This is a genomic window from Sphaerisporangium flaviroseum, assembly GCF_039537005.1.
Taxonomy (GTDB): Bacteria; Actinomycetota; Actinomycetes; order Streptosporangiales; family Streptosporangiaceae; genus Sphaerisporangium; species Sphaerisporangium flaviroseum.
The window spans coordinates 772,790-830,460 of the sequence record NZ_BAAAZR010000001.1; the positions used below are offsets into that span (position 1 = coordinate 772,790).

At 70.7% G+C, this 57,671-nt stretch carries 42 protein-coding genes (1 of these 42 cut by a window edge); 12 read left to right on the top strand and 30 right to left on the bottom strand.

Features of this window, described 5'->3' with window-relative positions; translation table 11 throughout:
* The first annotated feature begins 494 nt into the window (after positions 1 to 494).
* Together ABD810_RS03715 and ABD810_RS03720 are read left to right on the top strand one after the other, a co-directional pair.
* Positions 495 to 1,751: a glycosyltransferase family 4 protein gene (locus ABD810_RS03715; RefSeq protein WP_344934176.1), complete on the top strand. Its 1,257-nt coding sequence runs from the start codon at positions 495 to 497 to the stop codon at positions 1,749 to 1,751.
* The gene (locus tag ABD810_RS03720; protein WP_344934178.1) at positions 1,751 to 3,478 is read left to right on the top strand and encodes a heparinase II/III domain-containing protein; all 1,728 of its coding nucleotides are present in this window, start codon (positions 1,751 to 1,753) and stop codon (positions 3,476 to 3,478) included. Before ABD810_RS03715 ends, ABD810_RS03720 begins: the two co-directional genes overlap by 1 nt.
* Before the next feature lie 31 nt (positions 3,479 to 3,509).
* Here ABD810_RS03720 and ABD810_RS03725 read toward each other — a convergent pair whose 3' ends face one another.
* From ABD810_RS03725 to fbaA, 7 genes are all read right to left on the bottom strand, one after another.
* The gene (locus ABD810_RS03725; protein WP_344934180.1) at positions 3,510 to 4,793 is read right to left on the bottom strand and encodes an adenylosuccinate synthase; all 1,284 of its coding nucleotides are present in this window, start codon (positions 4,791 to 4,793) and stop codon (positions 3,510 to 3,512) included.
* A 101-nt stretch (positions 4,794 to 4,894) separates the two neighbouring features.
* Positions 4,895 to 5,314 carry a DUF3151 domain-containing protein gene (locus ABD810_RS03730; protein ID WP_344934182.1) on the bottom strand — a complete coding sequence of 140 codons (420 nt, stop codon included), beginning with the start codon at positions 5,312 to 5,314 and terminating at the stop codon, positions 4,895 to 4,897.
* A 77-nt stretch (positions 5,315 to 5,391) separates the two neighbouring features.
* Entirely contained in the window at positions 5,392 to 6,984 is a 1,593-nt protein-coding gene (locus tag ABD810_RS03735; protein ID WP_344934184.1) for a glycosyltransferase, read from the bottom strand.
* Positions 6,981 to 8,966, bottom strand: a complete 1,986-nt coding sequence (locus ABD810_RS03740) for a glycosyltransferase (RefSeq protein WP_344934186.1) — start codon at positions 8,964 to 8,966, stop codon at positions 6,981 to 6,983. Before ABD810_RS03740 ends, ABD810_RS03735 begins: the two co-directional genes overlap by 4 nt.
* A 37-nt stretch (positions 8,967 to 9,003) precedes the next feature.
* Positions 9,004 to 10,236, bottom strand: coding sequence for a class I SAM-dependent methyltransferase (locus ABD810_RS03745; protein WP_344934188.1), 1,233 nt, complete (start codon positions 10,234 to 10,236; stop codon positions 9,004 to 9,006).
* Positions 10,237 to 10,292: 56 nt separating this feature from the next.
* Positions 10,293 to 11,879 carry an asparagine synthase-related protein gene (locus ABD810_RS03750; protein WP_344934190.1) on the bottom strand — a complete coding sequence of 529 codons (1,587 nt, stop codon included), beginning with the start codon at positions 11,877 to 11,879 and terminating at the stop codon, positions 10,293 to 10,295.
* 251 nt (positions 11,880 to 12,130) lie between these two features.
* Complete coding sequence (fbaA, locus tag ABD810_RS03755; RefSeq protein WP_344934193.1) at positions 12,131 to 13,153, bottom strand: class II fructose-bisphosphate aldolase; 1,023 nt, start codon at positions 13,151 to 13,153, stop codon at positions 12,131 to 12,133.
* A gap of 222 nt (positions 13,154 to 13,375) precedes the next feature.
* Between fbaA and ABD810_RS03760 the strand changes: the two genes are divergently transcribed.
* Both ABD810_RS03760 and ABD810_RS03765 read left to right on the top strand, forming a co-directional pair.
* Complete coding sequence (locus ABD810_RS03760; RefSeq protein WP_344935397.1) at positions 13,376 to 14,068, top strand: DedA family protein; 693 nt, start codon at positions 13,376 to 13,378, stop codon at positions 14,066 to 14,068.
* Between the two features lie 113 nt (positions 14,069 to 14,181).
* Positions 14,182 to 14,625, top strand: coding sequence for a hypothetical protein (locus ABD810_RS03765; protein WP_344934195.1), 444 nt, complete (start codon positions 14,182 to 14,184; stop codon positions 14,623 to 14,625).
* Between the two features lie 32 nt (positions 14,626 to 14,657).
* Here ABD810_RS03765 and pyrE read toward each other — a convergent pair whose 3' ends face one another.
* On the bottom strand, positions 14,658 to 15,194 hold the full coding sequence (gene pyrE / locus ABD810_RS03770) for an orotate phosphoribosyltransferase (protein WP_344934197.1): 537 nt from the start codon (positions 15,192 to 15,194) through the stop codon (positions 14,658 to 14,660).
* A gap of 235 nt (positions 15,195 to 15,429) precedes the next feature.
* Between pyrE and ABD810_RS03775 the strand changes: the two genes are divergently transcribed.
* Together ABD810_RS03775 and ABD810_RS03780 are read left to right on the top strand one after the other, a co-directional pair.
* On the top strand, positions 15,430 to 17,430 hold the full coding sequence (locus ABD810_RS03775) for an NYN domain-containing protein (protein WP_344934199.1): 2,001 nt from the start codon (positions 15,430 to 15,432) through the stop codon (positions 17,428 to 17,430).
* 57 nt (positions 17,431 to 17,487) lie between these two features.
* Entirely contained in the window at positions 17,488 to 19,203 is a 1,716-nt protein-coding gene (locus ABD810_RS03780) for a RelA/SpoT family protein (RefSeq protein ID WP_344934202.1), read from the top strand.
* A 6-nt stretch (positions 19,204 to 19,209) separates the two neighbouring features.
* On the opposite strand, the gene ABD810_RS03785 is transcribed toward ABD810_RS03780, so the two are convergent.
* Both ABD810_RS03785 and ABD810_RS03790 read right to left on the bottom strand, forming a co-directional pair.
* On the bottom strand, positions 19,210 to 19,836 hold the full coding sequence (locus ABD810_RS03785) for a response regulator (RefSeq protein WP_344934205.1): 627 nt from the start codon (positions 19,834 to 19,836) through the stop codon (positions 19,210 to 19,212).
* Entirely contained in the window at positions 19,836 to 24,011 is a 4,176-nt protein-coding gene (locus ABD810_RS03790) for a HAMP domain-containing protein (protein ID WP_344934208.1), read from the bottom strand. Before ABD810_RS03790 ends, ABD810_RS03785 begins: the two co-directional genes overlap by 1 nt.
* Before the next feature lie 121 nt (positions 24,012 to 24,132).
* On the opposite strand from ABD810_RS03790, the gene ABD810_RS03795 reads away from it, so the two are divergent.
* The gene (locus ABD810_RS03795) at positions 24,133 to 25,692 is read left to right on the top strand and encodes a PP2C family protein-serine/threonine phosphatase (RefSeq protein WP_344934213.1); all 1,560 of its coding nucleotides are present in this window, start codon (positions 24,133 to 24,135) and stop codon (positions 25,690 to 25,692) included.
* Between the two features lie 20 nt (positions 25,693 to 25,712).
* On the opposite strand, the gene ABD810_RS03800 is transcribed toward ABD810_RS03795, so the two are convergent.
* From ABD810_RS03800 to ABD810_RS03820, 5 genes are all read right to left on the bottom strand, one after another.
* The gene (locus ABD810_RS03800; RefSeq protein ID WP_344934216.1) at positions 25,713 to 27,506 is read right to left on the bottom strand and encodes a S9 family peptidase; all 1,794 of its coding nucleotides are present in this window, start codon (positions 27,504 to 27,506) and stop codon (positions 25,713 to 25,715) included.
* A 116-nt stretch (positions 27,507 to 27,622) separates the two neighbouring features.
* On the bottom strand, positions 27,623 to 28,537 hold the full coding sequence (locus ABD810_RS03805) for a putative RNA methyltransferase (protein ID WP_344934220.1): 915 nt from the start codon (positions 28,535 to 28,537) through the stop codon (positions 27,623 to 27,625).
* Positions 28,538 to 28,617: 80 nt separating this feature from the next.
* On the bottom strand, positions 28,618 to 30,711 hold the full coding sequence (locus tag ABD810_RS03810) for a 3-hydroxyacyl-CoA dehydrogenase NAD-binding domain-containing protein (RefSeq protein ID WP_344934223.1): 2,094 nt from the start codon (positions 30,709 to 30,711) through the stop codon (positions 28,618 to 28,620).
* Complete coding sequence (locus ABD810_RS03815) at positions 30,708 to 31,907, bottom strand: thiolase family protein (RefSeq protein WP_344934225.1); 1,200 nt, start codon at positions 31,905 to 31,907, stop codon at positions 30,708 to 30,710. The genes ABD810_RS03810 and ABD810_RS03815 overlap by 4 nt, the downstream gene beginning before the upstream one ends.
* Before the next feature lie 182 nt (positions 31,908 to 32,089).
* Complete coding sequence (locus tag ABD810_RS03820) at positions 32,090 to 32,704, bottom strand: TetR/AcrR family transcriptional regulator (protein WP_344934227.1); 615 nt, start codon at positions 32,702 to 32,704, stop codon at positions 32,090 to 32,092.
* A gap of 105 nt (positions 32,705 to 32,809) precedes the next feature.
* Here ABD810_RS03820 and ABD810_RS03825 point away from each other — a divergent pair, with 105 nt between their 5' ends.
* The gene (locus ABD810_RS03825; protein ID WP_344934229.1) at positions 32,810 to 33,445 is read left to right on the top strand and encodes an NAD(P)-dependent oxidoreductase; all 636 of its coding nucleotides are present in this window, start codon (positions 32,810 to 32,812) and stop codon (positions 33,443 to 33,445) included.
* A gap of 150 nt (positions 33,446 to 33,595) precedes the next feature.
* Here the strand turns inward: ABD810_RS03825 and rho are convergent, their stop codons facing one another.
* Positions 33,596 to 34,756: a transcription termination factor Rho gene (gene rho, locus ABD810_RS03830; protein ID WP_344934232.1), complete on the bottom strand. Its 1,161-nt coding sequence runs from the start codon at positions 34,754 to 34,756 to the stop codon at positions 33,596 to 33,598.
* Positions 34,757 to 35,076: 320 nt separating this feature from the next.
* On the opposite strand from rho, the gene ABD810_RS03835 reads away from it, so the two are divergent.
* Entirely contained in the window at positions 35,077 to 35,850 is a 774-nt protein-coding gene (locus ABD810_RS03835) for an MBL fold metallo-hydrolase (protein ID WP_344934235.1), read from the top strand.
* A gap of 276 nt (positions 35,851 to 36,126) precedes the next feature.
* Here the strand turns inward: ABD810_RS03835 and ABD810_RS03840 are convergent, their stop codons facing one another.
* Positions 36,127 to 38,247, bottom strand: a complete 2,121-nt coding sequence (locus tag ABD810_RS03840; RefSeq protein WP_344934237.1) for an MMPL family transporter — start codon at positions 38,245 to 38,247, stop codon at positions 36,127 to 36,129.
* Between the two features lie 311 nt (positions 38,248 to 38,558).
* Here ABD810_RS03840 and ABD810_RS03845 point away from each other — a divergent pair, with 311 nt between their 5' ends.
* Positions 38,559 to 39,068, top strand: a complete 510-nt coding sequence (locus ABD810_RS03845; RefSeq protein WP_344934239.1) for an NUDIX domain-containing protein — start codon at positions 38,559 to 38,561, stop codon at positions 39,066 to 39,068.
* Here ABD810_RS03845 and ABD810_RS03850 read toward each other — a convergent pair.
* A complete protein-coding gene (locus ABD810_RS03850) occupies positions 39,056 to 41,347 on the bottom strand; it encodes a rhamnogalacturonan lyase family protein (RefSeq protein ID WP_425566843.1) in 2,292 nt (763 codons plus the stop codon). The two genes, ABD810_RS03845 and ABD810_RS03850, sit on opposite strands and share 13 nt — an antisense overlap.
* Before the next feature lie 268 nt (positions 41,348 to 41,615).
* Between ABD810_RS03850 and ABD810_RS03855 the strand changes: the two genes are divergently transcribed.
* Positions 41,616 to 43,592, top strand: a complete 1,977-nt coding sequence (locus tag ABD810_RS03855; protein WP_425566844.1) for an APC family permease — start codon at positions 41,616 to 41,618, stop codon at positions 43,590 to 43,592.
* 15 nt (positions 43,593 to 43,607) lie between these two features.
* On the opposite strand, the gene ABD810_RS03860 is transcribed toward ABD810_RS03855, so the two are convergent.
* The 9 genes from ABD810_RS03860 to ABD810_RS03900 all read right to left on the bottom strand — a co-directional run bounded on the left by ABD810_RS03860 (position 43,608) and on the right by ABD810_RS03900 (position 53,277).
* Complete coding sequence (locus ABD810_RS03860) at positions 43,608 to 44,570, bottom strand: UDP-glucuronic acid decarboxylase family protein (protein WP_344934243.1); 963 nt, start codon at positions 44,568 to 44,570, stop codon at positions 43,608 to 43,610.
* Entirely contained in the window at positions 44,567 to 45,583 is a 1,017-nt protein-coding gene (locus ABD810_RS03865) for a glycosyltransferase family 9 protein (RefSeq protein WP_344934245.1), read from the bottom strand. Before ABD810_RS03865 ends, ABD810_RS03860 begins: the two co-directional genes overlap by 4 nt.
* On the bottom strand, positions 45,574 to 46,254 hold the full coding sequence (locus ABD810_RS03870) for an SDR family oxidoreductase (protein WP_344934247.1): 681 nt from the start codon (positions 46,252 to 46,254) through the stop codon (positions 45,574 to 45,576). The genes ABD810_RS03865 and ABD810_RS03870 overlap by 10 nt, the downstream gene beginning before the upstream one ends.
* A gap of 73 nt (positions 46,255 to 46,327) precedes the next feature.
* A complete protein-coding gene (gene rfaE2 / locus ABD810_RS03875) occupies positions 46,328 to 47,677 on the bottom strand; it encodes a D-glycero-beta-D-manno-heptose 1-phosphate adenylyltransferase (RefSeq protein ID WP_344934250.1) in 1,350 nt (449 codons plus the stop codon).
* Entirely contained in the window at positions 47,674 to 48,225 is a 552-nt protein-coding gene (locus tag ABD810_RS03880) for a D-sedoheptulose-7-phosphate isomerase (protein ID WP_344934253.1), read from the bottom strand. Before ABD810_RS03880 ends, rfaE2 begins: the two co-directional genes overlap by 4 nt.
* A 3-nt stretch (positions 48,226 to 48,228) precedes the next feature.
* Complete coding sequence (locus ABD810_RS03885) at positions 48,229 to 49,431, bottom strand: glycosyltransferase (RefSeq protein ID WP_344934255.1); 1,203 nt, start codon at positions 49,429 to 49,431, stop codon at positions 48,229 to 48,231.
* Positions 49,428 to 50,663 (bottom strand): glycosyltransferase family 9 protein, encoded by a 1,236-nt coding sequence (locus ABD810_RS03890; RefSeq protein ID WP_344934259.1) that lies wholly within the window; start codon positions 50,661 to 50,663, stop codon positions 49,428 to 49,430. Before ABD810_RS03890 ends, ABD810_RS03885 begins: the two co-directional genes overlap by 4 nt.
* Positions 50,660 to 51,610, bottom strand: coding sequence for a glycosyltransferase family 2 protein (locus tag ABD810_RS03895; protein ID WP_344934263.1), 951 nt, complete (start codon positions 51,608 to 51,610; stop codon positions 50,660 to 50,662). The genes ABD810_RS03890 and ABD810_RS03895 overlap by 4 nt, the downstream gene beginning before the upstream one ends.
* Positions 51,607 to 53,277: a carbamoyltransferase family protein gene (locus tag ABD810_RS03900; protein WP_344934267.1), complete on the bottom strand. Its 1,671-nt coding sequence runs from the start codon at positions 53,275 to 53,277 to the stop codon at positions 51,607 to 51,609. The genes ABD810_RS03895 and ABD810_RS03900 overlap by 4 nt, the downstream gene beginning before the upstream one ends.
* Before the next feature lie 189 nt (positions 53,278 to 53,466).
* On the opposite strand from ABD810_RS03900, the gene ABD810_RS03905 reads away from it, so the two are divergent.
* A complete protein-coding gene (locus ABD810_RS03905) occupies positions 53,467 to 54,090 on the top strand; it encodes an HAD-IIIA family hydrolase (protein WP_344934269.1) in 624 nt (207 codons plus the stop codon).
* 157 nt (positions 54,091 to 54,247) lie between these two features.
* On the opposite strand, the gene ABD810_RS03910 is transcribed toward ABD810_RS03905, so the two are convergent.
* The 3 genes from ABD810_RS03910 to ABD810_RS03920 form a co-directional block, all read right to left on the bottom strand.
* A complete protein-coding gene (locus ABD810_RS03910; RefSeq protein ID WP_344934271.1) occupies positions 54,248 to 55,540 on the bottom strand; it encodes a hypothetical protein in 1,293 nt (430 codons plus the stop codon).
* An 82-nt stretch (positions 55,541 to 55,622) separates the two neighbouring features.
* Positions 55,623 to 56,012: a hypothetical protein gene (locus ABD810_RS03915; RefSeq protein ID WP_344934273.1), complete on the bottom strand. Its 390-nt coding sequence runs from the start codon at positions 56,010 to 56,012 to the stop codon at positions 55,623 to 55,625.
* 407 nt (positions 56,013 to 56,419) lie between these two features.
* On the bottom strand, positions 56,420 to 57,671 hold the 3' portion of the coding sequence (locus tag ABD810_RS03920) for a glycoside hydrolase family 127 protein (protein ID WP_344934275.1). The gene runs 1,250 nt beyond the window's last position; 1,252 of the gene's 2,502 nt are visible here — the last part of the coding sequence; the start codon falls outside the window, past its right edge — the gene reads right to left on this strand; it ends in the stop codon at positions 56,420 to 56,422.

The window sequence follows — 57,671 nt, forward strand, 5'->3', positions numbered from 1 at the left end:
CTTACGGAGACCTGATCGTTATAAACCTATGGTGCGACTAGCGGCTCTAACCTCATGTCAACAAAAAGGGGGCAAGTCGTGAAAGTTGACAATGCCAGTGAGATCGGCCACGGGGATAGTACGTCGCGAGCAGCCCGGCCGTACGGGTGACGGGCCGATCGGCCGGGCTGCCGAGATGGCGCCGGTGATTCACCGCCTCCTATAGGAGGCTCGCGGCAACCGGCGCCGCATCGAAGATCCGTGTATCCGAATAACCGGGATGTCCCCGGATTCGGAACCCCGAGCCGGTTCGGGTGCACACGGATCCCCTTCCTCGCAAGGCCACGTCGGCCAGACGCGTCCCGTTCCCCCAGCGTCACACCTTGCGATCACGCATGCCTCCGGCGCCTTGACGCGCCGAGATTTTGACGTGCCGACGCTCGCGCCGCCTCACCTGGAGCGCGGACTCCGCCTGCCGCGACCTGCTGTCGCTCACTCCGAAATGGAGCAATCGCTTGCTTGGGAAACTGCTGAGGAAGGTACGGACGACCGTACTCCGTATCGCGCTGTGGCTGTTGAAGGGGCTCAACGCGCGAAGGGCACGACGGGCCCCCGGGCCCGACACCGGAACCGTCCGCATCCTGCTGCTGCACGCGTATGGCATGGGCGGGACCATCCGCACCGTGCTCAACCTTGCGGAATACCTCGCGAGGGGGCGGGACGTGGAGATCGTGAGCGTGCTCCGCACGTCTGAGCAGCCGTTCTTCGACATCCCGCCGGGCGTGCGGGTGAGGTTCCTGGACGACAGGACCACGACCCCCGGGTGGGCCGGCCGGCTGCTCTCCCGCTTTCCGGGCCCGTTCGTGCCAGGGGAAGAGAACGCCAAGTCCTCCTTCACGCTGTGGACGGAGCTTCGCCTGATCGCCTACCTGCGCTCGCTCCGCACAGGCGTGCTGATCGCCACCCGGCCCGCGTTGACGGTGATGACGGCCCTGTTCGCCCCTCCCGGAGTCATCACCATCGGGCAGGAGCACGTCACGCTCGGGACGCAGTCGCCCGCCATGAGGAGCCTCTTCAAGAGGCGGTACGGCAGGTTCGACGCGTTCGTGACGCTGACCGAGGCCGACCGCGAGCAGTACGCCAAGCTGCTGAAGGGTGACCCCCCAAGGCGCCTGCTGCAAATCCCCAACGCCATCCCCGAGCTCGACGGATGCATCTCGCACCTGGACGAGAAGACCGTGGTCAGCATGGGCCGCCTCGTCTACGCCAAGGGGTTCGACCGGCTGGTCAACGCGTGGAAGACGGTGGCCGAGGCGCATCCCGACTGGGTCCTGCGCATCTACGGGCGAGGGACGGAGGAGCGGAGGGACCGCCTTCAAGCCCGCATCGACGATGCCGGCCTTTCGGACAAGGTCTTCCTGATGGGCAGCACGGCACACGTCGGCGTCGAGCTGTCCAAGTCCTCGATCTACGCCGTCAGCTCCCGCTACGAGGGGTTCGGCATGACGATCCTGGAGGCGATGAGCAGAGGGCTGCCGGTCGTCAGCTTCGACTGCCCGAACGGCCCCCGGGAGATCATCACCGACGGGCGGGACGGCCTGCTGATCACCTCCAAGAAGGCCGCCGCACTCGGCGAGGGCATCTGCCGCCTCATCGCGGACGAGGACCTGCGCCGAACGCTCGGCCGCAACGCCCTGATCACCGCCACCCGGTATGACCTGGACACGGTCGGAGCCCGGTGGGACGCGCTCCTAGCGGATCTCCAACGCTGATGGCCCTTCCGGACCATCCCTCGACGGCGAGAACCGGCGGGCGCGCTCGCAGGCTCATGCTCGCGATCCCCCTGCTCTGCGCGCTCATCCTCGCCTTGGTGATGAGGATCGCGGAGCCCCCCGCACCCTCTCTGGCGGCGAGCGCCACGGGAGTCAGGTGCCGGATCGATCAGGCGTCCGCCGTGCCGGCCTCCGACGTGATGAGAGGCCGGATCGCTCTGGTAGGCCTCCCGCCGGTCTCCATCGGCACCGACCTCGACTGGCGCCTCGACCCGTACGGCAACCGCACGTGGGCGCTGAACTTCCACTCCTTGCGATGGATGGCCGGGCTCGTCCTGGCGTACGAGACGAACAGGCGCGCCGACCACCTCATCCGCGCCGTCCAGATCGCCGAGGACTGGGTGCGCGACAACCGTCGCGGCGCTCCGGGCACCGGCGAATGGGCCTGGGCGGAGCACACGATCGCGCTGCGGGCGCCGGTCCTGGTCTGCCTCAGCAAGTACGTCAAGGCGGAGTGGCTGGCCAGGAGCCTCGCCGACCATGCGGCCACCCTGGCCGACCCCGAGCTCTACAAGCAGGGGCACAACCACGGCCTGGACCAGGACATCGCCCTGCTGAGCATCGGCTGCCGGCTGCACGACCAGGGATGGAAGGACCTGGCCCTCCGCAGGATGACCGCGTCTGCGCGGCTCGCCATCGACGCGCAGGGCGTGCTCCAGGAACAGGCCCCCCGGTACGGGATGTACGTCCACGAGCGGCTGGGTGTCGTGATGACCACGCTCAGGGACTGCCGGGCCGGCGTGCCCGGCGATCTCGCCGCGCGCCGGCGGGCATTGGAGACCTACGTCAGCCACGCCACCCAGCCCGACGGGCGCATGGTGCCGCTCGGGGACAGCCCCGCCGACCTGCGCCCGAAGGGGTATCCGCACGAGGAGGCGACGGTCAAGGTGTTCGACGGCGGATACGTGTTCGGCAGGACGGCATGGGAGAGGGCCGGCTCGGCGTACTACTCGATCAGGTTCGGCCCCGGGCGCAGGTTCCACGGGCACGAGGACCACCTGGGCGTGACCTACCACGCCAAAGGGCGGGACATCCTCGTCGAGGCGGGGTTCCACTCGTACGAGAAGACGCCCTACCAGTACTGGACGACGTCGCCGCAGGCCCACAACGTTCCCGTCGTTGCCGGGGCGAGGTTCCGTACGGGGATGCCCACCGCCCTCGACCGCAGGTCGATCGGCGAGGCAAGGCAGTCGTACCTGCTCAGCGACCAGGCATACGGCGTCGACCGGACCCGATCGGTGCTGGTGAACCATGGCGCGGATTTGATGGCCGTGCTGGACACGGTGCCGGCGGGGTCACAGGTGGAAGGCATCTGGCACTTCGCCCCCTCGCTGAAGGTGATCTCCAGCGAGGGCGGCACGGTGGTGCTGGGAGACGCGCTGGGCAAGGTGACGCTCGTCCAACTGGCGATGCCGTCCTGCCGGCCGATCGGCGGCCAGTCCGTGCTGGCCGGGGAGACCGGCCCGTTCCAGGGCTGGATCTCGCCCTCCTACCTGGAGAAGACGGCGGTCCCCACCGTGATCGGCCCTCCGGCCGGCGCCGTGCTGACCGTCATCGTGCCCGGCGCCGGTGACCCGCGGATCGAGTGTTCCGGCGGGAAGGTGAGCGTCCGTACGGCTGACGGGCCCGTCTCCTTCACGGTCCACGCCGCGAGGGGACTGGCTTGATCCGTCGCGCCCACCGCCTCTGATCTCCCTGTCAGATCAGGGAACGCAGGGAAAGGGTCTGGGTGCGGCCGGGGCCGACGCCGATCGCGGAGATCTGCGCGCCGCTCATCTCCTCCAGCGCCCGGACGTAGTCCTGGGCGTTCTTGGGCAGGTCCTCGAAGGACTTGGCCTCGGTGATGTCCTCCTGCCAGCCGGGCAGCTCCTCGTAGATCGGCTTGGCGTGGTGGAAGTCGGTCTGGGTCATCGGGATCTCGTCGTGGCGCACGCCGTCCACCTCGTAGGCGACGCAGACCGGGATCCGCTCCAGGCCGGACAGCACGTCGAGCTTGGTGAGGAAGAAGTCGGTCACGCCGTTCACGCGGGAGGCGTAGCGGGCGATGATCGCGTCGAACCAGCCGCAGCGGCGGTCACGGCCGGTGGTGACGCCGTACTCGCCTCCGGTCGTGCGCAGCCACTCGCCCATCTCGTCGGTCAGCTCGGTCGGGAACGGCCCGGCGCCGACGCGCGTGGTGTAGGCCTTGAGGATGCCGATGACCCGGGTGAGCCGGGTCGGCGGGATGCCGGAGCCGATGCACGCGCCGCCCGAGGTGGGTGAGGAGGAGGTGACGAACGGGTAGGTGCCGTGGTCGATGTCGAGCAGGTTGCCCTGGCCGCCCTCCAGCAGCACGACCTTGTGGTCGTCCAGTGCCTTGTTGAGGATCAGGGAGGTGTCGGCGATGTGCGGCTTGAGCCGCTCGGCGTAGCCGAGGTACTCCTCCAGGACCTTGGCGGGGTCGATGCCCCTGCGGTTGTAGACCTTGGTCAGCACCTGGTTCTTCTCGTTCAGGGCGACCTCGATCTTCTTTCCAAGGATGCCCGGGTCGAGCAGGTCCTGCACCCGCACACCCATCCGCGCGATCTTGTCTCCGTACGCCGGGCCGATGCCGCGTCCGGTGGTGCCGATGCGCGCCTTGCCGAGATAGCGCTCGGTGACCTTGTCGAGGGCCTTGTGGTGAGGCATGATCAAATGCGCGCTCGCCGAGATCAACAGGCGGTCGCAGGAGATGCCGCGCTCCTTCAGCCCGTCGATCTCCGCGAGGAGCACCCCGGGGTCGATCACGACACCGTTGCCGATCACCGGGACCACGTCCGGCGACAGCACGCCGGTCGGCAACAGGTGCAGCGCGTACTTCTGGTCGCCGATCACCACGGTGTGACCCGCGTTGTTGCCACCCTGGTAGCGGACGACGTAGTCCACCTCACCACCCAGCAGGTCGGTGGCCTTACCCTTGCCCTCATCGCCCCACTGGGCGCCCACGAGAACGACAGCCGGCATGGTTAACTCCCGTGCACAAAAACGAAACCCCTGCCGCAAGCGCGACAGGGGCTCTTGCGTTGAGAGACTACCCGAGCAGGCTGATGCCACCCAAGCGCGGCTTACGGGGAACTGAGCGCCTTTACCGCCTCGGGGCTGCTTTCACGAAGAAACTGTGCGCATCGCTCGGCTTCGTCCTTCTCGCCGATGGCCTGGGCGGCGCGGCCGAGCGCGTGGAGGCAGCGGAGGAACCCCCTGTTGGGCTCGTGCTCCCAGGGGATCGGGCCGTGCCCCTTCCACCCCGCACGGCGCAGGTGGTCGAGCCCACGGTGGTAGCCGGTGCGGGCGAAGGCGTAGGAGGTCACCGCGTGCCCAGCGGCGAAGTATTCGTCGGCGAGCGCCGCCCAGGCCGCCGAAAAGGCCGGGAAGCGCGCGGCGACGTCACTGGCCTTGGCACCGGATTCCAGGGCCTCTCTGGCCTCCGTGTTGTCGGGGAGGAGGGTCGGCGGCGGCCCGGCGAGAAGGTTCTCGTGCGTTTCCATGAGCACAGTCTTACCTGTGTTTCGGCTGTCTGGTCATACCGCCTTCGGTGATACGCCGGGAAAGCCGAAAATTGTCCTCAGCGCAGGCGTCTGAGCAGTGATCCAGGGCTCCGGCGGGCGGTGGTCTTCGGCTGTTCCGGGGCGGAGGCCTCGCTGGTCAGGGCCGCGAGCCGGTCGGTCAGACGGGCGTTCTCCGCCCGCAGCCTGGCCACCTCGCGCTTGAGCGCGGGGTCCTCGCTCTTGCCGCGCTTCGGAGGCTCGGCCTCGGCCGCGACGAGGAAGCCCAGGCTCCGGCCGTCCAGCCAGTGGGTGCCGTACACATCGTGGACGGCGGCGTCCAGGTCCTCTCCCTCGGCGCGGACCAGCGCGGCGCGGGCGAAGGCGCCGGTGTGCTCCAGTCGGGCCGTGACCACCTCGTCCGCCTCGTCCAGGGCCACGTTGATCAGCCCGTGCCCGTGTTCCACCGCCCGGTCCACCACCCGCCGGAGCGTCTCCGGGCCCGGTACCCATCCGGGTGGGCAGAGCATGCGGAACGGAGAGGGGGCCGCTGTGGCGGGCACCCGCTCGGCGTACCGGACGCGGGGCTCGTTGCGGTAGAGGCCGCGGACCAGCAGCAGGTCGAGCAGGGGACTGTCGAGCGGGTTGCGCCTGTCCTCCTGTACCGAACCCCAAGGCCCGACGAGGGTGATCTGGATGTCGTTCAACGAGCTGGCCAGGAAGCCGTCCACGGTGGCCCGGGTGTCCTCGTACGACGCCCCTTCCGCCTCGACGACCACCTCGACGTACGGGACCAGCCACTGGCGGCGTGGATGGGTGCGCAGCCACCGCATGTGCGGGACGTGGTCGGGCACGAAGACGTGGTTGTACCGTCTGACCTGCTCCCCGTCGCGCATCATCATCGAGGTGCCGAGGTGGCGGCTGCGGGCCTCGGGCGCGAGCACGAAGGCGGCGCCCGCCTGGGCGAGCCGGTAGCCCAGCTCGGTGTCCTCGCCGAGGACGAGGCCGGTGTCCAGCGGCCCGGCCTCGCGCAGCAGCCGGGCGTTCACCGACGCGGCGTTGGTCACGTGGACGCGGTACGCCGAGTCGCCCGCCGTGCGAAGGCCGTCGGTCCGCTCGGCCAGGTCGACGATCCAGGAGTGCGGCTCGCTGGCCGCCTCGTCGAAGAGCTTGTCCGCGGCGCCTGCCGAGACGGCCGCGTGCACCTCCGCGGGCGCAGGGGTGCCCGGCTGGTGGTCGACGTAGCGGACGTAGCCCATGACCACGAGGTAGTCGGCGAGATGGTGCCAGCGCATGTGCGCCTCCACCTCGTCGCCGAAGGTGACCATGTCCGCGTCCAGCCAGTGGATCACCTCGCCGCCGGCGAGCGCGAGCCCGGCGTTGCGGGCGTTCGACCGGCCCCGTGACCCCGGTTCCGTGGTGATCAACCGGGTGTTCTCCGGCGCGATCTCCGGGAGGCGGAGGGCCGGAGCGGTGCCGTCGTCGACGACCACGACCTCCATCAGGTGCCTTGGGTAGGTCTGGGCCGCGAGCGCGGCGAGGGTCAGGTCGAGCTTGTCCTGGTGCCCGTAGGCCGCGATCACCACGCTCACGGACAGGCGTGGTTCCCACTGCCCCGGCGCCGGCGGCCGCAGCACCCCGTAGTCGTTGTGCCGGATCCTCGGCTGCGTCACTGTTCCCACTCCATCAGTCGGCTCGGCCGGAATCCCCGCCACTGTTCCTTGGCCCTGGCCAGGAAGTACCCGACCGGCTCCTGCCAGGTGTGCCTGCCTCGCGCCGCCCTGCGTGCGACGAAGCCGAGGCCGTGCGTCCGGTAGATGCCGCCACCGGCCCGGAGCAGGTCCTGGAAGAACTGGATGTCCACCGAGCGCGCCACCGGCCGGAAGCCGCCCAGCGACTCGAACACCGAACGCGACACCACGAAGGTGCCGCCCGCCACATGGTCGGACATCGTCTCGCTGGTCCAGTTGCGCCGGATCGTGACGTCGATCTGCTGCAGGTAGAAGAACTCGGAGGCCGCGCCCACAAGCTCCGCCCCCGAATAGGACTGGGCGAGCATCGTGTCGGCCAGGTGGTCCGGGCCGTACCAGTCGTCGTCGTCCCACTTGGCGAGGAACGTACCGCGGGCCTGGCCGGCCGCCTGGTTGAGCACGACGCCGAACGGCAGGTCCGCGTCCGCCTCCACGATCGTTATGGGGCGGTCGAAGGCCGCGACGGCGCGCAGCACATCGGGATCGCGGGCCGGCACCCCGTGCAGCGTGAGGATGACCTCCAGCTCCACCTCGCGCTGCCTGGCGATCTGGGCGAGGGCGAAAGGCACCAGGTCCGCCCGCCGGGTACACATGATCACCGAGATCGTCGGCGCGGCAGGGACGGCGATCCCCGCCCGCGCGGCCATGGCGCGCCATCGGGCCGTGGTGCCGTGGGTCCTGAGCGCGGTCCGGCGCAGCCGGACGCTGTGCTCCTCGCGGCGGAGGTCGTCGGCCAGATCATGCTCGGTCGCGGCGGTGAGCCGGGCCGCGAGCTCGGGCCCGAGCGCCTGCGCCGCCCAGGCGGGAGGGGCGTCGGAGAGCAGCGGGACGCCGGCGGCGGCGAGGCCCGCCACGGCACGGACGGCGGCGATGGGACCGGTGTGGGCCGGGCGCCAGCCGACACGGACCCCACGCAGGCGGCGCAGGCGGCCGGCGTCGGCGTCGGTGACGCCTCCGGACGCGGCCAGCCGTACGAGCACCTGATCCTCGATGTGGACCTCCCAGCGACCGTCGTACTGGACGAGGTCACCGACCCCACGCGACGGCGTCCTGAGGAACCCGCGCGGGTTGACCGACCGCTCGTCGACGGGGGGCACGGCGTCCGGCTCGAAGACCGTGTCCCGCAGCGCCTGGTACCCGCCGGGGGAGCCGAAGCGCTCCCAGGTGATCTTGGCCGGGCGGTCCACGGCGTGGACACGCTCGTCGATCCAGCCGTCCCCCGGGGCGGCCGGGGCTTCGGGCGCGGTCGCCTCCGGCGGGCCGGGCGCGGCGTGTGCCGGCGGAACGGCGCGGATGGCGAGGTCGGCGGATGGCACGTTGGAACGGTCGGGAACCGGACCCCGCTCGTCGGCGAAGGTGACGTTGGGGTCGCCGGGCCGCCAGCCGGCGAGCCCAGGACCGGCCAGCCCCGCCATGGGAAGCGGGTATCCGTTCAGGTGGTGGCCGCCGAAGCTCCGCGCCACGGCCGCCGCGACCTCTGCGGCGGGCTGGGGATGGGAGAAACGCGCCCTGACCCGCCAGCCGGTGTAGCCGTAGCGGCTGACGCCGACCTCACGCAGGAAGCGCCGCCCCAGGCCCGGCGACAGCGGGACGCCCGGCGCGTCGCACCACGCCGGCGCCTCCAAGACGATCACGCCGACCATGAGCGCCGAGGGCAGGGCCGCGCTCACCGTGACCGCCCTGCGCAGGTCGGTGGGGGTCCTGGCCACCACCACGACGGCCGAGGGATCGGACATGGCCCAGGGGTGGGGACCCATGTCGTCCACGTCCGCCGCCTCGAAGGCGACACCGGGAAGGAGGTCGTCGAGATCGGCGGGGTCGACCCCCGCCACGACCACGGCGACCTTCCCGCCCCCTCTGGTCAGCTCGTCCCTCATCTCGGCCGACACCAGCCCGCCGGTCATCCCGGACCCCTCCTGGCCGCCCCGGTGCGCCGCACGCTCATGCGAGGCTCCGCTTGAGGACCATCGCGCCCTTCTCGGCCGGGTGCGCCGTGCCGGACAGCTCCGGGTACTCCCGGAGCCAGCGGTCGGCCACCTCTCGCTCGGCCGGGCGGGAGGTGTCGTCCAGGACGATCCACGCGTCGGCGGCGCAGCGCGGCAGCAGCACGGGCACCGCCGGGTAGCGCACGAGCGGCGCGGTGGCCCCCGGCGGCCCGTCCACGAAGACCAGACCGATGTCGGTGAGGTCCTCCACCGCGCTGGTGTCGTACCAGGGGATGGTCTCGCCCGGGGTGCCGGTGGCCCAGGGGGCGAGGGGCGCGTGCCGGATCTCGACCACGTCCCGCAGGCCGTGGGCGATGACGAGGTCCCGCGAGGCCTCGGCGAACCGCTCGTCGTGTTCCAGGGCGACGACCCGCCCGCCGCCGAAACGCTGCAGGGCGTAGCCGAGCCAGACGCTGGACGAGCCACTGCCGCACTCGACGATGATCTCGGTACGGTCCAACGCGATCCGCTCGATGAGCAGGCGCAGGACGTCCGGGGAGGCCGCCCAGCCGCGCAGCCGGGGGAGCGGGGCACGCGGCTGGAGCAGCGCCCTGATGTCGATCAGCGCTTCCAGTTGCGCGTAGTTCTGGCGCACCGACTTCGCGAGCTCCGCCTGCCCGTCACGGACGGTGCCGCCGAGCGTGTCCAGCCGCTCGCCGATGTCGCGGACGGCCTGGACGGCGGTGCCGGTGAGGCCGGTCAGCTGCTCGTGGTCGTGGCGGAGCTTGCGCACGTCATCGAGGTCGGCGGAGCTCTGGCGGACCGTGGTGTCGATACGGGTGACGGCGCTCGTGAGCTGGGCGAGCCGGTCGGCCTGCGCGGTCAGCTCCATCCGGTCCTCGCCGAGCGCGGAGAGCAGCACGCGCGCCTGGTGGCGGCCGGCCTCCTCCAGGCGACCGGTCAGCCCGTCGAGCGTGGCCGCAACCTGTGCCAGGGTCTGCTCGGTTCTGATCAGAACGGCGTCCTGGCGCTTGGTCCGCGCGTCGATTCGCAGAGCCTTGCCGTCGGTCCTGCGCACGCTGGTGACGATCACGACCGCCGTGGCCAGGATCACCAGGGAGACGGCGATCTGGATCGCCGGTACCGGTTCCACGATTCCCGCAGCGGACAGCAGCACCAGCGTGATCACCGAGAGACCCGCGAAGGCGGCGCTGATGACCAGCAGGAGGCGTGGGGGTAGTGTCCGCATTCGTACCCTTTCTGGACGTATTCGGGCAGGCAGGGTGGTTCCGGGTTATGCACTGGTCAGGTGAGGGGATCCCACGCGAGGCGGGAGCCGTACTCTGCCTGCCAGTGGGCGAGCATGCTCGCCCACTGGAGGACGTAGAGCGGCCCTGACCAGCGGGTCTGCCGTGCGCGGAGCTCCGGGTCGCTCAGCGTCGCCAGCAGCCGGGGACCGAGTAACGCGCGTACCTGCTCGCTGGCCGCGATGCGGCCGGCGAGCGAGGCCAGCGCGGCCGTGCTCGTCTTGTGCTGCGGGCCCGGCGCGGGCTTGTCCCCGGGATCGTTGGTCGAGGGCAGCGAGGCCACCTGCGGCGCCCCGTAGCGGAGCATCGCCTGGTAGTACGCGTGCTCCTCGCGGGCCTTCAGCGGCACGCGCAGGGCGCCGGCGATCACGTCCGGGTCGGCGAACGGCAGCCAGACCTCGGCCTCGGGTCCGAGCAACCACTGGGGCGAGGTGAAGATCCCGCGGCAGCGCGTCAGGAGCCGGGCGATGATCGGCATGGCGTGGTGGCCCTCCACCGGCCGTGTCACCCGGTCGAAGGAGGACCGGCTGAGATCCGCGATCGTGCCGCCCACTCCGGGCGCCCAGACCTCCTCCTGCCGGGGGAAGTGGCCCGACAGCGCCTTCCAGGTGATCCCTCGCGCCTCCTCGTCGCCGGCGGACGCGAGGCCTGGGTACTCGGGACGGGTCCTGAGCAGCGCGTCCCCGAGACAGCCGTCGATCAGGGGCGCATGCAGGCGGTGCATCGCCCTCGCGTACGGCATGGCCCAGCCGTGGTCGAGGGTCGTGTACTGGGTGCGCCGCCACACGTTCAGGTGCTCGTGCAGCCAGGACTCCGGCGCCCGCGGCACGACCTGGTGCGGCAGGCCGAGCGCTCCGGCGACGGTCCGCGCGTAGGCGATGTCGAGGTCGAGACCGTCGTCGGTGCTGGTGGTCCACGCCTCGATCTGGCTCCCGGGACGGCGTACGGCCAGTGACGCCAGCAGCCGCGAGTCCCAGCCGCCGCTGAGCCCGATCGCCACCGGCCCGGCGCGATTCGGAATCCGCTCCGCGATCAGGTCGACCATTTCCTCGGGAGCGGGCGGCTTGTCCGGTTCCGCGGCCAGCCAGGAGGGTTCGAACCGCTCGTACCGGAGCCGATCCGTGCCCTCGCCGGTCGCGCGCCAGGCGGTGGCGGGCTCGACGTGCTTGATCTCGGCGAACGGCGTCTCGTCGCCGATGGCCGTCGTCATCACCAGCAGGTTCGCCCAGGCCGACCAGTCCACGTGGAGCGGGCTGTCATCCAGCTGGACCAGAGGGTCGATCCGGGCGGAGAAGTAGAGGGCGTCCCCCAGGGGACGGACGTTCAGTTCGTTGAGGCCGAGGGCGTCGGTGTGCAGGACCGCGCCTTCGCGGTCGAGGACCAGCCCGGCGGCCAGGCGGCGCTCCGCGGCGTCCTGCCAGGAGTGCGGCTGCGGGAGGCGGCCCGCCGCGGATGAGAACAGGTATCCGGAGCGCGGCCCCGCCGACCAGTTCTCCGGCTCACCTGTCGACCACAGGGCAGCCAAGGGAGAACGGTGCACCTCGTCGAGCCCCCGCGGCGAGGCCGACAGCAGCCGCTCCGCCACGCGTGCATCCCACTTTCCGATGGCACCGCACACATATGGTCGCGCTCGGTAGGAGATGAACATTTAGCTCATGCTAACGACGTATTTGTTACTCGCGGCTCCCAACCATCGCTTTTACTCTTTTTCTCAGGGAATTCACATGGAACGGGCAGACCGTACGGCCCGCCCGTTCCATCGCAAGTCAGGACATCTTCCACAAGCGGATCTCCGTCCATTCCAGGAGATCCGCCGGTCGGCGACGTTCCCCTGGATCAGGACATCTTCGTGCCCGCGGACAGCAGGTCCTCGCAGGCCTGCGCCACGCGGGAGGCCATGCCGGCCTCGGCCGACTTGCCCCACGCGCGCGGGTCGTAGTCCTTCTTGTTGCCCACGTCGCCGTCGATCTTGAGGACGCCGTCGTACTTGCGGAACATGTGGTCGGCGACCGGACGGGTGAAGGCGTACTGCGTGTCGGTGTCGATGTTCATCTTCACCACGCCGTAGGAGATCGCCTCGCGGATCTCGTCGAGGGAGGAGCCGGAGCCGCCGTGGAAGACCAGGTAGAACGGCTTCTCCTTGCCGTACTTGGCGCCGACGGCCTCCTGGATGTCCTTGAGCACGCTCGGGCGCAGCTTGACGTGACCCGGCTTGTAGACACCGTGCACGTTGCCGAAGGTCGCGGCCAGAAGGTAGCGGCCACGCTCGTTGAGGCCGAGCGCCTCGGCGGTGGCGAGGGCGTCCTCCGCGGTGCTGTAGAGCTTCTCGTTCATCTCACCGACGACGCCGTCCTCCTCGCCGCCGACGACGCCGATCTCGACCTCGAGGACGACCTTCGCCTCACGGGCCTTCTCAAGGAGCTCGCGGGCGATCTCCAGGTTCTCGTCGAGGGGGCACGCGGAGCCGTCCCACATGTGCGACTGGAACAGGGGGTCCTTGCCCTGGGCCACCCGCTGGCGCGAGATCTCCAGCAGCGGGCGCACGAAGCCGTCGAGCTTGTCCTTCGGGCAGTGGTCGGTGTGCAGGGCGATGTTCACGGAGTACTTGTCGGCGACGGCGCGGGCGTACTCCGCCAGCGCCACGGCGCCGGTCACCATGTCCTTCACCGAGGTGCCGGAGAGGTATTCGGCGCCACCGGTGGACACCTGGACGATGCCGTCGCTCTCGGCCTCGGCGAAACCGCGGAGCGTGGCGTTCAACGTCTGCGACGACGTCACGTTGATCGCCGGGTATGCGAAACCATTGGCCTTGGCCCGGTCGAGCATCTCGGCGTAGACCTCTGGGGTCGCGATAGGCATCGGAAGTCATCTCCCTAACGGAATGGATGGCTGGTGCGGGGCTCGATCTCGTCCCCCGGGCAAGTATTGCGAAGGAGCGGCGGCCGAGGAAGCAGGAGTCACCCTCGGGTTCACGGCCGGTGGCCGCGCGGGCGCGCCTCCTGGACGGCCGTGTGGTTTGACACACCTGGTCTTACCCCGCTGGCACGCTCTACCCGCCCGTCAGGGGTACCCTCATCCGTGATGGACCTCACAAATCTTCTGGACGCCCAATGGTGGATCGTCACCTTCGGGCTCATCGGCATCCTCGCGATCATCTTCGCCGAGACCGGCCTGCTGATCGGCTTCTTCCTGCCGGGCGACTCGCTCCTCGTGGTCGCGGGCATGGGAGCCTCGGCGGCGGTCGCGACCTCCGTCGGCCTCGACGCGCCGTTCCCGCTGGGTGTGCTCCTGGTCTGCGCCCCGCTGTGCGCCATCGCGGGAGCACAGCTGGGCCACCTCATCGGGGCCAAGTCCGGGCCCCGGCTGTTCTCCCGGCCGGATTCCCGGTTCTTCAAACAGGAGTACGTCCAGAAGGCCGAGCACTACTTCCTGAAGTTCGGTCCCTCGAAGGCCGTCGTGCTCGCCAGGTTCATCCCGATCGTCCGCACCTTCCTCAATCCGGTCGCCGGAATGCTCGGCATGCCCCCTCGCAAGTTCTTCGTGTGGAACGTCATCGGCGGCATCCTGTGGACGGAGTCGCTGCTGCTGGTCGGCTACTTCGCCGGCAGCGCCATCCCCAACGTCGACCGCTACATCCTCCCCGGGGCCGCGTTGATCATCTTGGTCTCGATCCTCCCCATCGTGCGTGAGGTGCTGAAGAACCGCAGGGAGAACAAGGGCGGCGCGGATGAGCCTCGCGGGCGCCACCACCGGGATCCCGCCTCCCCGCTCTAGGGCGAATGGGCGCCGATTAGGGCCTCCAACCACAACGGACCTGTTGAGAGCGGCGTTGGTGCTCGCGCGCAGGCGCTACTCTCCGGTGTGTGGGACGCCATCGGTCTGACCCCATGGGCATCGCCCGCCTGCTGCTCGTGGGCTTGGCGATCCTCGTGGTCGTCGCGCTGATCGTGGTGGGAGCCCTGTCCCTCATCGGTTCGCTGAAGTCCGATGGCGCCGCGCAGGAGAGCCCGGGCGGCACCGTGCAGGGGCCGCCGACCGACCGGTCGCTGTCCTCGGGCGGCACGCCTCCGGTGGAGCAGACCTCGGCCGGTGGCGAGGTCCCCACCCTCTTCGTCGAATGCCGGGCCGACCGGTGCCCCATCTTCGTACGCGTCACGGGTGGCGATGTGATCGAGGACCGCGATCTCAGCCGGGGCCAGCAGGCGGTCTACACCCAGCTCAACCTCGATGTGGTCCTCGCCGACGCCTCCACCGTCTACGTCGAGGTGAACGGCGAGGCGCGCCCCCCGGGCAAGCCGGGGGAGCGCCAGAGCCTCACCGTCAAGCGGTGACGTAACGCCGCACCGTCGAACGGTGGCGCAGGTCAGTCGAGGCCGAGGTCGGTCAGCGTGTAGGCGGTGCGGTAGGGCAGCCCGGTCTCCGCAATCTTCGCCGCCGCGCCCCGGTCCACGATCGTCGCCACGCCCACGATCTCGGCTCCCGCCTCCCGCAGCGCCTCCACCGCCGTCAGCACCGATCCGCCGGTGGTCGAGGTGTCCTCCACGGCGAGCACGCGGCGGCCCGCCACGTCGGGCCCCTCGATACGGCGCTGCAGGCCGTGTGCCTTGCCCTCCTTGCGGACCACGAAAGCGTCCAGCCGGCGCCCGCGCCCGGCCGCGGCGTGCAGCATGGCGGCGGCCACCGGATCGGCGCCCAGCGTCAGCCCGCCCACGGCGTCGTAGCCGAGATCCTCGGTCAGGTCGAGCATCACCCGGCCGACCAGAGGAGCGGCGGTGCCGTCCAGCGTGATCCGTCTGAGGTCCACATACCAGTCGGCCTCACGGCCCGAGGAGAGCACGACCCTGCCGTGCACCACCCCTTTTGTCTTGATCTCATCCAGCAGATTCGCACGGTCGCTCATGGGCTCAGCCTAGAGAGCCAGGGTTTCGGACGGCCCGATGGGCCACTCGTTTATCACCGCAAGTCGGTTATAGAGGTCAAAATGGTACGGTCTGCGTGAACGTCCCTAGATGTGGTCATGCGCAGGCCGAATCGCCGGGATTCACCCTCGCACGATCAGTGGCTTCATTACCCTGAGATAGGGCCGGGCTTCGGCTGCCACCGGGCTTGGGCCATGTAGGAAAGGGCGGTGTCGCGTGGATCGCTGCGCGCTGTTCGTGGACGCTGGCTATCTGCTGGCGGACGGCGCGATGGCCGTGCATGGGACCCGCCATCGCGAGGCCGTCGCCTGGGACTACCCCGGCCTGCTGCAACTTCTGTCCACGCTCTCGCGGGAGCGCACCGACCTCCCGCTCCTGCGCTGCTACTGGTACGAAGCGACCGTCGAGGGCAGGCGCACCCCTGAGCACGACGCGCTGGCCGACATCCCCGGCCTCAAGCTCCGGCTGGCGCGCATCCGTCCCGGCCGCAGAGAGGGTGTGGACGCCCAGGTCCACCGCGACCTGATGACCCTGGCCCGCAACAACGCCATCTGCGACGCCGTGGTGGTGAGCGGCGACGAGGACCTGGCCCAGGTGGTGAGCGACGCGCAGGATCTCGGCATCCGGGTCACCGTCATCCACATCGCGGCCGACGGAAGCTGGGCGGTCTCCCGCACGCTCCAGCAGGAGTGCGACGACCTGATCGAGATCGGCAGCGGCCACCTGCGGCCCTACGTCAACCTCGTCACCGGCAACATCGCGACCGGCGGCGACACCGGCTCGTCGGGGAACGGGCAGCAGTTCGCGCAGCCGGGGAGCAACGGCCGGTCACGCGAGGGGCACGCGCAGAGCAACGGCCACAATCCTCCCTCGGGCGGATCCATGCCGGCCGCCGGCAGCCCGGCGCCCTCCGCCCATGGGTCCGGTTCCCATGGCTCGTCGTCCTATGGGTCCGGATCCCGCGGCTTCAACGCCCTGGAGAGCGGCTCCCACGGATCTTCATCGGCCTCCCACGGGTCCTCCCCGGCCTCCCACGGATCTTCATCGGCCTCCCATGGGCCCTCCTCGGGCTCGCCGGCTCCGAGCGGCGCCCCGTCCGGTTCTCACGGATCGGCTCCGGAGCCTGGCACTCACGGGTCCGGTTCGCTCGGTTCAGGTTCACACGGGTCCGGTTCGCTCGGGTCGGGTTCACACGGGTCGGGTTCGCTGGGTTCAGGTTCACACGGGTCGGGTTCGCTGGGTTCAGGTTCACACGGGTCCGGTTCGCTGGGTTCAGGTTCACACGGGTCCGGTTCGCTGGGTTCAGGTTCGCTGGGGTCCGGTTCGCACGGCTCCGGATCGTCAGGGGTGAGCGCCCACACGCCCTCCGACGAGGGTGACGTCTCCGCGCCGGGTGCGCAGGGGCCGGCCGCCCACGGATCCGGCGGTCCTCTGGACCCGGGCGCGCCCGGGTCCTACGGCTTGAGTTCCCGTGAGACCGGTTCCCATGGGTCGAGTTCCCTCGGCCTCAGCTCCCAAGGGCCGGCCTCCCATGGCGTCAGCTCCCACGGATCCGGCTCACACGGGTCGGGGTCCCACGGGTCCGGCGCCCATGGGTCCGGCTCTCACGGGTCCGGCTCCCACAGCTCGGGCGGCTTCCATGGCACCACCGGCTCTCACGGGTCGGGGTCCCGCGGCTCGGGCTCCCCGGCGCCGCGTCCGTCGCAGCCCGCGCTCCCCGCCGCCTATTCCGGCTACGGCTCCGAGCCGCAGCAGCCCTCCCACTCCACGCCGCAGCCGCCTCCGCAGGCGCCGCCGTCCCCGCCCATGGCGGCGCCGGTGCCCCCGCAGCCGTCCTCCGCGCCCGGCCAGTACAACATGGGCACCTCCGGCATCTCCTCCAGCGGTCCGCCGACCTATCCAGGGTCGCAGCTCGGTCCCTACACCGGTCCCCAGCCCGCTCCGGTCGCCTCCCACACCTCCCCGGGCACCACGACGCTGGCCGACGCGGTGAAGGCCGCGCACAAGGAGGGGCACGACTTCGGCGAGTCCGTCGCGAGGGACGCCCCCGCCCTCTGGCTGGAGGCCGTGCTCGCCCGCAAGCCTCGCATGCCCTCCGATCTGGAGGCCCGGTTGCTCCAGGGTTCGTCGCTCCCGATCGACTTCCTGCTCCACGACGAAGTACGCCACGCGCTGCGCCGCGGGTTCTGGGACGCCCTGGAACGCGCCCGGCGCTAACGTTGGTGCCATACGGGCTTGCGTACCGACGGCTCCCGGCTGTGGCGAGGGGGAACGATGGGTGACGAGCAGCCCGCGGGCCGCCGCGGCAGGGCCCTGAGAGACGCGGCGGCGCGTGCGGGGCGCTCATTGGGGATGGTCGACCTCGACCCGGTTCTGCGCGCCCACCGGGCCGGGTACCCAAAGGCCAAGATGGGCCCGGTCCGCCGGGCGTACGAGACCGCCGAGCTGGCGCACCGCGGCCAGGCGCGCAAGTCCGGCGAGCCCTACATCATCCATCCCATCGAGGTGACGCTCATCCTGGCCGAGCTGGGCATGGACACCGCCACCCTCCAGGCCGCTCTGCTGCACGACACGATCGAGGACACGGCGTACACGCTCGACGAGCTGCGGAGTGACTTCGGCGACGAGATCGCCGTCCTGGTCGACGGGGTCACCAAGCTCGACGGATCGAAGTGGGGAGAGCGTGCGGAGGCGGAGACGTTCCGCAAGATGATCCTGGCCGCCGCCGCCGACCTGCGGGTGCTGCTGATCAAGCTGGCCGACCGGCTGCACAACCTCCGCACGCTGGGCTTCCAGCCCGCGCACAAGCAGCAGCGCATCGCCCGCCAGTCGCAGGAGCTGCTGATCCCCTTCGCCGAGCGGCTCGGCATGTACGAGCTCAAGCGCGAGATGGACGACCTCTGCTTCTCGGTGTTACAGCCGGAGGCCCACCAGGCCATCGCCGCCGCGCTGGCCGGGAACGAGGCCGGGGGACGGCTGATCCTGGAGCCCGCCGTGCGCCGCCTGAGAGCGTCCCTGAAGGATCAGCGGCTCTCCGCTGAGGTGGTGCTTCACCGCCGCCATCTCTGGGCCGTGCACCTCGACGTCGGCCGCCGGCTCGACACGCTCCAGCCCGCCGACCTGTTCCGCATGCTGGTGCTGGTCGACGGGGAAGATCGTGACTGCTACATCGCGCTCGGGGCGGTCCACGAGAGCATGTCCCCGGTGCCCGGCCGGCTGAAGGACTTCATCTCGCTGCCCCGGTTCAACCTCTACCGCGCGCTGCACACCCGGGTCATCGCCGACGGCGGCAAGGTCATGGACGTGATCATCCGCACCCGCCAGATGCACCGCATGGCCGAGCGAGGGCTGGCCGCCCACATCCACGACGTCGCCAGGGGTCAGCGGGCCGACGTGGCCGGACGCATCGACCTCGAATGGCTGCGGCGCCTCCTCGCCTGGCAGAACGACGCCAGCTCGGCCGACTTCCTCGAGTCGCTGCGCGGCGACCTGCGTCCCGACCTCATCGCGGCCTTCACGACCGAGGGCGAGGTGGTCCCGCTCCCCCCGGGGGCGACCCCGATCGACTTCGCCTACGCCCTCGGCCCGGAGATCGGCAACCACGCCATCGGCGCGCTGGTCAACGGAAGGCTGGCCCCGCTGCACGCCCGGCTCGAAAGCGGCGCGGTGGTGCACATCCTCACGGCCGAGACGGCCCGGCCTTCGGCCGAAGGGCTCGACGCCGCCACCACGCCCACCGCCCGGCTGCTGATCCGCCGGCATCTCGCGGCGCAGCGGGCGGACGACGCGGCCGTGCGGGGGCGGCGCATGGTGGCCGAGGCCGTCGCCGCCACCGGCTGGGAGCTCCTCGACCTGGAGTCCCGGGGCGTGTCCGGCAGCGTCGCGGCCCGCCTGGGCTACCGCGAGCTGGACGACCTGTACGGGGCCGTGGCCGCGGGCGATGTGGAGCTGGACGATCTCGTGACCCGGCTCACCACCGACAGCGCCTGACAGGCACTACGAAAGCGCGTCGAAACCGGCGCGCAGCTGCATCACGCGTTCGGACAGGTCGTTCAGGGGCCCGACCAGCGGCATGCCGCCGTCGGTCTTGGCCGCAAGCTCCTGGACGCGCGACAGCTCTTCCTCCACCGACGTGAGCCGCCGGGCCAACTCGGGGAGCACCTCGGCGCCCACCCCTTCCGGAAGCTCCACGCTCAGCCGCTCGCGCAGCAGGGACGCCTGCTCGGCGAGCCGGCGGTTCATGTTGTAGAGCTCGACGAACACCGAGACCTTCGCCCGCAGCACCCAGGGGTCGAACGGCTTGGTGAGGTAGTCGACGGCGCCCGCGGCGTACCCGCGGAAGGCGTAGTCGGGCGCGCTGTCGACCACGGTCAGGAAGATGATCGGGATGTTGCGGGTGCGCTCGCGGCGCTTGATGTGCGCCGCCGTCTCGAAACCGTCCATGCCGGGCATGCGCACGTCGAGCAGGATCAGCGCGAACTCGATGCTGAGCAGCGCCTTGAGCGCCTCCTCACCGGACCTGGCGCGTACGGCGACCACATCCAGGGAGCTGAGGATGGCCTCCAAGGCGATGAGGTTCTCCTCACGGTCGTCGACCAGGAGGATCTTGGCGCGGTCGGGCATCAAGCGCGTCCTTCTTTTCCGTCACCGGAAGCGGCCCGGCCACGCGTGAGCCAGCCCCTGAGCCGTTCGAGCAGGCGATCGACGTCGACCGGCTTCGGCACGTAGTCGGAGGCGCCCGAGGAGATGCTCTTCTCCCTGTCGCCGCGCATCACCTTCGCGGTGAGCGCGATGATCGGCAGGTCGGCGAACTGGGGCATGCGGCGGATGGTGGAGGTGGTGGCCCAGCCGTCCATCTCGGGCATCATGATGTCCATCAGCACCAGCGCGACGTCCTCGTTTCGTTCGAGCTGCTCGATGCCCTCAAGGCCGTTCTCGGCGTACACGACGGTAGAGCCGTGCCGTTCGAGCACGCTGGTGAGGGCGAACACGTTCCGGATGTCGTCGTCCACGATCAAGATCTTGGCACCGTTCAGCGGGTCGTCGCCCTGCCAGGTGCTCTGCGATTCGATCGAGGGCAGAAGCTGGGGCATCTGCAGGTCGTCGCCCAGCTCGGGCAGCGGGTCGGCGGCCAGCTCCAGCGCCCGTTCCTCCTGGGTGCCCGGACGCGAGACCGCCGCACCGCCGTCGCCGCCCGCGAGCGGCCCGGCGTAGCTGATCGGCAGGTGCAGCGTGAACGTGCTGCCGTGGCCGGGCTCGCTCTTGGCGTGGATCTCGCCGCCCAGCAGCCGGGCGATCTCACGGCAGATCGACAGGCCGAGGCCGGTGCCGCCGTACTTGCGGCTGGTCGTGCCGTCGGCCTGGCGGAACGACTCGAAGATCACGTCTAGCTTCTCCGGCGCGATGCCGATGCCGGTGTCCACAACGGAGAACGACAGGATGTCGTCGCTGTCCTGCAGGGTCTCGTCGATGTAGGGCACCCCGCCCGCCGCGCGGGTGATGCGGAGGCGGACCTCGCCCTTCGGGGTGAACTTGACGGCGTTGGACAGCAGGTTGCGCAGCACCTGCTGGAGGCGCTGCTCGTCCGTGCGGACCTCCTCCGGCACCGACGGGTCGACCTCCACGGTGAACGACAGCCCCTTGTCCTGCGCGAGCGGCGCGAACGTCGCCTCGACGTAGTCGACGAGCTTGGGCAGGGACAGCTGGTGGGGGTGGATGTCCATGCGGCCGGCCTCGACCTTGGACAGGTCGAGGATGTCGTTGATGAGCTGGAGCAGCGCCGAACCGGCTCCGTGGATGGTGCGGGCGAACTCCACCTGCTGCGAGGTCAGGTTGCCCTCGGTGTTCTCGGTCAGGAGCTTGGCCAGCACCAGCAGGCTGTTCAGCGGGGTGCGCAGCTCGTGGGACATGTTGGCGAGAAACTCGGACTTGTAGCGCGAGGAGACCGCGAGCTGCTCGGCACGCTCCTCCAGGGTGCGACGGGCTTGCTCGATCTGGAAGTTCTGGATCTCGATGGCGCGGTTCTGCTTGGCGAGCAGCGCGGCCTTGTCCTCCAGCTCGGCATTGGACCGGCGCAGTTCCTCCTGCTGGCGCTGTAGCTCGTCGGAGCGCTCGCGCAGCTCGGTGGTGAGCCGCTGCGACTCGATCAGCAGGCCTTCGGTGCGGGAGTTGGCGATGATGGTGTTCATCGTGACGCCGATGGTCTCGACAAGCTGGTTGAGGAAGGCCAGGTGGGTCTCCCCGAATTCGCTGAACGAGGCCAGCTCCAGGACGCCGAGCACCTGGTCCTCGAACAGGACGGGCAGGACGACGATCTGGGCCGGCGCGGACTTGCCCAGTCCGGAGTCGATCGTGAGGTAGTCGGCGGGCACGTCGTTGAGCACGATCGGACGGCCCTCGATGGCCGCCTGGCCGACGATGCCCTGCCCGAACAGGAAGCTCTGCCGCGGGCTGCGCCCGGTGCGGATGCCGTATCCGGCGATCAGCGTGAGCTCGTTGCCGTGCGGGCTCGGGACCATGTAGAAGGCGCCGTACCGCGCGGACACCAGGGGTGTGAGCTCGCTCATGATCAGCTTGGCGACCTCCATGAGGTCGCGATGGCCCTGCATGAGGCGCGAGACCCGGGCCAGGTTGCTCTTGAGCCAGTCTTGTTCCTGGTTGGCCTGGGTGGTGTGGACCAGGTTGGACACCATCGTGTTGATGTTGTCCTTCAGATCGGCGAGCTCGCCCTGGGCCTCCACGCTGATCGAGCGGGTCAGGTCGCCCGTGGCGACGGCGCTGGTGACCTCGGCGATGGCGCGCACCTGGGTGGTGAGGTTGCTGGCCAGCTCGTTGACGCTCTCGGTCAGCCGCTTCCAGGTGCCCTCGACGCCCTCCACCCGGGCCTGGCCGCCCAGCCGCCCCTCGGAGGCGACCTCGCGGGCCACGCGGGTGACCTCGGAGGCGAACGAGGAGAGCTGGTCGACCATCCTGTTGATGGTGGTCTTCAGGACCAGGATCTCGCCCTGCGCGTCGACGTCGATCTTCTTCGACAGGTCGCCCTTGGCGACGGCCGTGGTGACCTCGCCGATGTTGCGCACCTGGTAGGTCAGGTTGGTGGCCATCAGGTTGACGTTGTCGGTGAGGTCCTTCCAGACGCCCGACACCCCGCGCACGCGGGCCTGGCCGCCGAGCTGGCCCATGGTGCCGACCTCGCGGGCGACGCGGGTGACCTCGTCGGCGAACAGCGAGAGCTGGTCGACCATCGTGTTCACCGTGTCCTTGAGCTGGAGGATCTCGCCCTCCGCGTCCACGGTGATCTTCTTCGACAGGTTGCCCTGGACCACCGCGGTGGAGACCGCCGCGATCTGCCGCACCTGGGAGGTCAGGTTGTTGGCCATGAAGTTGACGTTGTCGGTGAGGTCCTTCCAGACGCCCGACACGCCGTGCACCTGGGCCTGGCCGCCGAGCTGGCCCTCGGAACCCACCTCGCGGGCCACGCGGCTCACTTCGGAGGCGACCGACGAGAGCTGGTCGACCATGGTGTTGATGGTGGACTTGAGCTCCAGGATCTCGCCCTGGGCGTCGACGTCGATCTTCTTCGACAGGTCTCCGCCGGCCACGGCCTTGGTGACCTGGGCGATGTTGCGCACCTGGTAGGTCAGGTTGTTGGCCATCGAGTTGACGTTGTCGGTGAGGTCCTTCCAGACGCCCGACACGCCCTTGACCTCGGCCCGGCCGCCGAGCTGGCCCTCGGTGCCGACCTCGCGGGCCACGCGGGTGACCTCGTCGGCGAACAGCGAGAGCTGGTCGACCATCGTGTTCAGGGTCTCTTTGAGCTGGAGGATCTCGCCCTTGGCGTCCGCTGTGATCTTCTTGGACAAATCGCCCTGCGCGACGGCCGTCGCCACGGTCGCGATGTTGCGCACCTGGCTCGTCAGGTTGCCCGCCATGACGTTGACGTTGTCGGTGAGGTCCTTCCAGACGCCCGACACGCCGCGCACCCGGGCCTGCCCGCCCAGCTCGCCTTCGGTGCCGACCTCGCGGGCCACGCGGGTGACCTCCTCGGCGAAGGCCGAGAGCTGGTCGACCATGGTGTTGACGGTGTTCTTGAGCTCCAGCATCTCGCCCACGGCATCGACCGTGACCTTGCGGCTGAGGTCGCCCCTGGCCACGGCGGTGGTCACCACGGCGATGTCGCGCACCTGGGCCGAGACCCGGCTGGACATGGTGTTCACGGCCTCGGTCAGGTCGCGCCAGCTTCCGGAAAGGCCGCGCAGGTTCGCCCGCCCGCCGAGCTGGCCCTCGGAGCCGACCTCGCGGGCGACCCGGGTCACCTCGGAGCTGAACAGAGCGAGCTGGTCGACCATGCCGTTGATGGCCTTGCCGAGCCGCCGCACCTCACCGCGGCCCGCGGAGTCGATTTCGAGCCGGCGCGACAGGTCACCCTGGGCCACGGCGTCGAGCACGTCGGCAGCGCTGCTCACCGGCCCGACCAGCGCGTCGATCAGGTCGTTCACCGAATGGACGCTCTCCGCCCACGACCCCACTCCCGGCCCCGCCACCAGGCGTTCGCCGAAGCGTCCTTCCTTGACGACCTCGTGGCTCACGCGGATCAGCTCGTTGGCGAGGTGCTCGCGGCGGTCGGCCACCTCGTTGACCAGCAGCCTCACCTCGCTCAGGATGCCCGGAGCGGCGAAGGGCACCCGGCGCCTGAAGTCGCCATCACGCCATGCCATGAGCGTGTCCAGGAACGGCCGTAGATCGGACTCGGTATAGGACCGCTCCGAACTGGCCCCCACAGTAGGGGTACCCTTCATGAAGCCTCCTTCACGCTGTTCGGGCGGGATGTGGAGTAGTGCCAGTCTGGCATGAAGGATGCTGTGCGGTCGCCCAGTCGATCGACCGCGTGTAAGAGTCGACTGTGGTAAGCACGGTGCAATGACAAGTTCTTTCCGGGGTGTGCTGGCCGCGTCGTTCGCGCCTGGCAGGACGGCCCTACCCGCCGCCACGCGATTCACTCGCGAGGTGATGACCGCATGGGCGGCCGCCTCCATGAGCGCGGAGGCCGAGAGCCTGACCGGGGCGCTGGTCTCCGAAGTAGGCGATGTCCCATTTGAGATTGTATGGGTTCATCAGGGTGATGCCCTCCAGATCGAGATCCGGGAGAGGGAGACCGGCGATGTCACCGTGTCGCCTCCTGCGAGCCCGGTCACGGTCTGGGGCGTCAGTTTCTCCGGAGAGCTCCGCACCCGCTGGGCCCGTATCGGCCTGCCCGGAGGCGGAGGCGGCGGCGGCCGCGTGGTCGACGACTGGACCGGGCAGAAGGCGTCCCAGGGGCCCGGATGGCTGGGCTTCCTCGCCGACGCCAGCGACCTGCTCGCCGGCACGCTGGACCCCGACATGGTGCCCGCCCTCATCGCCCAGATCGTGGTGCCGAGGCTCGCCACCTGGTGTGCCGTCTACACGGTGCCCTCCGACGCCGGGCCGCTCAGCCTCGCCTACCTGTGGCACGCCGACGAGTCCAAGATCGACCAGCTCCGCGAGCGGCTCGCCGAGGCCGCCGTCCCCTCTGTGGACAGCCTCACTCCCGTGCCGATCCAGCTGGCCGACTGGCAGTCCCTCGCGTTCCCGCTGGTGGCTCGCGGGCGCAGTCTCGGCATGATGTGCCTCGGGCGCTCCGGCCGCTTCCCCGACGACGTCGCCCAGCTCGCCGAGGACCTCGGCCGGCGGGCGGCCCTGGCCATGGACAACGCCAGGCTCTACGCACAGCAGGCCGACGCCAACCGCGCCCTGCAGCGCAGCCTTCTGCCCCCCGGCACCCCGGCCGAGACCCCCGGCCTCGACTACTCCGTGGTGTACGAGCCCGCGGGTGAGACCAACGAGGTCGGCGGCGACTTCTACGACCTGTTCGCCACGGGCGAGAGCTCCTGGCGGTTCGCGATCGGTGACGTCTGCGGCACAGGCCCGCAGGCCGCCGCGGTCACCGGCCTCGCCCGCCACACGCTGCGCCTGCTCGCCCGCGAGGGGTACGACGTGGCGGCGGTCGTCTCCCGGCTGAACCAGGCGATCCTCGAGGAGGGCGAGCGGGCCAGGTTCCTGACCCTGCTCCACGGCGAGATCACCCGCACCGACGACGGTCTCGACCTCGCGCTGATCTCCGCCGGGCATCCCGAGGCCCTCCGCCTGCGGCCCAGTGGCGTGGTGGAGGCCGTGGTGACCTCCCAGTCGCTGCTCGGCGTCTTCCCCGAGGCCGAGTTCGTCGCCGACCACGTCCATCTGGCGCCCGGCGACGTCCTGCTGGGCGTGACCGACGGGGTGACCGAGCGCCGGTCCGGCGAGCGGCTGCTCGATGACGACGGCGGGCTGTCGAAGCTCCTGGCGGAGTGCGCCGAGCTCTCCGCGCGGGCGGTCGCCGAGCGCATCCGCCGCGCCGTGCAGGATTTCGCGATGGCGCCGAGCGCCGACGACCTGGCGATCCTGGTCCTCAGAGCCGACTAGCCCCGGCCTGCCCGGCCCGGCTACGACCGGTCGGAGGCCGGGGGCGCCAGGCCGACATGCTTGCGGGCGAAGTCGAGCTGCGCCGACATCTGCTTGATCCGCTCCTCGACGACCAGGGTGCCGTGACCCGCGTTGTAGCGGTAGACCTCGACATCGTGCCCGCGTTCCTCCAGCTTCTCCAGGTACTTCTCGATCTGGCTGATCGGCGAGCGCGGGTCGTTCTCACCCGCCAGCACCATCAGCGGCGTATGCAGCGAGTCGAGGTAGGAGATCGGGGACGAGGCCGCGTACAGCTCGGGCACCTCCTGCGGGGAGCCGCCGAACAGGGCGCGGTGGTAGGCGCGCAGGCCCTCTGTCTCGTCGCCGTAGGCCGCCGCGTGGTCCGCGATCGGCACGGCCGCGATGCCCGCCACCCACGACTTCGGCTGGGTGCCGATGGCCAGGAGCGTGAGATAGCCGCCCCACGACGCGCCCGCGAGCACGAGCCGCTCGGGATCGGCCACGCCCTGGTTGACGGCCCAGTCGCGGACCGCGGCCACGTCGGCCAGTTCGATGTGGCCCACGTCGCCGCGCAACGCGTCCCGCCACGCCGAGCCGTAGCCGGTGGAGCCCCGGTAGTTGACCCGGACGACGGCGAAGCCGGAGTCGACCCAGGCGGCGAGGGCGGGCACGAAGGAGTCGTCGTCCTGGGCGGCCGGGCCGCCGTGCAGCAGGAAGACGGTGGGATACGGCGCGGGGCCGCCCTCCGGACGGGAGACCAGCGCGTGTACACGTCCGCCCGGTCCCTCGACGAAGACGTCCTCCAGCGGCACCGACGGCGGCGCGGAGGGACCCGACTGGTTCATGACGACGTGGCCGTCGCTGGACCTGATCACGGGAGGGTGCGCCGCGCTCGACCAGGAGTACTCGACGGTGCCGTCCGGGCGCGGCATGGCGTCGTGGATGACGCCGTGCGGCGTCTTGATCGGCGTGAGGCCGCCACCGCCGAGGTCGTAGCGGAACAGTTCGGTCCTGGCACGGTTGTTGTGTCCGATCAGCACGGCACGCCCGTCGTGGTACCAGTCGGCGGTGATCTCGCCGGGTACCCGGAGCCAGATCTCGCGCTGCTCGCCGGTCACCGGGTCCCAGACCAGGGGCTCGCGGCGGCCCCGCCGCTCGTGCAGGGCGAGGATGCGGCGGTCGGTCATGGTCGGGGCGAAGCGCACGCCGGTGAAGCCCTTGCCCGGCCCATCGTTGAGGTCGCCGACGACCTGGCCGTTGGGCTTGATCACACGCAGGGCGGGGTGACGGGAGTCACCGTGCTCGCTGTGGCTTACGGCGATCAGCGAGCCGTCGAGTGACATGCCCGCCACCTGGGCGAACTCGCGGGACTCGTAGATCATGGCCGGCTTCTCGTCGCTGCCGACCCGCATGTGGAACACCTGGAAGCCGTGGCGGCTGCTCCTGCCCACGGCGGCCGTGCCGGTGGCCGAGAGCGCGAGGCCCGTCGGATGTCCCGGGGCGAGGCCGGGGTGGGCCGGCATCTCGGGCCCGCCGTTGAAGGGCTGGCGCATCCAGATGCCGAACTCGTCGCCGTAGGTGTCGGAGAACCACCAGATCCACTGGCCCGTCGGGTCGATGGCGGCGTTGGACGTACCTCTCGGGCGGCTGGTGACCTGACGCGTGACACCGATCGACCGGTCCCAGGCGTGGATCTCCCAGATACCGGAGATGTTGCAGCGGTACACGGCTCTGGCCGGTGCCAGCCGTGCCCAGATGGGCAGCGTCATACGTGCCGCACGGAACCTGGCCTGCCAGCGTTCCTCGGCCTTCATGGGCGTGCCCCTCCCTCACGCTCTCCCGGACGGGGATCGGCGGGTTGCCGTTAAGTATGTCGCTTGTAAACGGAAGATGGCTTACAAAGACGGGGAAATTCGTAATTCTGATGCGTCTAGGTGATCTTACGGAAGAGAGAGATCTGGCAGGACATTTTCACGGTCATTGGGCTCGGAAGGTGTGAGATCTCTCTCCTGAGCGCCACCGGGTCGGTGTGCCAGGCGCTTGGCCCCATGCCGGCCACGGTCTCGACGGCCTGGTGGTCGAGCCGCATCTCGGCCTCCTCGATCACCTGGTCGATCTCGGTGAACCGGCCCGCGAGGGCCTCCTCGACGCGGCGGCTCTTGGACTCGTCGACGGAGAGCAGCCCGAGCCTGTCGACCAGCGGAGACAGGTGCCGGGGTGTCGGCGTCACCACGATGAGCGTCCCACCTGGCCGCAGCACGCGGGCGAACTCCGGCCCGTTGCGCGGGGCGAACACGTCGAGGATCACGTCGGCACAGGCGTCCTTGACCGGCAGCGGCCGCCACACGTCGGCGACCACGGCGCCGATGCGGGGGTGCGCCCGCGCCGCCCGCTTGAGCGCGTGCTTGGAGATGTCGAGCGCGATGCCCACGTCTCCGGGGCCCAGCGTCTCGGCCAGATAGTGCCCCGTGCCCGCTCCGGCGTCCAGCACCACCCTGCGCGCCGCACGGCCGCCCGCCGGCTCGCGCGGGCGACCGTCCGGCTCGGGCGGGCGACCGTCCGGCTCGGGCGGGCCACCGTCCGGCTCGGGCAGGCGGCCGGACAGGTCGCGGAGGCGGCCGGACAGGGAGGCGAAGTGCCCCGCGCCGAGGAACTCGGCCCGGGCGCCCACCATGGCCGGGGTGTCGGCGGTGCCGGGGACGCCCGATCCGGTCAGCAGGCTCACGTAGCCCTGCCTGGCCACGTCGAAGGCATGGCCCTGCCCGCACCGCACCACGGCGCCCTGGATAGCCAGGTCGCCGCGGCATATGGGACAGATCAGGTACTCGACGGCGTCGGCCAGCATGCCTCCATCATCCCGAACGAACGGGAGCGCCATGTCAGGCCGGGACGGAGGCCACGCCCGGTTCAAACGGGAGCGCCAGGTCAGGCCGGGACGGAGGCCACGCCCGGATCCAGGAAGGGACGCCCGTTGACCGCGGTGGAGATGCCCGTCCGGTCCAGGTACGGCGTGATACCGCCGGTGTGGAACGGCCAGCCCGCACCGAGGATCATGCACAGGTCGATGTCCTCGGCGGCGGCGACCACGCCCTCGTCGAGCATCAACCCCACCTCCTCCGCCAGCGCGCGCAGCGCCCGATCGCGGACCTGCTCCGCGCTCGGGCCGGTCGCCCCCGATGCCTGGAAGATCTCCCGCGCCTCAGGGTCGATCGAGAAGTCCGGGGCGTAGACCCCGGGCTTGCCGGCCTTTACAAGCTCCGCGAGGTTGTCCGAGACGCCGTACCTGCCGGGGAACGCCTCGTGCAGGGTCTGCGACACGTGCAGGGCGACGGCCGGGCCGACGAGCTGGAGCAGCGCGAACGGCGTCATCGGCAGCCCGAGCCCGTCCAGCGCGTGGTCGGCCGTCTCGATCGGCGTGCCCTCGTCGACGGCGCCGATGACCTCGCCCATGAAACGCGTGAGCAGCCGGTTGACGACGAACGCCGGGGCGTCCTTCACCAGCACGCTCGACTTCCTCAGCGTCTTGCCGACGGCGAACGCCGTGGCCAGCGAGGCGTCGTCCGTGCGCTCGCCGCGGACGATCTCCAGCAGGGGCAGCACGGCCACGGGGTTGAAGAAGTGCAGGCCGACCACCCGCTCGGGGTGGCGCAGCTCCGCCGCCATCGCGGTGACCGAGAGGGAGGAGGTGTTGGTGGCCAGCACGCACTCAGGGCCGACGACGGCCTCGACCTCGGCGAAGACCTGCCTCTTGACCTTGAGGTCCTCGAAGACGGCCTCGATGACGAGGTCGGCGTCGCGGAAGGCGTCCTTGGTCAGCGACCCGGTCACCAGGCCCCTGAGCCGGTTGGCCTGGTCGGAGCCGATCCGGCCCTTGCCGAGCAGCTTGCCGATCTCCGCGTGAACGTAGCCCACACCCTTGTCGAGGCGGGCCTGGTCGAGGTCGGTGAGGACCACCGGCACCTCCAGGCGGCGGGCGAACAGCAGGGCGAGCTGTGAGGCCATCAACCCGGCGCCGACCACTCCCACCTTGGTGACCTTGCGGGCCAGTGCCCGGTCGGGCGCTCCGGCGGGCCGCTTGGCCCGCCGCTGGACCAGGTCGAAGGAGTACAGCCCCGCACGCAGTTCGTCGCCCATCAGCAGGTCGGCCAGTGCCTGGGTCTCGGCCTCGAAGCCCTCATCGCGGTGGGCCGTACGAGCCAGCTCCACCAGCTCCAGCGCCCGGTACGGCGCGGGGGAGGCGCCGTGCAGCTTGAGGTCGAGGAGGGTACGCGCCCCCGCCACCGCCGCGCTCCAGGACTCCGCGTCGTTGGTGAAAGGCGGGCGCGGCACGACGGCCTCGCCGGTCAGTACGAGGGAGGCCCAGCGCAGGGACTCCTCGAGGAAGTCGGCGGGCTCGAAGACCGCGTCGGCGACGCCGAGCCTGTACGCCTCCTTGCCGTTGATCATCCGGTTCTGGGACAGCGGGTTCTCGATGATCAGCTTGAGCGCGTTCACCGGGCCGATCAGCCGGGGGAGCAACTGGGTGCCGCCCCAGCCCGGCACCAGGCCGAGGAAGCACTCGGGGAGCGCCACGGCGGGCACGCCCGAGGAGATCGTGCGGTAGGTGCAGTGCAGCGCCACCTCGAGGCCGCCGCCCATGGCCGCGCCGTTGACGAAGGCGAACGAGGGCACCTCCATCTCGCCGAGCCGGCGGAACACCTCGTGCCCCAGCCGCCCCAGGTCCTCGGCCTGCTCGCGGGTGCGTACGAGCGCCGCGCCCTTGAGGTCGGCGCCGACGGCGAAGATGAACGGCTTGCCGGTCACACCGACGGCCACGAGGTCCGTGCGATCGCAGATCGCGTCCAGGGCCCTGTCCAGCTCGGCCAGGCCGCGCGGCCCGAAGGTGTTGGGCTTGGTGTGGTCGAAGCCGTTGTCCAGCGTGATCAGCGCCATCGTCCCCGCGCCGCCGGGCAGGCTGACGTCGCGTACGAGCGCGCCGGTGACGACCTCGTCGTCGAAGATCTCGGTGATGCCGCTCACTTGGCGCCCTCCCAGGCGAGGTTCTCCCAGACGACGGTGCCGCCCATGCCCATGCCGACGCACATGGTGGTGATGCCGTAACGCACGTCGGGGCGCTCGCCGAACTCCCTGGCGAGCTGGGTCATCAGCCGTACACCGGATGAGGCGAGCGGGTGGCCGAAGGCGATCGCGCCGCCGTACGGATTGACCCGCGGGTCCTCGTCGTCGATGCCGAAATGGTCCAGGAAGGCCAGCACCTGCACGGCGAAGGCCTCGTTGATCTCGAACAGGCCGATGTCCCCGATGGACAGGCCCGCGAGCCGCAGCGCGCGCTCGGTGGAGGGGATGGGGCCGACGCCCATCACCTCGGGGTCGACGCCGGCGAAGGCGTATGAGACCAGCTTCATCTTGGGCGTCATGCCCAGTTCGACGGCGGTGTCCGCGGCGGCGATGAGGCTGCCGGTCGCGCCGTCGTTGATGCCCGCGGAGTTGCCCGCCGTGACGTGGCCGTGGGGGCGGAACGGCGTCTTGAGCGCCGCGAGGCCCTCCAGCGTGGTCCCGGGACGCGGGGGCTCGTCCTCGGTGGCCAGGCCCCAGCCCTCGGCGGCCTTTCGGGTCGCGGTCGGCACCAGGTCGGGCTGGATCTTGTTGTTGGCGTAGGCCTTGGCGACCTTGTCCTGGGAGGCGACGGCGTAGGCGTCGGCGCGCTCCTTGGTGATCGCCGGGTAGCGGTCGTGGAGGTTCTCCGCGGTCATGCCCATGATGAGCGCGGAGCCGTCGACGAGTTTCTCGGAGAGGAACCTGGGATTGGGGTCGACCCCTTCGCCCATCGGGTGGCGGCCCATGTGCTCGACGCCGCCGGCGATCGCGACGTCGTAGGCGCCGAAGGCGATGCCGCCCGCCACGTTCGTGACGGCCGTCATCGCGCCCGCGCACATGCGGTCGATGGCGTAGCCGGGCACGGATTTGGGCAGGCCGGCGAGCACGGCGGCGGAGCGGCCGATGGTCAGGCCCTGGTCGCCGATCTGGGTGGTGGCCGCGATGGCGACCTCGTCGACGCGCTCGGGGGGCAGTTGCGGGTTTCGCCGCATCAGTTCACGGATGACACGGACGACCAGGTCGTCGGCGCGCGTCTCGGCGTACAGGCCCTTGGGCCCTGATCTGCCGAAAGGTGTGCGCACGCCGTCGACGAACACGACGTCACGGGACGGAGGCACGGTTGGCTCCTCGCTGCCGGGCAGCTTCCGGCTATGGGCTACTCGTGAGTAACATGATGCCATGGCATCGTCGCCCCCGGCACGGTGGCCACACCCGGCCCGGTGCGCCTCACTTCCGAGACCTCCGAGACTTCCGAGATGGCGGCGGGGCCTTCAGGAGCAGGACCCATCGGCGCCGGGCCTCAGGCGATGCCGCGGAGGACGGTCCGGGCGAGGCCTGCCGCGAACTCGTCGGTGCTCTTCGGTGAGCCGTCCTCGCCCATGAAGTGCCGCAGGAAGGCCCGCTGGTAGCAGGCGCCGAGCAGCAGCGCGGCGGCCGACTCCGGGTCGGCGTCCGCTCGGATGCGGCCGTCGGCCCGCAGGGTGCGCAGGAAGCCGGCGAGCGCCTCGAGCGGCATGTGCGGGCCCGCGCCCAGCTTGCGCAGCCCTTCGCGATGGCGCTGGAGCAGGGCCGGTTCGGCGAAGAGAGAAGCGCCGATCGGAAGGCTCTTCTCGTAGAACAGCGTGGCGTTGCGGGCGATGTCGCCGAGGCACTCTTCGGCGGTCCGATCACCCGGGTCGTCTGCCAGTTCGGCGATCAGGGAGCCGAGCGCGGGCAGTCGCTCCTGGAGCACGGCGACGAACAGTTCCTCCTTACCGGAGAAGTGCCGGTAGAGGGCCGCCTCGGACAGCCCGGCGGCCCGGGCGATCTCTTTGGTGGTGACCCGGGCGAGGCCCATCGTGCGCATGAGGTGCTCGGCGGCCTCCAGGATGCGTTGCCGTGTGCGGGCGCCGGATGCGGTGCGCTGAAGGGACATCGGAGTCGGTTCTTCCTCTCGCAGGTCAAAGGCTTTGCCCGCGCCGTGAGCGGGTACTGATTTTATGATGTGAGTGAGTACTCACCAACATATGGGGGATGTCTCATGAAGCTCGCCGTCTTCGGAGCTACCGGTCGTACGGGAAGAGAAGTCGTCCGCCAGGCGCTGGACGCGGGACACCAGGTCGCGGCGGTGGTGCGCGACCCGGCACGGCTGCCCATCAGCCACTCGGCGCTCGAGGTGGTGACCACCGAGGTGACCGGTCCCGAGGCGCTGCGCCCCGCACTCGCCGGCCGGGAGGCCGTGATCTCGGCCCTGGGGCCGAACAGCAGGCGGGAAGCGGGCATCGCCTCGGCGGCGCTCCGGGCGATCCTGCGGGCGATGGACGCGAACGAGGTGCGGCGCCTCGCGGTCCTGAGCGCCACGCCGGTCGGGCCGATACCGGACGAGGAGGGCTTCCTGTATCGCTCGGTCGTGTCGCCCCTGCTGCGCAGGGTGCTCCGCGACGTGTACGCGGACCTTGGGGCGATGGAGGAAGAGGTCCGGCGCAGTGCCGTGGAGTGGACCATCGTCCGCCCGCCCAGGCTCACCGACAAGCCGTTCACGGGGACCTACCGTCGGGTCATCGGCGGCAACGTGCCGCGCGGTCACGCGATCTCGCGCGCCGATCTCGCGCATGCGATGCTCGCGGTGCTGGACGACCCGGCGACGGTCAAGCAGGCGGTCGGCGTCGCGTACTGACCGCCGGCGCGAGGAGTCCGGCCGCGACAGGCGTCACGGGGTCTTGGGCGCGAGGCGTCACGGGCTATGAGGCGCGAGGTGTCACGGGTCTTGGGCGCGAGGCGTCACGGGCTATGAGGCGCGAGGTGTCACGGGTCTTGGCATGCGGCGTCAGGAGGACGACACGTGCCGGAGGAAGGCGGCGTTCGAGGGGGTCTCGCGGAAGCGGTCGAGCAGGACGGTGAGGGCCTGCTCGCGGTCGAGGCCCGAGAGCACGCGCCGGAGTTTCCAGACGATCTCGCGTTCGTCGTCGGCGAGCAGCATCTCCTCGCGCCGCGTGCTGGAGGCGGCCACGTCGACGGCGGGGAACATCCGGTGCTCGGCGAGCGTCCGGCTGAGCCGCAACTCCATGTTCCCCGTGCCCTTGAACTCCTCGAAGAAGTTGTCGTCCATCCGGGAGCCCGTCTCGGCGAGCGCGGTGGCGAGGATCGTGAGCGAGCCGCCTTCCCGCACCGCGCGGGCCGCGCCGAACAGGCGTTTGGGCAGGTAGACGGCCTGCGCGTCGATCCCGCCCGTCAGCGTCTTGCCGCCGTTCGGCGCGATGACGTTGTAGGCTCTGCCGAGCCGGGTCAGGGAGTCGAGGAGCAGGACGACGTCCCTGCCCTGCTCGACCAGCCGCTTGGCACGCTCGACGGCGAGTTCGGCGATGGCCGTGTGGTCGCGCTCCGGACGGTCGAACGTCGAGGCGATCACCTCGCCGTGGACGGACTCCCGGAAGTCGGTCACCTCCTCGGGCCGCTCTCCCACCAGGACGACCATCAGGTGGATGCCGGGGTGGTTCCTGGTCACGGCGTCGGCGATCGACTTGAGGACCATGGTCTTCCCCGCTTTGGGCGGTGAGACGATCAGGCCGCGCTGGCCCTTGCCCACGGGCGTGAGGAGATCCATCAGGCGGGTGGCCGGGGAGTCCGTCTCCAGGAGCAGGCGGTGGCGGGGGTGGATGGGGGTCATGGCGGCGAAATGCGGCCTGGCCGCCCCCGGATTCGCGCCGTTGACCGACACGAGGTCGGTGAGCCTGTCGTAGGGCTTGCGCGTGCTCGCCTCCACCAGGTCGCCCGGGCGCAGGCCGAGCTCTCTGGCCTGCGAGAGGGGCAGGCGGACGTCGTTGTCGCCGGGAAGGTAGCCGCTCGTTCTGATGAAGGCGGCCTTGTCGCGGATGTCGACCAGCCCGGAGACCGGTTCGACGGGGTTGTCGTTGGTGACGCGCTGACGCGTCCGTTTCGTAGCCGGCCGAGGAGTTTCTCGGGCGGGGGCTTCGGTGGTTACGGTCATGATCCGTCCTTGGATGATGAGGCCGCGGCACTGAGACGGCTGGTGAAAGGCATACAGAAGACGGCAGGGGTCGCCCGGAAACGGCACCGGAAGCGGTACGTCCTGACGTGCGACGCGCCGGATGGATGTCGGAGCGTGTGTGCCGATCGGTGTGAGATGCCTGCCCTCAGCGGGGCGGCGGGAGAGAGAAAGGCTCTGGTGTGCGCGTACGGTCGAGTCGACCTCGCTGGAGAGCCACTACAAACTTAACAGCATCCAGCGATCCTGACGCAAGCCTCTGATCGCTAGTGTGGGCCGCAATGCCGACATGAGGGAGTTCGATGTCGTACGCGCCCCGATCCATCGCCGGTGTCGACGTGATCCCGCTCCGTGACGCGGTGGGCCCGATGGGCGCCGCGCTCAGGAAACCGCTGCGGGAGATCCTTTCCGGGGGGTCGGCCGCGGACTGGGCAGGTCTCTCCGAGGACGAGTGGATCCTGCACTTCCGCTGCTACCTGCTGCGCCGCGCCGGGCGCACGGTGCTGGTGGACACCGGGATCGGCGGGCTGGACTCCCCGGCGTCGAGCTGGGCGCCGGTGCCCGGGGGCCTGGTCGGCGAGCTCGCCGCGGTGGGCGTCACCCCGGGGGACGTCGACACGGTCGTGCTGACCCACCTGCACAGCGACCACGCGAGCGGTGCCGTCACCGAGGGCGTCCCGGCCTTTCCCAACGCCCGGCACATCCTGCAGCGGGCCGAGGTCGACTGGATCGAGGGCAGCGGTCCCAACCCGATCCTGGAGCGGGTGCTGCGCCCGCTGACCGGCCTGGTCGACGCCGTGGAGGGGGAGGCGGAGGTGGCCCCCGGCGTCCGCGTCGTGCTCGCTCCCGGTCACACCCCTGGCCACCAGGTGGTCCAGGTCGGCCCGCTGACGCTGACGGGCGATGTGGTGCTCCATCCCGTCCAGCTCGCCAACCCGTCGATCACCTACGCCCACGACCTGGACCCCGCCCGGGCGGTCTCGACCAGGGAGGCGCTACTTCGCCGGGTGCGTGCCCACGGTGGCCTGATCGGCACCGCGCACTTCCCCGAGGCCTTCACTGAGCTGGGCGATTAGCCGGCGCGCCTTGCCGCGGTAACGCAGCAACCGCCGTCCAGGCCCCCGCGGCTCCGCCCATGCCTCCCGCAGGCGCGGGCGCTAGGGGGCTACCCATACGCATGCGTACGGCCCGCGCCATATCGCGGAGGTCGCCTCCCCCAGGCGATCCTCCCCCGGCGGCCGCCCCCCTCAGGCGGCCTTCCGGATGGTCGTCTCCCCCCGAGACGACCATGCGAGGCGCGAGCCGTACACGATCGCGGCGGGACTCCCGGCGCCGGCCGGAGTCCCGGTCGTTCATCCCACGGGGACCGGGAGGTCCTTGCGGGGAAGCGGCTCGTGGTCGTCGTCGTCACCGTGCGAGAGCTGCGGCAACCAGTGGAGCCAGCGCGGGAGGTACCAGTTCCAGTCGCCGAGGAGCCGCATCGTGGCGGGCAGCAGCACCGCCCGCACGATGGTGGCGTCGATCAGGATCGCCGCGGCCAGCCCGACACCCATCTGCATGAAGGTCAGCAGCGACAGGGTGGCGAAGGTCCCGAAGACGGCGACCATGATCAGCGCCGCGCTCGTCACGACGCCCGCCGTCGACTTGATGCCGAAGGCGACGGCGTCCTCGGTTCTCATGCCCCGGTCGAACGCCTCCCGGACCCGGCTGAGGATGAACACGTGGTAGTCCATCGACAGGCCGAACAGGATCACGAAGAGGAACAGCGGCAGCCAGTCGGTGATGTAACCCGTGGAGGTGAAGCCCAGCAGGCCCTCGCCGTACCCCTTCTGGAAGACCAGCACGAGCACGCCGTACGCCGCGGCCACCGACAGCAGGTTGAGCACGATCGCCTTGACCGCGACCACCAGCGAGCGGAACGACACCAGCAGGAGCAGGAAGGCCAGCAGGAGCACGAAGCCGAACACCAGCGGGATGGTACGGGCCAGCTGGTCGTTGAAGTCCATCGAACCGGCGGCGTTCCCGGTGACGTGGGCCTCGCCCACACCGGCGAGCGTCGCCGGCACGACCTGTTCCCGCAGCGTGAGCACGGCGTGCTCGACGGCCTCTCCCTCGCCCTTCAGCCCGACGGAGATCCTCGCCACGGTCTTGTCCGGGTTGACCTCGACGCCGAACGGTTCGTTGGCCTCGCCGGTGGCGAACGCCTGCTGCTTGAAGCGGTCGATGGCGGCGGTGACCGCGGGAGCCGTGACGTCCGCGGCCTTGAGCACGATGACGGCGGGCTCGTTGCCGCCGGGGAACGCCTGGTCGATCCGCTTGAACGTCTCGGCGATGGCGTAGTCGCCCTGCAGGTCGTCGATGGTCTGCGAACCGGTGCGCAGCGTGAAGGCCGGCACCGCGAGGGCCAGCAGCAGGCCGCCGGAGATCAGGGCGGAGACCAGCGGACGGCGCAGGACCCCGGTGAGGACCGTGTTCCAGAAACGGCCCTCCCCGTTGCGCCCGCCGAGCTTGCGTGCCCAGGTGACCCGGCCCCGGGTCAGGACCCGTACGGTGCCGTGGATGAGCCGTGCGTCGATCTTGTCGCCGATGAGGGAGAGCAGGGCGGGCAGAACGGTCAGCGAGCCGATCATGGCGGTGACGACGACCAGGATCGTGCCCTCCGCGAAGCCCATGAACGTGCCGTTGCCGGTGAGGAACATGCCGGCCATCGCGACGATGACGGTGATGCCCGAGATCAGCACGGCCCGGCCCGAGGTGGCCGCCGCGATCTCGATGGCGCGTTGCTTGTCGCGGCCCTTCGCCCGTTCCTCCCGTTCCCTGCGGATGTAGAAGAGCGAGTAGTCGACGCCGACCGCGAGGCCGATGAGCAGCATCAGGTTCGGGGTGGCCTCGTCCACGTGCAACAGCTGGCTGGTGAGCGCGAGCAGTCCGGTGGCGCCGATGATCGCGGTCATCGCGAGCGCGAGGGGGACCAGCGCGGCGAGGATCGCGCCGAAGGCCGCCAGCAGGATGCCGAAGGTGATGGGGAGGGAGAGTTGCTCGGCGCGGACGAAGTCCTTGTCGATGGCCTCACCGATCAGCTTGCCGGCGCTGGCGCCGCCCGCCTCCTCCACCCGGAGCTCGGGGTACGCCTGCTGCACGCCGGCGACGGCGGTGAGGACCGGTTGCACCCGCTGGTCCGCGCTGCTCGCCTCGCCCTTCATGTCGAACTGGACGAGCGTGGTGCGCTGGTCGGGGGTGATCGGCGACGGCTCCTTGTCGTACGGCGTGCGGACGTTCTCCACCTGGCCGGTCGCGGTCACCGCGTCCTTGAGCCGGGTGACCGCCTCGCGGAACCGCTGGTCCTTCACTCCGAGCGTGCCGTCCTTCGACTGGACCAGCACCACCTCGCCCGCGACGTCCTTGAAATGGGCGCCGTCCAGAATCTGCCCGGCTTTCCGGGAATCGCCGTTCTGGTTCTCATAATCCTTCATCTTTGCCGTGCCCACGGCGTTACCCGCAAATGTGGCCACCGCGACAAAGGCGACCCAGATCATAATCGCCGCCCAACGGTGGCGCGCACTCCATCCGCCTATCGAGGCGGCCAGATTCCTCCGGCGTCCCATTAGCGTCTCCCCAGCAGTCGTTTTCTCTGAAGGTAGAAGCCAGGACGGGCCATTACATCGGCCATGAAATCCATATCGAAGGTAGTACGAAGGGGGTAGGGAGGAGTCGTCCTTCCGACTTCAGGTCTACGGGATAGCCCTTAGGGAACGGTAGGGTCACCCTGACATACGGTCGGATCATGCCTCTGATGCCGCCGGACGACTTCTACGCCCAGCTCAACAAGGCCCTCTTGGGAGCGGCAGCGTTCATCACCGATCCTTCGGACCGGGTGCTGCTCGTCAAGCCCAACTACCGTGATCACTGGCTGTGGCCCGGCGGCCACGTGGACGAGGGCGAAACCCCTGACCAGGCGTGCGCGCGGGAGCTCATCGAGGAGCTGGGGCTGAGGTTGCCGGTCGGCAGGCTCCTCGGCGTGCACTGGGTGCCGCCGTTCGGCGACCGCCCGCTGCCTCTGGTGGACTTCCTGTTCGACTGCGGGGTGGTGCCGGGCCGGGACGGGATCATCCTTCAGGAGGACGAGCTGGACGAGTGCGGTTTCTTCGAACCGGACGAGGCGAAGGCTCTCATGCCCTCCTACCTCCTCTGGCGGCTGCGCACGGCACTGGAGGCACGAAACCGGGGGACCACCTACTACCTCACAGGTGGCACCCCCGGCTTCGAGGGGGGACGGGCCGGTCAGGGAACGTAGATGGCCGGCTGGGCGGGGGTGGACATGCCGTTCCCGATGAAGAAGCTCGGGTGCGGCGGCTGGTTGTAGGCGGTGTTCTGCCAGGCGATGGCCTCGCGGTACTGGATGTCGTGCATCAGCGTGAAGACGCGCCGGTCGGTCACGCTCGTCGTGGAGTAGACGCGAAGGGCCGTGTTGCCGCTGGTCGGCCAGACGACCTCCTCACGCCAGTCGCCGAGCAGGTCGCCCGACAGCGACGGCGTCGCCTTGGTGCCGTTGTTGGAGTGGACGCCGGAGGCCGTGAGCAGCCGGCTGTCCCCGCCGGTCGTGTACTTGGCGATGTAGGTCTGGTCGAGCAGCTCGCGCAGCGGGTCGCCGTCCCACCAGGACAGGAAGTTGATCGAGCCCGGCTTGGCGCCGACGTTGGCGCCCCTGGTGTTCAGCAGGCCGGCGGCCGCGGCGGACCACGACTCGGCGCCGGGACTGCCGGAATAGATGTCGGCGGAGACCCCGCGCCCGTTGTCGCCGCTCGGTGCGGTCTGCCACAGGACCTGGCCGGTGCGGGCGTCCGCCATCCACGAGCTTGGCTTGCTGGCGTCCTCGTCCACCTTGAAGAGCTCCAGACCGGACCGGGAGGGGTCGAGGTCGCCGACGTGCATGGCGTCACCGTGGCCGTTGCCGGTGTTCCACAGGCCCCTGCCGGTGTCGTCCACGCACATGGCGCCGTAGACGATCTCGTCCCTGCCGTCGCCGTCCACGTCCGCCACGGAGAGCTGGTGGTTGCCCTGGCCGGCGTACGAGCTGTTCCCCGAGGAGTTGGAGTCGAAGGTCCATCGCTGGGTCAGCGTGCCGTTGCGGAAGTCCCAGGCCGCGATGACCGTACGGGTGTAGTAGCCGCGGGCCATGATCAGGCTGGGCCTGGTGCCGTCCAGGTACGCCGTGCCCGCGAGGAAGCGGTCGACCCGGTTGCCGTAGCTGTCGCCCCAGGACGACACGGTGCCGCGCGCCGGGTTGTAGTTCACGGTCGACAGCGCCGCTCCGGTCTGGCCGTTGAACATGGTCAGGTACTCGGGCCCGGCCAGGACGTAGCCGGAGCTGTTGCGGTGGTCCGCCGATGAGCTGCCGATGACCCGGCCGGTGCCGTCGACGGTGCCGTCCGCGGTCTTCATGGCGACCTCGGCCCTGCCGTCGCCGTTGTAGTCGTACACCTGGAACTGCGTGTAGTGCGCGCCGGCCCGGATGTTGCGCCCGAGGTCGATCCGCCACAGGCGGGTGCCGTTGAGGCGGTAGGCGTCGATGTACACGTTGCCGGTGTAGCCGGACTGGGAGTTGTCCTTGGCGTTGGTTGGGTCCCACTTCAGCACGAACTCGTACTGGCCGTCTCCGTCCAGGTCGCCCACGCTCGCGTCGTTCGCGGTGTAGGTGTAGGCGACGCCGTCGGGTGTCGTGCCACCGCCCGGCGGCTGGATCGGCACGTCGAGGTAGGTGCCGCCCCCGAACCTCAGCGAGGCCTCCGACGCCGCCTGCTCCGCGCCGTTGACGACGGGCCGCACGGTGTACGAGGCGTCGGCCGCGGCCCCGCTGTCCAGGTAGTTCGTGGATCCGGTGATCGGCGAGGAGTTCAGCTTCGTCGAACCGCGGTAGAGGTTGAAGGCCACGCCCGATGGGTCGGTGCCCAGCATCCGCCAGGAGACGAGGTTGCCGCTGCCCGAGCGGACGCTGATGAGGCCCCGGTTGAGCCTTTCCGCCTGGCGGGCGTTCGCGGGCCTGGGCGTCGAGGTGGGGGTGACGGTCGGCGTCACCGTGGGAGTGGCGGTCGGCGTCACGGTCGGGGTGACGGTGGGCGTCACGGTCGGGGTGACGGTGGGCGTCGGCCCGGCCGAGCCGGTGCAGGTGACGCCGTTCAGGGCGAACGAAGCGGGGACTGGGTTGCTGGAGTTGTTCCACGAGCCGTTGAAGCCGAAGGACGCGCTCGCGCCGGTCGCGAGGGCGGCGTTGTAACCGGCGTCGGCCACGGTCACCTGGGTGCCGCTCTGCGTCGCCGTGGCGTTCCACGCCTGGGTGACCTGCTGGCCCGCGGTGAAGTTCCACACCAGATCCCAGCCGTCTATCGGGTCGCCGAGGTTGATAACGCTCACATTGCCCGTGAAACCTCCCGCCCACTGGGATGAGACGGCGTAGTCGACCCGGCAACCGGGCGCGGCGGCGTGGGCGACCACCGAGGTCACGCCTAGCGCGATCGCGGCGGCCGTTCCCATGACCAGCAGCCGACCGACCGGCGATTTGCCGATTTGACGCATGATTCTCCCTTCCCGATGATTCATCAAAACGTTTTAATCTCTGACGCAAGGTAGGACCCGCCAGGGGGCTCGCTTTTGGCGCGGATCTGACCGGAAGCTAGATGACCCCGCCCTCAATCTCCATCGACGAGGCGTTTGCGCATCAGCGGGAATCGGAGCGACCGGCGAGGTCACCCCGTGCTCACCTGGGGGTATCAATTCGACGCCGTGAATCCTCTGAATGAGAAGTGCTGAAACTTTCAACGGCCGAGCGGACCTACGACGGGGAGTGACGGTTTTGGGTACGAGCCCCGACGCGGCCGGGAACGGAGGTCACGGCGAGGACGGGGTAGTCCTCCGGTGGGGGCGGCCGCTGTCGCGGTGGCTCCTCGAAGGACCGCCGACCAAGGACGCGCACGCCACTCCCGTCAAGCGGCATCCCTGGTGGCGAGTCATGTGCCTCACCGGGGTGGATTACTTCTCGACGCTCGGCTACCAGCCGGGCATCGCCTTCCTGGCCGCCGGCCTCCTGTCGCCGATCGCCACGCTGGTCCTGGTGGCCGTCACGCTGCTCGGCGCGCTACCGGTCTACCGCCGGGTCGCGGAGGAGAGCCCTCACGGCCAGGGCAGCATCGCCATGCTGCAGCGCCACCTGCCGGGGTGGCCGGGGAAGTTCCTCGTGCTCGTGCTGCTGGGCTTCCTCGCGACCGACTTCATCATCACCATCACCCTGTCGGCCGCCGACGCCGCCGCGCACATCATCGCGAACCCGATCACGTCGGCCGTCCTGCGCGACCACCGGATCGGGGTCACGCTGCTGCTGATCGCCTTGCTGGGGGTGGTGTTCCTCGCGGGGTTCGGCGAGGCCATCGGCATCGCGGTGGCCCTGGTGACGGTCTACCTGACGCTCAACCTGGTCGTCGTGGTCGTGGCACTCCAGCACCTCATCAGCGACCCTGGGCCGATGCTCCGCTGGGAGGCGCTGCTGACCATGCGCTATTCCACCCCGCTGGTGATGATCGGTGTGGCGCTGCTGGTCTTCCCCAAGCTGGCGCTGGGACTGTCGGGCTTCGAGACCGGTGTGGCCGTGATGCCGCTGATCCGGGGCTCCCGTGAGGACGATCGCGAGGATCTCGCGGGCAGGATCCGCGGGGCGAAGCGCCTGCTCACCACGGCCGCATTGATCATGAGCTTCTTCCTCATCGCCAGCAGCTTCGCCACGGCCACGCTGATTCCGGCCAGTGAGTTCCCGCCGGGCGGCAAGGCCAACGGCCGTGCGCTGGCCTATCTCGCCCATGCCTACCTGGGGCAGAGGTTCGGCACCGTCTACGACATCAGCACGATCAGCATCCTGTGGTTCGCCGGCGCGTCGGCCATGGCCGGCCTGCTGACGGTCGTGCCGCGCTACCTGCCGCGATATGGCATGGCTCCGCATTGGGCGGCGGCGACCCGCCCGCTGGTCCTGCTGTTCACCGCCGTCGCGTTCGGCATCACGATGATCTTCAAGGCCGACGTCGACGCCCAGGGTGGCGCGTACGCCACGGGCGTACTGGTCGTGATCCTCTCCGCCGCGCTGGCCGTGACGCTCTCGGCCCACCGGCGGCGTGACAGAGGAGGCCTCGTCCGCTTCGGCGTGATCACGCTGGTCATCACCTACACCACGATCGCGAACATCTTCGAGCGACCGGAGGGCATCAAGATCGCCTCGTTCTTCATCGGCACGATCATCATCACCTCCTTCATCTCTCGTGCCACCCGCTCGCTCGAACTGCGGGTGGAGGAGGTCAGGCTGGACGAGCGGGCGCGGGCCTTCGTCGAGGAGGTCGCCGCGTCGGGGGAGCTCGTCCTCGTCGCCACCAACCCCGACGAACGCGGGCGCGTCGACTACCACAGCAAGGAACGGCGGTCCCGCCGGCTGCACCATCTCCCGCCGGGCGTCCCCGTGCTCTTCCTGGAGGTGACGATCGGCGACGCCTCCGAGTTCAGCAGCACGCTGGAGGTCAAGGGCGAGGAACGGGAGGGCTGCCGATTCCTCACCACCAGAAGTCCTTCGGTGCCCAACGCGATCGCCGCCATCCTGCTTCACCTGCGGGACATGACCGGTCTCATCCCTCAGGTCTACTTCCACTGGCCCGAGGGCAATCCGGTGCTCGCCCTGCTCGGCTACCTCGTCCTCGGCGGCGGGGAGGTTCCCCATCTGACCCGTGAGATCCTCCGCAGGGCGGAGCCCGACGCGGACCGGCGCCCTCAGGTCCACGTGGGCTGACCGCGCAGCATGCGGTCAGGACGCCGGGCGGTCGGTCGCCAGCAATTCCCGTTCGAACCAGGAGATGGTCCGGCGAAGCCCCGTGGTCACGTCGATCTCCGGCCGCCAGCCGAGCCGCGTGTAGGCCAGGGACGTGTCCGGGCGGCGGACGGCGGGATCGTCCACCGGCCGGTCGACGAACGCGATCGGCGAGGACGAGCCCGCCAGATCCCGGATGATCGTGGCCAGCCGGACCATGGTCAGCTCCGACGGGTTGCCGATGTTCACCGGGCCCTCGAAACCGCTGGCCGCCAGGGTGAGCACGCCGTCCACGGTGTCGTCGACGTAGCAGATCGACCTGGTCTGGCTCCCATCCCCGGTGACGGTGATGGGCTCCCCGTTGATGGCCTGCCGGATGAACGTCGGGATGGCGCGCCCGTCGTGAGGCCGCATGCGCGGGCCGTAGGTGTTGAAGATCCGTACGATGGCCGTGTCGACACGGTGGGAGTTGCGGTAGGCCGTCGTCAGGGACTCGGCGAACCGCTTGGCCTCGTCGTACACGCTGCGCGGCCCCACCGGGTTGACGTTGCCCCAGTAGGTCTCGCGCTGCGGATGCTCAAGCGGGTCCCCGTACACCTCGCTGGTGGAGGCCAGCAGGAAACGGGCCCTCTTCTCGCGGGCCAGGCCGAGGGCGTGCAGCGTGCCGATGCTGCCCACCTTCAGCGTGGCGATCGGATGGCGCAGGTAGTCGGTGGGCGACGCCGCGGAAGCGAAGTGCAGCACCAGGTCCACCTGGCCGGGCACGTGGACGAAACCCGTGAGGTCGCACTCGATGAGACGGAATCTGGGCCGCCCCATCAGGTGCTCCACGTTGGCGGGTGAGCCGGTGAGGAAGTTGTCCATGCAGATGACGGAGGCGCCCTCGGCCAGCAGTCGCTCGCACAGGTGCGAGCCAAGGAATCCCGCGCCTCCGGTGACGACGACCCGCTGTGCTTTCACGGGACACTCACCCCAATCAGGTTCACGGCGGCGTCCAGGACGGCCTCCGTGCCGATCTCCAGCAGGCCCGGATCGGGCCGGTTGCCATGGGGATCGCCGTAGCTCCCCGCCCACAGGGCGACATGGCGTCCGGTGGACGGCGGTCCCCACTGTTCGGGCGACACCGGTCCGAACAGCACCACCGACGGTGTGGCGAGTGCCGTCGCCAGGTGGGCGACGCCCGTGTCCCCGCAGACCACCAGCCCCGCCCCGGCGACGACCCGTGCCAGGTCCACCAGCCGCGTGCGCCCGGCGAGCACCGCCTCGTGGGGCAGTCCGGCGAGCGTGCCGACCCGGAAGGCCAGGGACCGTTCCGTCGCGTTCCCGGTGAGGAGCACCCGATGCCCCCTCTGGTGCAGCGCGGCGGCCACCTCGGCGAACCGCTCGGCGGGCCAGCACCGGGCCCGCGACGACGCGCCCGGATGGACGATGACGTACGGGCCCCCGTCCACGGCGGACGCACCGGACACGTGGGAGCCGGCGGTGTCATCGGCGGGCGGGTCGAGGAGGAGGTCGGCGGTGTTATCGGCGGGCGGGTCGAGAAGGAGGTCGGCGGGGTCGGCGGCGAGGCCGTACCACTCCAGCAGGTCGCACCACCTCCGCACCTCGTGCGCCATCTGCCGCCAGGGCGGGCCGTCCACGCCGGGGAACTCCGGGTGGGCATGCGTGAGCAGCCGTCCGGGACGGGTGCGGTTCAGCGCGACGATGCTCTCCGGCCCCCGGCCGTGCAGGTTCACCGCGACGGCGGGCCGGTCCAGGGGCACCGGTCCCGGACCGGACATGTCGACCAGTTCGTCCACGGCCTCGATCAGGGAGACCAGATCCCCCAGGGCGGCGGGCGCGGCCAGCACGATCCGGTGTTCCGGATGGGCCCGCCGCAGTGCCCGCAACGCGGGAACGACCGTGAGCAGGTCCCCCACTCCCAGCCCGCGCGACACCAGCAGCACGGGCGCGTCCGGCCGGGTCACGGCCATGACGTCTCTGTGGAAGGGCAGACCACCAGCTCTCGTATCTCACAGCCGGGCGGCTGGCCGAGCGCGAACACGATGGTCGCGGCGACATCCTCCGGCTGGTTCAGGCGGACGTCCGGCCCCGGCCGGTACCGCTCGTCCCGGCCGTCGAAGAAGGGGGTGTGCATGCCTCCCGGCACCAGCAGCGTGACCCCCACCTCGCCGGCGAGCTCGGCGGCCAGGGCCCGGGTGAACCCCACCACGCCGAACTTCGCGGCACAGTACGCCGTGGCGTCGCCGACCGCCCGGATGCCCAGCGTCGAGGCGCAGGTGATGACACGGCCGCCCGAGCGGCGCAGGTACGGCAGGGCGGCGCGGACCACCGACGCGGTGCCGAGGAGGTTGACCTGGATCACCCGTTCCCAGCCGGTCGCGGGCACCGCCGACAGCGGCCCGCACATGTCGATCCCGGCGGCCGTCACCACGCCGTCCAGGCCGCCCCCCCGCTCGGCCAACTCCCGTACCGCCCGTTCCGCGTGTTCACGGTCGGCCAGGTCGGCTACCACGTGGTCGACGCCGTTCTCGGGCGCGTTGACGTCGATCACCAGCGGCCTTCCGCCGGCCTTGGCGACCGCGGTGACCGTGGCCTTCCCCAGGCCCGATGCCCCGCCGGTGACCAGGATGTTTCCGATCATGACCGTTACTCCTCGGTTGAGGGGGGCTTCGATTGCCTGTACAGCCGTGATCACCGGACCGCCGAGGGCGCCGTCACATCACCTCCTGCGCGGCGGCGATCAGACCGGTCGTGGAATGGCCGGGTACGGAGGGCAGGACGACGATCTCACCGCCGGTGCGCCGGACCGCCTCGGCCTCGGGGAGGTCCAGTCCCGTGTAGTCGCCGCCCTTCACCCACACATCGGGACGGAGGCGCTCGATGAGCCGGGAAGGGGTGTCCTCGGTGAAGACGATCACCCCGTCCACGCACCCGAGCGCTCGAAGGATCTCCACCCGGTCGCGTTCGGCGACGACCGGGCGGCCGGACCCTTTGAGCCGGCGGACCGAGTCGTCGGAGTTGACGCAGACGATCAGCGCGTCACCAAGGGCCCTGGCCTGCCGCAACAGGCTGACGTGGCCCGCGTGGAGCAGGTCGAAGCACCCACCGGTGGCGATGAGCCGGCCGCCCGTCGCCCGTACCAGGGCCGCCAGTTCCACGGCCGTACGCGGCCGGTCGCCAAGCGTGGGCTCGGGGAGCCGGATCGCCGCGGCCCCGCCCGACTCCACGAACCGCGTCGCCTCGACCACCGCGACCGTCACCGCGTCCTGGATGGACGCCCCGTCGCGCAGGGCCAGCGCGGCCGCGGCGGCGAACCGGTCACCCGCCCCGCAGGCGTCGCTCCCGGTGACCGGCGCCGGTGGCGGCACCCGGGCGATCCGTCCGCTCCGGCTGGCCAGCACGGCGCCTTCCCTGCCCAGCGTGACCGCGACCGCGCCCGCGTGAAGCTCGCGCACCAGGTGCCGGGCGGCCAGCGCGGGGTCGCCGTACGGCTGCCCGCACAGGACGGCGGCCTCCGCCTGGCTCGGGGCGACCAGGGCGCAGCCGGGGATGGGAAGCGATCCGGAGGGGTGGGGGTCCCAGACCACCGGCACGGTGAGGCCGTTGAGCAGGTCGCGGACGGTCTCGCTCGCGCCGCGCCCGTAGTCGGACACCAGCACCGCGCCGGCGTGCCGCAGTGCCCTGGCCGCCCGATCCCCTTCGGGGCCGCGCCAGGCACGCCCGTCGCCGGTGTCGATCCTGAGCAGGGTCTGGCCCCGGGCGCGCACCCGCGTCTTGCGGGAGGTGTTGCCTCGCAGCGGCAGCCGTACGACCTCGGCGAAGCCGGACAGCATGGCGTGCAGGAGGCGGCCGGACGCGTCCTCGCCCAGGGCGGTGATCAGCACGACCTCCACTCCATCGCGCGCCGCGAGCAGGGCCGCGAGCCCCGCGCCTCCGGGACGGCGATGCTCCGAGCGCCCGCGGACCACCGGGACCGGCGCGTCTGGGCACAGCCGGTCCGCGTCACCCTCGATGTCCGCGTCGAGCAGCGAGTCGCCGACGACGACGATCGGCCCGGCCGTCACTCCTCAGGCCTTTCGAGCACGTCACAGAGCATGTGGATCACGGCGAGGTGGACTTCCTGCACGGTCGCGGTGTCTCGCGAGGGAACCGACAGCACCTCGTCGCATAGCGCGGCCAAGGGGTTGGGCGCCGGCCCGGTCAGCGCCCAGGTGATCAGGCCGCCCGCTCGCGCCACGCCGGCCGCCGCGAGGACGTTCGTGCTGGCCCCGCTCGTCGACAGGCAGAGCAGTACGTCGCCGGGGCGTCCGTGCGCCCGTACCTGACGGGCGTACACCTCGTCGGCGCCGAAGTCGTTGGCGATCGCGGTGGAGGTCGAGGTGTCGGCGTGGAGGGGGATCGCCGCGTAGGGGCGGCGATCGGTGCGGAAGCGGCCGACCAGTTCGGCCGTCAGGTGCTGCGCCTCGGCGGCCGACCCACCGTTGCCGCAGGCCAGAAGCCGCCCGCCGCCGGTCAGCACCTTCGCCAGCGTGCGGCCCCAGTCGTGGATCTTCGGGGTGTCGGCGTTCACCGCGGACAGCGCGTCGCTCAGGCGCGAGAGATGCGGATGCATGGCTCAACCTCCCGCCGTGGCGAGCCCGTCCAGGCGCTCGCCGATCAGGCTCCGGTACACCGATTCGGTCTGCGCGGCCACGTGCGGCCACCCGTACCTCGACCGGGCGCGGCGCACCCCGGTGGCGGCGAGCGAGGCCCGCAGCTCCGGCCGGACCAGCAGGTCGCGCAGCACCATGGCCAGGACCCGGGGACGGCGCGGGGGCACGAGCATGCCGCAGCCGGACACCGTGTCGAGGTGGCCGCCGACGGCGGACGCGACGACCGAGACTCCGCAGGCCATGGCCTCCAGCGGCACCATGCCGAACGGCTCGTACCACGGCACGGTGACGACCACCTGCACGGACCGCATGAGCGTCGGCACGTCGGCCCGCTCGACGCTGCCGATCATCCGCACCCGGGCGCCGAGCCCGGACGCGGCGATCAGCTTTCCGAGCCTCAGCGACTCGTCGTCGTCGGCTTCGCCGCCCGCGATGACAAGCTGGGCCCCCGGTACGTGACGCAGCGCCTCGATTATCGTGTCGACGCCCTTGCGCGGGACGAGCCTGCCGATGCTGAGTATCCGTACGTACCCGTTCCGGTCGGCGTGCCGCATGATGGGCCCGTCGGGGCGGAACAGGTCGAGGTCGACGCCGCACGGCACGACCGTGACCCGCTCGACCGGCACGCCCATCGCCGTGAGCTCCTTCACCTCGTCGGTGCAGGTGGCGATGACCGCCGAGGCGCGCTGCCCGATGTCGCGCTCGATGGCCAGGCGGCAGTCGGGGCTGGTGTCCGCCGAGCCCTGCCAGCGCCGTTTCACCGTGCCGAGCGCGTGGTAGGTCTGGATCACCGGTATGCCCAGCAGGTCGGCCGCCGTCAGCGTGGCCAGCCCGCTCATCCAGAAGTGCGCGTGCGCCACGTCGGGCCGCTCCGATTGCCAGCGGCGCGCGAGGTGGGCGGCGAAGGCGGGCATGTAGGGCAGGAGTTCGTCCTTGGGCAACGGTTCGGGCGGCCCGGCGGGGACGTGCTCGACGGTCACCCCCGGAGCCATGGGAATCGTGTCGGGCTCGTCCACGTCCGCGCGGCGGGTGTAGACCGTCACCTCGTGCCCGAGGGCGGCGAGCGCGCAGGCCAGCCCCGCGACGTGCACGTTCTGCCCGCCCGCGTCGACCCCGCCGACCGCGGCCAGGGGGTTGGCGTGCTCCGATACCAGAGCGACCCTCATCGCGCCCCTTCCCTCACACCGGCCGAGCCGCCCGCATCGCTCCGGTCGTCCCGGGTGCCGGGCCCGACGGTGCCGATGGGACCGCCGGTGTGGTCCGGACCGCCGGTGTGGTCCGGACCGTTCGCGGCGAAGCCGTCGACCGTGCCCCCCACCCCGGCGGCGCCGGGGGACACCAGGCCGAGGACCGTGTCGACGACCTCCTCGCTCGTCACCGACGAAAGGCACGGGTGACCCGCGATCGGGCATATCCGCGCCCGGCTTCCCCGGCAGGCCGCCTGCTGGTCACCCAGCAGCACGACCGGCACGCGGTACGGCGCCCAGCGCGTCGCCGGCACGACCGGGGCGAACAGGCTCACCACAGGCGTCCCCACCGCCGCCGCCAGGTGGGCGGGGCCGGTGTTGGCCACCACGACCACCGACGCCCCGGCGAGCACGGCCGCGAGCTCGGGGAACGTGGTCACACCGCCGAGGTCCGCGCCGTACGCGCCGGCGACGTGGGCGGTGAGCGGCTGCTCGTCCGGATCCCCGGTCACCACCACGCGAACCCCGGCGAGCACCAGTTCCCGCACCGTCCTCGCGTGCAGGTCGGCCGGCCACGCCCGTGCGGGCGCCGAGGTGCCGGGATGGACGACCACGTAGCCGGGCGGGCCGGTGAACTGGCGCACCGAGGGCAGCGGGCGGCGTACGGCGAGCGCTCCGTCGTCGCCGAGAGGAAGCTCGAACCCGGCGGCACGCGCGAGGTCGAGCATCCGCACCGACTCGGGCACGTCGACGCCCTCGTCCACGATGTGCCTGACGTCGAGCAGGGAGCCCGGGTAGTCCTCGCTGATCGCGGCGATCCGCGGGACGCCCGCCAGGCGCAGGAGCAGCGCCAGCGGCAGCGACGACTGGTGGAACGAGGTGAGGATCAAGGCCTGGTCCGGCGCCGTCTTCTCCACCTGGGAGATGAGCCGTTCCACGTGGGGACGGCTCAGGGGCGGCGGATCGGGATCGATCCACGGGGTGCGCCACTCGAGCACCTGGTCGACCCCGGGCAGGAGCTGGGCCGCCGCGCCGCCGTGCGGGCCGGTGAGCAGCACCACCTGCCTGGCGGCGGCCGCGACGGCGCGGATGGCCGGTCCGGCCAGCAGCACGTCTCCGGCGTTGTCGAGGCGGGCGACCAGGACGGTACCGGCCTTCGGCGCGGTCCCGGTGACCCGCGTGGACCTGGTCCACCGTACGGGCCGGGTCACCGGCGTACCCGCAGTTCTCCCCGGAGGCGGTGCGCGCAGGCCACGGGTGGGATGATCACGCTGGTGACGGCCATCCGCAGGATCTCCTCAGGAGTGCGGGGTCCGGGAGCGAGCCGCGCCCAGACGAACTCGGCGGTGAGCGCGAGCCAGGCCAGCCCGGTCGCCGTGGCCCCGAGACGTGTCCGCCGGCGGGACTCCTGGTGGACGGCGGCGGTGGTGAGCAGGGCGCATGACATGAGGCCCAGCGCGGTGGTCACCGCGTGCCGGGAGAGCCGGCCGGGAACGCCGCCGACGGCCGCTCGCCAGTCCACTCCGTGCAGCCGCCGCATCAGCGCGTCGTCGGCGTTGCCCCGCTGCGCCCGCACGCTGGTCCAGAACCCGTCGTCGCGGACGGGATGGTGGGTGACGCGCCGTCCCCTGGCCAGTCTGTGTCCCGCCTTGAGAAGCCGCAGCGCGAGGTCGGCGTCCTCGCGGTAGGCGTGCGGGAAGCGCTCGTCGAAGCCGCCGGCGCTCTCCAGCGCCATCCGCCGGTAGGCCATGTCGGCCGTGGCCCAGCCCGCCTGCATGAGGGCCGCAGTGTTGCGCTCGGCGTCGGTGGGCCGCCGCCCGGACGGCAGCCGCACGTGCAGACGTCCCTGGGAGCCCGCGACGTCGGCGGGGAGGTCGGCGAGGTCGGCGACCAGCGCTTCCCGCCACCCGCGCTCGGGCACCACATCGTCGTCGAGGAAGGCGATCCACGGAGTCTCGGCGGCTCGCCACCCCGTGTTCCTGGCGGCGGCCGGCCCCCGCGCGCCCGTACGCAGCACGCGGACGTGGTCCGGCACGTTGAGCGCCGGACAGAACCTCGGCCGGTCGTCCACCACGATGGTCGGGAGGTCCGAGCCCAGCGCGGCCAGGAGCCGGTTCAGGCTCCGCCGGCCGATGGTGGGGATCACGATGGTGATCATGAGGCGAACACCTCCCCCCGGCGCACGAGGTACGGGCCGAGCACCAGCACGTCCACCGGCGCGGAGCCGAAGCACTCAAGGGCGTCACGCGGGTCGTCCACCATGGGCCGGCCCGCGGTGTTGAGGCTGGTGTTGACGACGACCGGCAGCCCCGTGCGGGCGTCGAACGCCTCCAGCAGCCGGGCGAGCAGCGGGTCGGCGCCCGGGTCAATGGTCTGCACGCGTGCCGTCCCGTCGGTGTGGACGACCGCCGGGATCCGGTCCCGCCATTCGGGCCGCACGTCGTGGACGAACAGCATGTACGGGCTCGGCAGCGGGCCGCGATCGAAGATCTCGTGCGCGCGCTCGGCCAGGACCATCGGGGCTATCGGGCGGAACTGCTCGCGTCCCTTCACGGCGTTGAGCCGTTCGGCGTTGGCGGCCCGCCCGGGATGGGCGAGCAGCGAGCGGTGCCCGAGCGCGCGCGGGCCGTACTCCGACCGCCCCTGGAACCACGCCACGATCCGGTCGGCGGCGAGTTCGGCGGCGACCGCGTTCGCCAGGTCGGCGGGTCGGCGGTAGGGGACGCGTGCCGACGTCAGCCACGCGGCCAGCTCCTCGTCGGTCCATCCGCGGCCCAGTGCGATGTCGGTCATCGGCGTCACCGGCTCCCCGTGGACGTGGGAGAGGTGCAACGCGCCGCCGAGCGCGGTACCCGCGTCCCCCGCGGCGGGCTGCACCCAGATCGCGTCGAACGGTCCCTCGTCCAGCAGCCGGGTGTTGGCGACGCAGTTGAGCGCCACACCGCCGGCCATCGTCAGGCAGCGCTCCCCGGTCCGGTCGTGCAACCACGCGGCGAGCTCCAGGAGCACCTCCTCCAGACGGGCCTGGACGCTGGCCGCGAGGTCGGCGTGGTCGGCGGTCCAGCGGTCCTCGGCCGCGTGGTCGCCGCCGGTGAGCGCCTTGGCGTAGCCGCCCCAGTCGACCGGTTCGACGCGGAAGCCGCCGTCGCCGGTGGTGTAGATGAGTTCCCGCAGCTCGCCGAGGTGGCGTGGCTCGCCGTACGCCGCGAGGGCCATCACCTTGTACTCGTCGCAGGACCGAAGGAAGCCCAGGTGGGCGGTGACGTCCTCGTACATCAGGCCGAGCGAGTGGGGAAGCCGCTGTGCGGCGAGGACGGTGAGCTCGCCGTCCTGGTAGTGCCCGGCGAGGTGGGACACGGCCTCGCCCCGGCCGTCGCAGACCAGCACCGCCGAGTCGCGGTACGGCGCGGCCAGCCCGGCGGACGCCGCGTGGGCCACGTGATGGGGGACGTACCGCACCCGCGCCGAGTCGAGGCCGGGCAGCGCGGTGGCGAGGAACGCCGGGGCGCGGCGCGCGTAGGTGGTGCGAAGCTCCTCCCAGAGCGGATCCAGCCCTCGCTCGGCGGGACTTTCCTGGTCGAGCCGCACCAGCTCGGGGTCGTAGGAGTAGGCGACGCCGTCCAGGTCCTCGGGCCGCAGCCCGGCCTGCGCCAGGCACCACGCGGCGGCTCGCTCGGGGAGTTCCCAGGCCGAGAAGGGCACCGGGCGCTTGCCATGCTTGCGGCGGCTGAACCGTTCCTCCTCGGCGGCCGCGACGACCTCTCCGTCCACGACCAAGGCCGCTGCCGGATCATGAAATATGGCGTTGATCCCGAGAAACCGCATCGGCTACCTCCATTGGGCCGCGGGAGTCTGGTTACCGAGAGAAGCGGCTCTCAAACGCGGCTTTGCGTATAAGTCGAGGTAGAGAGGTGTGAATCTTGAACTTAGTCACGCTACGTAGCTGATGTCGGGTTTTGTCGCTGAGTGGGCCGGGTAGCCAAGCCCATGGACGAGGACCCGCGGAGGTGGCGCTTGCCGAGCACCCGTCACGTGCCCGCCGCGGTGCTGTTCGACCGTGACGGCACGCTCATCGAGAACGTTTCGTACGACGCCGAGGACGGTCCCGGCGTGGCCGTGCCAGGAGCCCGGAAGGCGCTGGACCGGCTCCGCCGTGCCGGGGTGCCGATCGGCGTGGTCGTCGAGTCGGGTGCCGGTGTCGCTGGTGGGCTGATCGGCGGGGTCGGCGGGGTCGGCGACCGACCGGGACGCGCTGGTGGGCTGATCGGCCCGGCCGCGTACGACGACGTCAACGCGCGCGTCGAGGAGCTTCTCGGACCGTTCGACGTCTGGGCGGTGTGCCCGCACGACGAGACGGACGGGTGCCGGTGCCGCAAGCCCGCGCCGGGGCTGATCCTGCACGTGGCTCACACCCTTGGCGTCGATCCCGGCGGCTGCGTGGTCGTCGGGGACACCGGAAGCGACATGGAGGCGGCCCGCGCGGCGGGAGCCCGGGGCATCCTCGTCCCCACGGCCAGGACCCTGCCCGCCGAGGTGACAGCGGCCTGGGAGGTGGCCGCCGACCTGGACCTCGCCGTGGAGATGATGCTCAGCGGGTGGTGCGAGGAATGCGCGCCGCTGGGGTCGTTCGGATCGTGACGGTGTCGGGCGGAGTTGGCTGATGCTCAGCGGGTGGTGTGAGGAGTGCGCGCCGCTGGGGTCGTTCGGATCGTGACGGTGTCGGGCGGAGTTGGCTGATGCTCAGCGGGTGGTGTGAGGAGTGCGCGCCGCTGGGGTCGTTCGGATCGTGACGGAGTCACCGGTCGCGGTGCCGGGTGGCTCTGCGCCGCAGTGCGGCCACGAGGACGGCGAGGCAGACCAGCGCGCCGGCCGCCGCGGCGATGGTCAGCGAATTGCGGGTGAAGTTCCCATCGTCGGACCGGCGGACATCCGGCGGCACGTAGGGCGACAGCGGCGAGGGGGCTCCCTCCGCCGTGAAGCTCAGCCGTCGCCAGGTCCCCGCCACATCGCGAACCGCGATCCCGTGGCGCCGGTTCGCCACCACCACGACGTGTCCTTCCGGTCGTGCGAGCACCGCCAGGGCCGCCGAGTACACCTGGTTGTCGGCCGGATCGAAGGTCTGCCGGATGAGCCGCTGCTCCTCCGCGGAGACCTCCCAGACGGTGGTCCAGTTGGTGCCGCCGTCGATGGTCTCCTGTACGCGCAGCGCGGGGGATCCCGCCCGGTAGCAGTGCTCCGGCTCATCGGGCACGCACGCCTTCTTGCGCGGTGCCGGTTCGTCGAGAGGCGCCGGCCCATTCGCGTCCGCTCCCGCGTCGACCCCTGGCCGGGTGACGCCAGGGGAGCCGCTTCCACCCATGTCGGTGTCCCGCATCCATGTGGCGCCGCCATCCCGGCTGACCAGCAAACTGCCGTAGTTGTCACCGTCGACCACGACCAGCCCGCGCTGGATGCCCACCGCCCGCGCGTCCGGAGCGTACGGGGCCGGGGTGGCCACGACCGCGAACATCGCGACGGGGACCACGATCAGCACTCGTACCGCGTCCGGGTTCGTCGTGGCCGTGTCCCTCGCGTGCCGCCACACGAGCCAGGCCAGGCCGAGTGCGGGAAGCGCGATGAGGTCGGAAGGATCGGCGAGGACCACCGAGGGTCCGGCGGCGATCGACCACGCCTGCGAGGCGAGCGAGGCGCCCAGAGCGGTGGACTTCACGAGCGCGAAACCGGCACCCGTCGCCAGCAGTGAGGCCAGGGCGACCGGCGGTGAGCACGGGTCCACGGCACGGGCGCGGCCGAAGCGCTCGGAGCGGCCGGAGCGGCCGGAGCGGTCCGGGTGGTCGGAGCGGCCGAAGCCGTCCCAGCCGTCGGGCAGGAACGCCTGGAGGCCGGTGAGCGACCCGATCAGCAGGGCCAGCAGCGGCGGAGCGACCAGCAGGCCGGCCACGTCGCTGAGCTTTCCGGTGATCGGGCCGGGCCACACGTGTTTGAGAAAATGGTCGTTCAGCAGCAGGACCAGCACGGCCGACACCGTCGCGGGATGCGTCAGCCAGGCCAGGGCCGGTTTCCAGTTCGCTAGGCGTGCTCGGCGCATACCACTTTCGATGCTCCGTACGGCACGCGTGTTCACGGTGGAGGCGGTTCGCGCTCTATTCGTGACCTCCGGCCGTGGGAGATCAGGACACCGGCTCGCTGCGGCGCCGCCTGACCAACGTGGAGAGGACGAACCATGGCACTGCCGCCGCTGCGGTGATCGCCAAGCAGATGATCAGAGAAAGCGGGGTGAGGTAGGCGAGCGCGAAGAACAGGAGAGGGGGCATGATGATGCTGTCGAGAACCGGGTGCGCCTTGGACCAGGCGGACACCCGATCCAGGGCCAGCCCTGCGACCGCGAGGGATCCGTACACGACGCCCGCGAGAACACCGAGCACGATGCCGCGCTTCTCCGTGATCGCGAAAGCCAGCAGCACCGCGATGGGGAACAGGAGCAGGCTGACCCAGGTCGGTGGCCTGCGCCAGTTGTACGTCTTCAGCGCGGCACCCGAAGGGCGATCTGACTCGGTCATGTGAATTCCCCTTAACGCGTTCTCCAATGGCCGCACGCAACGACCCCCTGCCCGCCACCCGAACAGTCGTCGCCGTCCTTGTACTCGCCCATTGGTACAACGCCCCGCTTGCAGACTGCTTACACCCAGGACGGTGGACGGTCGACAACGCGGGACGTGGTGATCGTCTGGCGTTTCAGCGTGGTCGTTTGATGGAGGTGGCGAGTGGGGGTGGGGGTGTTGGGCCCACCCGGCACCCGTTTGATTGGGGTACCCGTGTGTTGCCCGCCCAGGTGTTATCGGCTTTCTCCTGAGCGGGTGGGGGTGTTCCGTCTTCGCGGGAGGGGTGGTGTTCCTCCTGAGTGGGTGGGTGGTGTTCCTCCCGTGCGGGAGGGTGGTGATCGTTCTCAGCATGGTTCCGTGTCGTGTTATAGGCCGGTGGTGTGGAGGGTGGAGATTTCGGGGGCGGTCAGGGGGCGGGTGTAGAGGCGGAGGGAGTCGATCGCGCCGTCGAGGTAGGGGTCGCCGCTGTACTGGGAGCGGCCGATCCAGTTCTGGGTGGTGACGCCGAGGTCGGCGGGGCGTAGCGTCATCGCGCCGTTGCGCGCCACCTCGGCCCCGTTGACGTAGAGCACGCCGAGGTTGCCGGTGCCGGTCACGGCCAGGTGGGTCCAGGTGCCGGCGGTGAGCGCCGTCGGGCTCTCGATGCGCTGTTCACTGCCGGAGCCGCCGGTGGTGATGGCGAACCGGGTGGTTCCCGTGCCGCTGCGCGGGGTCAGGAAGAGGTTGGCCGTGGGACCGGTACCGAGGTCGAAGACGCGCGACCAGGCGGTGATCGTGTCCAGCCGGACCCAGAGCGCGATGGAGAAGGCCGTCGCGCCGGCGAGGATGCCGGTGGGCAGCGAAACGTACTGGGCGTCGCCGCTGAGGTCGACGGCGTTGCCGGTTCGTCCGGTGGTCCAGGTGGCGCCGCCGACGAGGGTGGCGGTGCGACCGTTGCCGGTGGCGTCGGCGGCCGTGGTGCCGGTGGTCTCGTCGAAGCCGTAGTGGGCCACGAAGGCCGGCAACGGCGCGGAGGGGACGTTCCAGTAGACGGTATAGCGTTCTCCGTGCATCTGGTAGAACGGGCGCAAGGTCACAGGCCCGGTGCCGGCCGTCGCCGTGTACCGGAGCGGTGTGGTGGTGGCCGCCAGCGTCGCGGGGTTCAGGGTCGGCAGGCTGCTCAGGTTGGTGCTGCCGTAGCCGCCCGCGAGCACGATCGGGCCGACCATGACCGCCTGCACCGCGGCACTGTCCGGTGCGGGCTCGCGGACCAGCGGCATGGGCAGGCTGACGTCGATCACGTCCCCGTTGTTCCAGGTGCCGGTGAGCGTGGCGTAGGTGCCCGGGGTGAGGCTGATCTCCCGTGGCGTGCCGTTGACGCGAATCTGCGCCCCGGTGGTCCAGGCCGGAATGCGGATCTTGATGGTCGCGGTGGACGAGCCGGTGATGGTCAGCCGGGTCGAAGCGGCTTCCGGGAACGTGGTGTCCTGCCGGATGGTGAGCCCGCGTGCCGACCAGGTCAGTACCGAGGCGATGAAAAGGTTCACATAAAGGGTGTCGCCGGAGTGGAAGTAGATGCTCTCGCCGTACTTGGTGTTGCTTTCCATGCCGGTGCCGTGACAGCAGGAGAAGCTGTTG

What these genes read in the sequence shown, in the direction of transcription:
- ABD810_RS03885 (WP_344934255.1), bottom strand. Translation starts at nt 49,431, where the DNA reads ATGAGGGTCGCTCTGGTATCGGAGCACGCCAACCCCCTGGCCGCGGTC.
- ABD810_RS03915 (WP_344934273.1), bottom strand. Translation starts at nt 56,012, where the DNA reads ATGACCGAGTCAGATCGCCCTTCGGGTGCCGCGCTGAAGACGTACAAC.
- ABD810_RS03865 (WP_344934245.1), bottom strand. Translation starts at nt 45,583, where the DNA reads ATGGCCGTGACCCGGCCGGACGCGCCCGTGCTGCTGGTGTCGCGCGGG.
- ABD810_RS03745 (WP_344934188.1), bottom strand. Translation starts at nt 10,236, where the DNA reads ATGCGGACACTACCCCCACGCCTCCTGCTGGTCATCAGCGCCGCCTTC.
- ABD810_RS03895 (WP_344934263.1), bottom strand. Translation starts at nt 51,610, where the DNA reads ATGATCACCATCGTGATCCCCACCATCGGCCGGCGGAGCCTGAACCGG.
- ABD810_RS03740 (WP_344934186.1), bottom strand. Translation starts at nt 8,966, where the DNA reads ATGACCGGCGGGCTGGTGTCGGCCGAGATGAGGGACGAGCTGACCAGA.
- ABD810_RS03790 (WP_344934208.1), bottom strand. Translation starts at nt 24,011, where the DNA reads ATGAAGGGTACCCCTACTGTGGGGGCCAGTTCGGAGCGGTCCTATACC.
- rho (WP_344934232.1), bottom strand. Translation starts at nt 34,756, where the DNA reads ATGACCGTAACCACCGAAGCCCCCGCCCGAGAAACTCCTCGGCCGGCT.
- ABD810_RS03760 (WP_344935397.1), top strand. Translation starts at nt 13,376, where the DNA reads ATGGACCTCACAAATCTTCTGGACGCCCAATGGTGGATCGTCACCTTC.
- ABD810_RS03795 (WP_344934213.1), top strand. Translation starts at nt 24,133, where the DNA reads ATGACAAGTTCTTTCCGGGGTGTGCTGGCCGCGTCGTTCGCGCCTGGC.
- ABD810_RS03835 (WP_344934235.1), top strand. Translation starts at nt 35,077, where the DNA reads ATGTCGTACGCGCCCCGATCCATCGCCGGTGTCGACGTGATCCCGCTC.
- ABD810_RS03730 (WP_344934182.1), bottom strand. Translation starts at nt 5,314, where the DNA reads ATGGAAACGCACGAGAACCTTCTCGCCGGGCCGCCGCCGACCCTCCTC.
- ABD810_RS03780 (WP_344934202.1), top strand. Translation starts at nt 17,488, where the DNA reads ATGGGTGACGAGCAGCCCGCGGGCCGCCGCGGCAGGGCCCTGAGAGAC.
- fbaA (WP_344934193.1), bottom strand. Translation starts at nt 13,153, where the DNA reads ATGCCTATCGCGACCCCAGAGGTCTACGCCGAGATGCTCGACCGGGCC.
- ABD810_RS03900 (WP_344934267.1), bottom strand. Translation starts at nt 53,277, where the DNA reads ATGCGGTTTCTCGGGATCAACGCCATATTTCATGATCCGGCAGCGGCC.
- ABD810_RS03880 (WP_344934253.1), bottom strand. Translation starts at nt 48,225, where the DNA reads ATGCATCCGCATCTCTCGCGCCTGAGCGACGCGCTGTCCGCGGTGAAC.
- ABD810_RS03825 (WP_344934229.1), top strand. Translation starts at nt 32,810, where the DNA reads ATGAAGCTCGCCGTCTTCGGAGCTACCGGTCGTACGGGAAGAGAAGTC.
- ABD810_RS03840 (WP_344934237.1), bottom strand. Translation starts at nt 38,247, where the DNA reads ATGAAGGATTATGAGAACCAGAACGGCGATTCCCGGAAAGCCGGGCAG.
- ABD810_RS03720 (WP_344934178.1), top strand. Translation starts at nt 1,751, where the DNA reads ATGGCCCTTCCGGACCATCCCTCGACGGCGAGAACCGGCGGGCGCGCT.
- ABD810_RS03805 (WP_344934220.1), bottom strand. Translation starts at nt 28,537, where the DNA reads ATGCTGGCCGACGCCGTCGAGTACCTGATCTGTCCCATATGCCGCGGC.
- ABD810_RS03785 (WP_344934205.1), bottom strand. Translation starts at nt 19,836, where the DNA reads ATGCCCGACCGCGCCAAGATCCTCCTGGTCGACGACCGTGAGGAGAAC.
- ABD810_RS03850 (WP_425566843.1), bottom strand. Translation starts at nt 41,347, where the DNA reads ATGCGTCAAATCGGCAAATCGCCGGTCGGTCGGCTGCTGGTCATGGGA.
- ABD810_RS03800 (WP_344934216.1), bottom strand. Translation starts at nt 27,506, where the DNA reads ATGAAGGCCGAGGAACGCTGGCAGGCCAGGTTCCGTGCGGCACGTATG.
- ABD810_RS03845 (WP_344934239.1), top strand. Translation starts at nt 38,559, where the DNA reads ATGCCTCTGATGCCGCCGGACGACTTCTACGCCCAGCTCAACAAGGCC.
- ABD810_RS03765 (WP_344934195.1), top strand. Translation starts at nt 14,182, where the DNA reads ATGGGCATCGCCCGCCTGCTGCTCGTGGGCTTGGCGATCCTCGTGGTC.
- ABD810_RS03870 (WP_344934247.1), bottom strand. Translation starts at nt 46,254, where the DNA reads ATGATCGGAAACATCCTGGTCACCGGCGGGGCATCGGGCCTGGGGAAG.
- ABD810_RS03725 (WP_344934180.1), bottom strand. Translation starts at nt 4,793, where the DNA reads ATGCCGGCTGTCGTTCTCGTGGGCGCCCAGTGGGGCGATGAGGGCAAG.
- ABD810_RS03820 (WP_344934227.1), bottom strand. Translation starts at nt 32,704, where the DNA reads ATGTCCCTTCAGCGCACCGCATCCGGCGCCCGCACACGGCAACGCATC.
- ABD810_RS03910 (WP_344934271.1), bottom strand. Translation starts at nt 55,540, where the DNA reads ATGCGCCGAGCACGCCTAGCGAACTGGAAACCGGCCCTGGCCTGGCTG.
- pyrE (WP_344934197.1), bottom strand. Translation starts at nt 15,194, where the DNA reads ATGAGCGACCGTGCGAATCTGCTGGATGAGATCAAGACAAAAGGGGTG.